Genomic DNA, 57,671 nt, shown 5'->3' with positions numbered 1-57,671 from the left:
CGCGGAGCCCGGAACGGGCACCCGCCCGGCCACCGTCACCGAGATGGCGGGGCAGCAGTGGATGATCGACGGGGCCTTCGCCCCGACGCTCGCGGGGAACGCCGGGCGGGGACTGCCGACCGGCTGGACGCCGGGCGAGGGCAGGTACGCGGCGCTCCAGGTGCTCGCCGGCTGGCGCGGCCGGCGGCGCGAGCTCGTGAAGGGCCGCTTCAACGGCGTCCCGATCGAGGTCCGGACCGAGAACGGGCGGATCGTGGACTTCCGCGGCCTGCCGGACCGGAGCGTCCCGGCCCAGTTCACCAAGGCCGTCCCCGAGCCGTCCGGCCAGGGCCTGGTCTTCCCGACCGGCCCGCGCCACGCCCCCGAGTCCTCCTCCTCGTCGTCGTCCTCGTCCTCCGCGCCCGCCGGCGCGATCCCGCAGCCGGCGCAGGACCCGGCGACGGCGCTGCTGCCGGGCCACGCCTCGGCCGAGGCCGTACCGGACGACCCGGCGGCGCAGCCGTTCGAGCTCCGGCGCGGCCCGCTCGTACCGGGCGGCGAGGACGTCACCGTCCTCGTCCTGCGCGTCCACCTGGACGGCTCCGGCCTGACCGGGGAGGACGCCCGGGCCAGGGTCGCCGCGCTGGGCGCGCGGATCCGGGACGCCGCCGCGCGGTTCGACAACCGCACCAGGCTCCCGGACGGCACCCCGCTGCTGGTACGGGTGGAGTTCGCGGACGCCACCGGCGATCCGCACCGGACGGTGCTCCTGCACGAGCGGAGCGTCGCCCAGGACGCCGGGAACTGGCACCTGGAGATCTCCCGGGACGCGCTGGTCCACCAGCTGGGCCGGGCCTTCGGCATCTCCGTCACGGAGTACGCGGGCGGCGGCACGACCCACGTCGTCCCGGCGCCGTCGGTGCGCGTCCTGCGCGAACTCGGCGAGCTCGCGGACGACCGGCTGGGCCGCCTCGGGCACGACACCGAGGACGGCGAGTCGCCCCGGACGGAGTTCGCCGACGGCGTCCTGGAGGCCGAACTCGGCCCGGCCGTCGGGACGCGGGGCGGCCACCTGCCGTCGGCCATCGGCGAGGAGGGGGCCGAACAGCTGGAGCTGGTGCGCCGTCACGCCAACGGCACCCTGCTGGTGGAGACCGGCGCGGGCCGGCGCACGCTGTTCCCCGAGCACTGGACCGCCGCCGAGGCCCGGTACGCCGTCGAGCAGGCGGCCGTCGACGCGGTCCGCAACGAGACCTTCCGGGTGACCGAGAACGGGATCTTCTGGCAGGGCGTGTACGAGGGCGTCCGGATCGAGGGCAGGTCGGACGAGGACGGGACGGTCACCGCCTTCCGCCCGGCCGCCGACCAGCGCGGCCTGGTGGCGCCCGCCCACGCGCCGGGCGCCGGCGCGGTCGACGTCCCGTCGCTCGACGGGGCCCCGGTGCTCACCCCGGACCAGCTGCGCGTGTTCGGCGAGCAGGCCAGGCGGGAGGGCGGCACCGGGCTGCCCCCGGAATGGACCCGGGAGCAGACCCGCCACGCGGCCCTGTGGGTGTACGAGCAGCAGAACGGCGCGGCGAGCGGCCGTGGCCGGGACGAGATCCTCACCGGCGCCTACGGTGACGTCCGGATCAGGCTGCTGGTCCGCAACCGGCAGATCATCGACTACTGGGCCGAGCCGGGGCAGCGCTTCGACGCGACCGAACCGGCCGAGCCGGTACGGGTGCTGGCCACGGCGGAGGTGCGTCCGCCGGTCCGCCGGTTCCTGCGCTCGCTCCAGGCCCAGTTCATCCAGTCGTACGAGGTCCGGCGGGTGGTGGACGCCGACGGGGACACCCGCACCGTCCTGACGGTGCGGGTCCACCTGGAGGCCGACGGCCTGACGGGCAGCCGCGCCGAGGCCGAGCGGGACCTCGACCGGGTGCGGCTCAACGCCGAGGCGGGCGTCCGGGACGTCTTCGGCCAGGGGCTGCGGCTGCCCGACGGCAGCCTGCTGGAGGTCGCGATCCGGTTCGTCGACCGGGACAGCGCCCACCACGTCGTCGAGGTGCGCTCCTACACCTCCCAGGAGCACGCCCAGCACTGGGGCGTGGACTCCCCGCCGAGGGTGATCGGCCACGAGGTCGGCCACCTGCTCGGCCTGGCCGACGAGTACCGGCGCCGGGGCGCCGGCCCGCGACCCGTCCACCCGGAGTTCGGTCTGATGACCGCGCCCGGGAGCGACATCTACGGCCGGGTCTGGTACGACGCCGGGCACCCGGTGGAGCTGGGCGTCACGAACCCGGCGGTCTCGCTCCGGCCGCACAACCTGAACGAGCTGGGCGCGGTCCTCGACCGGGTCTTCCGGACGGACCTCCGGCCGGTGCCGGCCGGGGAGTTCCCGGTGCGGGCCGCCTTCGGCGAGGACGCGCTGCGGACCGCGCTCTTCGACGGGCCGGACCGGACGGGCGGGTACCTGACCCCGCCGGCGGAGTCGGGGCGGCGCAGGCTGCCCCGGGTCGGCGCGGAGAACCCCAACGGCACGTACCGCGCCGACGCGGGCGAAGCGGCGCTGGACCGGTACCGGACGATGTTCCCCGCGCACTGGACGGCCGAGGACGCGGTGTACGCGGCGCGGCAGGCCTACCTGCACGCCCGCCGCACCGGCGGGATCAGCGGGCGCGGAGACCTCGCGCAGCGCTGGGTCGGCGAGTACGACGGCGTGCGCATCGAAGGCCGGATCCGGTCCGGGGAGTTCATCTCCTTCCGCCCCGCCGAGGACCAGTCCGGGCTCACCGCGACGGCCCCCGCCCCCGAGCCCGCCACGCTGCCCTTCGGCCACCGGGTCGAGGACCTCAACCGCTACGGGGACCGGCACACCCTCACCGGCTTCCACCACCGCGCCCGGCTCCGCGGGGCCCTCGCGGTGGACCCGGCGGACCACGGCCTGCACCTCGGGCCGGTCCGGCCGCCGCGGGCCAACGGCACCTACCGGGCGCCGGTGTACTTCCTGGACCCGGGGATCGCGCCGGGCGCGCCGCTGAGCGAGTTCCCGTCCCGGTGGCGCCGCCCCGAGAACCAGGAGGCCCGGACCTTCTACCCCGAGTCCTGGGTGTCCGAGGACGTCCTGGAGCGGGTCGACCGGGCCTACCAGGAAAGGCTGTTCGAGGAGGTGCTGCCGGACGGCGCCGTGCGCTGGGTCGGGGTGGCCCACGACGTGTGGATCGAGGGCGTCACCCGGGACGGGCGGCACCTCGTCCACCGGCCCACCGACTGGCAGCGGTCCCGTCGGGAGACCGGGGCCGGGGCGGTCCCGGTCTGGGAGCGTCCCCTGGTGCGGGACGACGTCGACTACTCCATCGGCTACCGCCGCGTACGGCCGGGCGGGGCCGGCCTGCCGGACACCGAACTGGTCGTCCAGGTGCGGGACCACGGCGACCTGACCGCCGAGGAGCGGGCCGGGCTCCAGCGGCTCGCCGACGAGCAGGCCGCGGAGCTGTTCCCGGCCACGGCTCAGCCCGGCGGCCGGCCGGTCCGCATCCGGCTCCGGTTCGTCCCCGAGGCGGACGGCCCGGAGGCGATGCCGCCGGTCTCGTCCTTCCCGAGCGCCTTCGTGCGGCAGCTGCGGTCGCGGCTGGAGGAGGCCGAGGAGCTGGTCGCCGGACTGCACGGCGCACCCGCGCCGGAGCCGCCGCTGCTCACCCCGGTGACCCCGGGCACGGGCGAGCGCCCGGCTGCCCGTACCCGCCTCCAGGACCTGGAGGCGGCGGGCATCGACGCGCCGGCCCTCGACCCGGCCCTCGCTCGCGCGCTCGCCCTCGCGGACGAGCGGGCCGAGGGAGCTGAGAGGCCCGGGGGACTGCCCGCCGCGTGGACGGCCGCCGAGGGCGGGCACGCGGCGCGCATGGTCGCGCGGGAGCACCTGGCCGAGCTGGGGGACGGGCGGACGGGCACGGTCACCGGGCGGTTCGCGGGGGTGGAACTCCGGGTGACGCTGGAGGACGGCCGGATCGTCCGCTTCGAGGGCACGCCGGGCCAGACCTTCGAGAACCAGCGCCGACCGCGCCCCGCCGGGCAGCGGCCGCCGGCACTCATGGCGCTGCGCCCGGCCACCGGGCGGCAGCTCCAGGAAGCTGGGGACGACGGGCCGCACGAGGCCGTCGAGCAGGAGCAGCCGGCCGTCGTGGAGGCGGCCCCGGTTGCCCCGGTCACCCCGGCCGCCGTGCCGCCGGTGCGGCCGCCGGCGGCCTTCGGTGCGGCCCCGGCCGTCCTGGCCGCCCCGGCCAGCACCGGCTCCGCCCCGGTGTCCGCGACCCCGCCGCCGGTGGTCCCCGCCGGGCCGCCGCCGCTGCCCGCGCTGGGGGGCCTGCGGTTCGACGGGACCGGCCTCACCGGCCGCCCCCCGTACGCGAGTTCGGCCGTCCGGGCCGGTTCGCCGTCGGACCCGCGGGAGTCCCGGATCCCCTGGGACACCGTCCGCGCACTGCTCAACCGCGCCTACCGCCAGGAGCGCGGCCGGCTGCTGCCGATGCTGCGGGAGTGGCTCGCCCCCGAGCACGTGGCGGCGGACCTGCTGGCCGAGGCGGACGCGCTGGTGGCGGCCCTGCCGTCGGAGCTGTTCGCCGAACTCCCGCACGAGGAGGACGCCCGACTGCTGCTCCGGGCCGGGTACGTCCTCCACGGCTCCTCGGCGGACCCGGGGGAGGAGGCCGCCGCGGCGGAGCAGGCCCGGGCCGAGCTGGCCGCCGCCCTGCTGGACCTGCTGGAGCCGCTGCGCGACCCCGCACCGGACCCGGCCGCGGTCGAGCGGTCCCTGGACGGCCTGCGGGACGCCGTCTCCGCCCTGCCGGACCCGACCGGGGCCGCCGTGCGGGACGTCCTGGCCAGGATCGCGCGGACGCGGACGCGGATCACCGCGACCACCCCGCTGCACGAGGCCAACTCCCTGGTGAACGAGCTGGCCGACCGGCTGATCGGCCAGGACGTGCGCCGCCTGCTGGGCGTGCCGACGGGCGACGGGGACCTCGAGTTCCTCGCCGGCCGGATCTTCCACGAGGCCCACGTCGTCCGCGACGACTGCTTCGACGTGAGGACGGTGCGCCATGCCCTGCGCGGCCTGTAGCGGGGGCCGTGGGAACGGCGGGACGGCCCCGGCCGTCCCGCCCCCGGGGGCCGGCACCATCCGCCCGCCCGGCGGTGTGGTGGCCGTCGACATTGCCGGGCGGGCCGAAGTTCCGTACCTTGGTGCCGGCTTTGGCCCCCGAAGGGCTGTCCTTGACCTTGAGGTGTCGTCACCTGCCGTCGCACGAGCGGGTGGTGACCACCGCCGGCGGCGGATGTGGGGAGAAGTCCCTCATGGCCGTCGAATCCGCTCCGGCCCTGAATTCCCCCCCCCGGTTCCCCGGCCTCCGCATGCCGGTACGGACCGGCGCTTCGGCGGCGAAGGGCGGGAGCACCGGTGGGGTGGGGCGCGGGTCCGGCCGTCGGGGTGCAGGGGCGGTAGGTGGTCGGCAGGGGTTGAGGCCCCGGCCGGCCGCGGCGAGGCTTGGAACCGGGCCGACCGGGCCGACCGGGCCGACCGGTGCACGGGGCGGCGCGCCGGGCGGGGTGCCGGCCGGCCGCGCGGGGGAGTCGGGAAGGAGCGTGCGGAGGAGGTCTCAGCCCGCCCGGTGGCGGTGGCAGGACTGGTCGTGCGGGGGCGCGATCAGGGAGGCGGCGATCGCCTTGTTCACGGCGTCGATCCGGGAGACCGCGCCCAGCTTGGCGAAGACGTTGCGCAGATGGCGTTTGACGGTGGCTTCGGTGATCGTCAGCCGGGTGGAGATCTGGCCGTTGCTCAGCGCCTGCGCGACCAGCTCCAGGATCTCCAGCTCCCGGGCGGACAGCACGTTCTCGGTGATGCCCTGCATCCGGGCCAGGCTGTCCCGGGAGACGGCCAGGACCATCCGGTCCGAGCCGCGGTGGACGCTGCGGACCGCCGCGAGCAGTTCGTCGCCGCACACGCTCTTCAGCAGGTAGCCCCGGATGCCGGCGTTGATGAGCCGTCGGAGCAACTGGGGGCCGTCGTACATGGACAGCATGATGATCTGCGAGGACGGCGAGAGCGCCCGCATCCTGGTGACGGTGTCGGTGGGCTCGCCGTCGGGGAGTTCGACGTCCAGCAGGACGACGTCCGGCCGGTGCCGGGCGACCTGGGCGATGGCGTCGCCGCTGTTGGCGGCCTCGCTCACCACCACCATGTCGTCCTGCGACTCCAGGATCTCGCGCACCCCCTCGCGGACCAGCGCGTGGTCGTCGACCAGGGCGACGCGGGTGGTGGCGGACGCGGGGTCAGCAGCTACGGCGTCGCGCGGGTTCATCGAGGAGCCGTCCTTTGAGAGGTACCGAGAGATCCACCCTGGTGCCGTTGTCCGGACGGCCGTTGACCAGCAGTCGGCCGCCGAGCAGCTCGGCCCGCTCGCGCATCGAGGACAGGCCGACGCCGGCGTCGGCCGGCCGCTCCTGCGGCAGCCCGCAGCCGTCGTCCTCGACGGTGGCGCGGAGCTCGTTGGGGGTGATCTCGACGTTCACCAGCAGCACCGTGGCCCGGGCGTGGCGCAGGGAGTTGCGGACGCCCTCGCGGAGGATCAGGAACACCTCGTCGAGCACCTCCGGCGGAGCCCAGGCCTCGTCCCCGTTCACCCGGAGCCGGGCGGCCACGCCGTCGGGGCCCAGCGACTCCAGGTCGTTGAGCAGGGCCTTCTCCAGGCTCTTCAACGGCTGGCGGGTGTGCAGGTCGGAGGTGACCGCGCGCAGGTGGTGCATCGACTCCTGGATGGCCTGCTGGGCGGTGGCCAGCTTGACGCTCGCCCGGTCCGGCTGCTTGTCCAGGTAGAGGGTGTAGAGCTCCAGCTGGCGGTGGGTCACGCTCATGCCGTGCCCGATCCGGTCGTGGAGCTCGCGGGCGATCCGGCGCCGCTCGTCGAGCTGCGCCTCGTGGATCTTGTCGACGAGTAACCCGGTGTACGCGGCCACCGACTCGCGGATCCGCAGGGCGACACCGCGCTCCAGCGCGAGGGTGATCAGGGTGAGGGTGTCGACTTGTCTCGATCCGGGCGGAAGGTGGCTGAATATCGTCGACAGCGCCGCGTGGAAGAAGGCCGAGGAGGCCTGGACGGATTCCCGGGGGTGGACCCCGTCCGCCGCGCGTGTCGCGCCGACGTCCCAGGCCAGCAGCTTGCACGTCTGGTCGACCTCGACCTGCCCCACGCGCAGGCTGGTGACCACGTCGGCGACGATCTGACGGGCGGTGGCCAGGGCCTGGTCCAGCGAGGCCGGGCTCTGCGCGATGGCGTTGCCGGCCGCCCGGAGCGAGGCCTCGTAGGCCTCGACTATCTCGGGCGTGCGTTGTTCGATCAGGTCCGCCACCTGTTGGCGAGTCGTCAAGGCTGCCTTCTCCAAACCGGTCACGTGCCGGCCCCCGTGTCGCCTTGGCCAAGCGGGGTCAAGATACCAGAACGCCGTGCGAATTCGAGGGCGTGAAGATGGCCTCCGGGAGCCCCCCTCGCCGGTCGAGCGTGTTCGAATCTTCAACTAGTTCAAAGGCGTGGCCGGAATGCCGGGACCGGTGACAAAGGGGGGGTCGGCCGCGCCGTGAAGAAGTGGACGGCGGCGGTGGCCGGAAGTCGTCCCGTCGCGTCGGCCGCCACCCGGCCGGGCGCGGGCGGAGGGACCGCCGGTGGTACCGGGGCCGGAGCGGAGTGGCCCGGGGGTGGAGTGGCCACTACTCCCTTCGATACCCCCCGCTCATCCCTCCGGCGCGGATGGGCCGACAGCGCCGGCGAGACCGTTGTCCGGGACTACGGCGGCTCTCTAGCGTGACGTTCACAGGACGTCCGCAATCGACCGGTACTTCCTGCATGTCCGCAACAAGAGCATCACTCCGTGCATGTCCGCAACAAGACCAGTACTTCCCGCATGTTCGCAACAAGAAACAGTTGTGAGGAACCAGACCGTGAAGGCTGACCGGCTGCCCCGGCGCTACCAGGCGTTCGTCCCGATGACCCTGCCCGACCGCACCTGGCCGGACCGGACCCCCACGGCGGCGCCGCGCTGGCTCTCCACGGACCTGCGGGACGGGAACCAGGCGCTGGCCCGCCCGATGACGCCGGCCCGCAAGCTCGCCATGTTCGACCTCCTGGTGGCGATGGGCTACCAGGAGATCGAGGTCGGCTTCCCGGTCGCCAGCCAGGACGAGTACGACTTCGTCAGGATGCTGATCGAGCAGGACCGGATACCCGAGGACGTCCGCGTCTCGGTGCTGGTGCCGGCCCGCGACGAGCTGATCGAACGGACCGTGGAGAGCCTGCGCGGCGCCCGCGCCGCCACCGTCCACGTGTACAACGCGACCGCGCCGCTCTTCCGCGACCTCGTCCTCGGGATCGGCCGGCCGGAGTGCGTCGACCTCGCCCTGCGCGGCACCCGGTCGATGATGCGGCACACCGAGCGGCTGCTGGGCGACTGCGAGGTCGGCTACCAGTACTCCCCGGAGCTGTTCAACGAGACCGAGCCGGAGTTCGCCGTCGAGGTCTGCGAGGCGGTGATGGACCTCTGGGAGCCCGGCCCGGGCCGCGAGATCGTGCTGAACTTCCCGGCCACGGTCGAGCGTTCGATGCCGCACGTGTTCGCCGACCAGATCGAGTGGCTGGACCGCACCCTCTCCCGCCCCGAGTACCGCTGCCTGTCGATCCACCCGCACAACGACCGGGGCACCGGGGTGGCCGCCACCGAACTGGCCCTGCTGGCCGGGGCGAAGCGGGTCGAGGGCTGCCTGTTCGGCGGCGGGGAGCGGGCCGGCAACGTCTGCCTGGTCACCCTCGGCCTCAACCTGCTGACCCAGGGCGTCGACCCGGGCATCGACTTCTCCGACATCGACCGGGTGCGCCGCACCGTCGAGCACTGCTCCGGACTGCCGGTCTCCCCCCGCCACCCCTACGGCGGCGAACTGGTCCACACCGCCTTCTCCGGCACGCACCAGGACGCCATCAGGAAGGGCTTCGCCGCCCTGGAGGCCGAGGCCGCCGCCGCCGGCGAGAGCCCGCGCGACCGCGCCTGGCGGATGCCGTACCTGCCGATCGACCCGCAGGACCTCGGCCTCGGCTACGAGGCGGTGGTCCGGGTGAACAGCCAGTCCGGCAAGGGCGGCGTCGCCCACGTCATGAGCGCCCGGCACGGCCTGGACCTGCCGCGCGGGCTGCAGATCGAGTTCGCCCGCACCGTGCAGGCGGTCGCCGAGGCCACCGGCGCCGAGGTCGCGCCGGACCGGATCGGCCGGCTCTTCGAGCGGGAGTACCGGTCCACCGCGGACGAGACCAAGCCGCTGGCCGTGCGCCACGCGCCGGTCCCCACCGAGCTGTTCGTCGACGGGGCCGGCCCCGCCAGCGCGGACGGCACGGTCCGCGCGGAGGAGGTGCGCAGCCTCGGCGCGACCCTGGCGCCCTGGGGCGTCGAGGTCCGGGACGTCCGGCACACCGGCCCCGAGGGCAAGTCCGCGGACCCGGGGCGGGAGGCCGCCGTCTACGCCCGCTGCGCCTTCCCCGACGGGCCGGCCTGGGGCTTCGGCCGGGGCCCCGGCCTGCACGCCGCCGCCTTCTCCGCGATCCGGGCCGCCGCCGCCCGGGCCGGCCAGGGCCCGGCCGAACCGGACCCGCCCGCACCGGAGCCGGCCCGGGCCCGGGGCGCCGCCCCGCTCCCCGCCGAGCGCCGCTGAGCACCGCTGAGCCCGAACACCAGCTGGGCCCACCACAGACCCACCGACGGGGCACCACCGGGAGCCCCGGAGCAGCACCGAGCACCACCCAGCACCACCCGAGCACCGCTGAGTCCCACGCAGCCGGTTCCCCCACCCACACCCGCACGTACGCACGAGAGAAAGTCTGAGCAATGATGCTGGTCGAACGCGATGAGCACCTGGCCTTCCTGGCCGGTCTGCTGACCGAGGCGGTCGGGGGCAGGGGACGGATCGCCGTGGTGAGCGGCCCGGCGGCCACCGGAACGAGCGCCCTGCTGGACGAGTTCGTCGAGCAGGCGGCCGGGGCGGGCGTCCTGCCGCTGACGGCGGTGGGGTCGGCCGCCGAGACCGGCCTGCCGCTCGGCGTGCTGGGCCAGCTGCTGCGCGGCGCCCCGGTGCCGGCCGAGCAGCGGGCCGCCGTCCGCGAACTGCTCGCGGCCGGCCCGGACCGGCGGGAGTCGGCCGCCCGGGAACTGAGCGCCCTGCTGCTCGACCTGGCCGAACGGCAGCCGCTCGCCCTGGTGGTGGACGACGTCCAGCACGCCGACCCGGACTCGCTGGCCTGCCTCTCCCACCTGACCCGCCGGCTCGGCCGCTCCCGGATCATGGCGGTCCTCGGCCGGACCGGCCGGGCCGCCCACCGCACCGCCGAGTTCCACCAGGAGCTGCTGCGCCGCCCCGGCTGCCACAGCCTGGTCCTGCCCCTGCTCACCCCCGACGGTGTGGAGCGGCTGGTCGCCGAGCGCCTGGGCCGGGAGGCCGCCGACCGGCTCGCCGCCGACTGCCACCGGATCAGCGGCGGCAACCCGCTGCTGCTCACCGCCCTGCTCGACGGCCAGCTCGCGGCGGTGCGGGCCGGCACCGCCGACGGCGGGCTGGCCGTCGCCGACGGCTACGGGCAGGCGGTGCGCGACCTGCTGCACCGGAGCGCCCCCGGGCTGCTCCCGCTTGTCCAGGCGCTCGCCGTGCTCGGCGCCCCGGACGGGGTCGGCCGGCTGCTCGGCGTGGACGGCGCGGAGGCGGCGCGCGGCCTGCGCGAGCTGGCGGACTGCGGCCTGCTGGCCCCCGACGGCTTCCGCCACCCGGCCGCCCGGGCCGCCGTGCTGCTCGACACCGGCTCCGAGCGCAGGGCCGAACTGCACGGCAGGGCCGCCGGACTGCTGCACGCGGGCGGGGGCGCCGCGGCCGCGACGGCCGAGCACCTGCTCGCCTCCGGGCGGGTCGAGGAGGCCTGGACCGTCCCCGTACTGGAGGAGGCCGCCACGCTGGCGCTGGCCGAGGGCCGGGTCGGCCAGGCCGTCGAGTACCTGCGGCTGGCCTGCCGGGTCTGCGCGGACGGGCCCCGGCTGGCCCGGATCAGGACCGCCCTGGTCCGCGCCGAGTGGCGGATCAACCCGGGCGCCCCGACCCCGCACCTCACCGAGCTCACCACCGCCCTGCACCGCGGCCACCTGCGCCCCAGCGACGGCCTGGTGCTCGCCAAGGCCCTGCTGTGGCACGGCCGTTTCGAGGAGGCCAGGGACGTGCTGTCCCGGCTCGGCCTGGAGAGCGGCCCGCACGACCCGGAGACCGCGGCCGAGCTGCGGACCACCCGGCCGTGGCTGCGCTGCTGGTACGCGCCGCTGCTGGCGCACGTGCCGTCCGCCGAGGAGGAGCCGGACCCGCGCCCGGCGCCGTCCACCGCGGTCAGCTGGCGGCTGGAGGCGGCCACCGCGCTGGACTCGGTGCTCAGCCGCGGCCCGTCCGAGCAGGCGGTCGCCGAGGCCGAGCGGATCCTGCGCACCTCCCGGCTGGACGAGACGGGCATGGACACCGTCGAGTCGGCGCTGCTCGCGCTGACCTACGGCGACCGGGCCGACCGGGCCGCGCCCTGGTGCGACGGCCTGATCGCGGAGGCGGCCGCCCGCCAGTCCCCGGGGCGCCAGGCCCGGTTGGCGACCATCCGGGCCGAGATCGCCGTACGGCAGGGCGACCTGCCCGGCGCCGAGCGGTACGCCCGGCAGGCGCTGGAGATCATCCCGGCCGGCAGCTGGGGGGTGGCGGTCGGCGGCGCGCTGGCCAGCCTGCTGACCGCGCTGACCGCGATGGGCCGCCACGACGAGGCCGCCGACCAGCTCAACCTGCCCGTCCCGGAGGCGATGCTGCAGAGCCGCTACGGCCTCCACTACCTCCAGGCCCGCGGCCGGTACCAGCTGGCCACCGGCCACCTGAACGCCGCGCTCGGCGACTTCCTCGCCTGCGGCGAGCTGATGCGCCAGTGGGGGCTGGACGTGCCCGGCCTGGTCGCCTGGCGCGGCGAGGCCGCCGAGGCGATGCTCCAGCTGGGCGACCGCGACGGGGCCCGGCGCCTGCTGGAGGAGCAGCTCGCGATGGTCGACCAGTGCGCGCCGCGGGCGCGGGGCGTGGCGATGCGCCAGCTCGCCGCCACCGGCGACCTGCGCCAGCGCCCGGCCCTGCTGCGCAAGGCCGCGGACGTGCTCCAGGAGGCCGGCGACCGGTACGAACTGGCCCGGGCGCTCGCCGACCTGGCCAGGACCTACCACGACCTGGGCGAGCTGCGCCGGGCCAGGCTCACCGCCCGCCGCGCCTGGATGCTGGCCGAGGAGTGCCAGGCCCAGCCGCTCACCCGGCTGCTGGGCGTGGAGTTCGGCTGGAGCAGCGGCGGCGACCAGTCGGCCCGGGAGAGCGCCCCGGCGGTGTCCGACGCGGTGCTCAGCGACGCCGAGTGCCGGGTCGCCGAGCTGGCCGCGCACGGCTACACCAACCGGGAGATCGCCAAGCGGCTGTACGTGACGGTCAGCACCGTGGAGCAGCACCTGACCCGGGCCTACCGGAAGCTGCGGGTCAGCTCCCGGGTCGACCTGCCCACGGCGATGGGCGCGCTGACCCGGGCCGGCTGAGCCCCGGCCGAGCCCCCGGCGGGCCCCTGGTCGAGCCCCGGCGGGGCCGGGCAGGGGGCCCCGCCGGGACAGGGGGCCCTAAGGGGCGGACCGGGGTGTTCGAGCGGGTCCGCCCCTGCTGGAATGCGTCTGTCAGTCGTCCATGGCCGGAATTTTCCAGAAAGGGGGGCGACATGGCGCTGACCTTGTCAGAGAAGGACGTGCCACCGCTCGCGGAACAGGACGGGGCATTGCCCCGGATCATCGGCATCGCCACCGCGAACCCGCCGGACTCCTATGCGCAGAGCGATATCCTCGACATATTCGGGATAACCGACCAGCGCATTCGGTCGCTTTTCATGAACAGCGCGATCGACCGCCGTTTCCTCATTCTCCCGCCGGAGGGGCCGGACGGCGGGCGCCGGATGGAGACCCAGGGCGAACTGCTCCGCAAGCACCGGGCGTCGGGCGTGGAGACGGGCGCGCGGGCGGTGCGCGAGTGCGTGGCCCGCACCGGCCTCGACCTCTCCGAGATCGGCTACATCTGCTGCGTCACCACCACCGGTCTGCTCACCCCCGGGCTCTCCGCCCACCTGATCAAGGAACTGGGCCTCGACGTCCGGACCAGCCGGCTCGACGTGGTCGGCATGGGCTGCAACGCCGGGCTCAACGGCCTGACCGCGGTGGCTGGTTGGGCCGCCGCCAACCCCGGCCGGCCGGCCCTGATGGTCTGCGTCGAGACCTGCTCGGCGGCCTACGTCTTCGACGGCACCATGCGCACCGCGGTGGTCAACAGCCTGTTCGGCGACGGCGCCGCGGCGGTGATCCTGATGGCCGACCCGGACGGCCTGCTGGACCGCCCGGAGAGCGGCGTGCGGGCCGAGGGCCCGACCGTCCTCAAGTTCTCCAGCCGCATCATCCCCGAGGCCGTCGACGCGATGCGCTACGACTGGGACGACGACCAGGGCAAGTTCAGCTTCTTCCTGGACCGCGACGTGCCGTACGTGGTCGGCGCGCACGCCGAACTCGTCGTCGACAGGCTGCTGGAGGACACCGGCCTGCGGCGCAGCGACATCGCCCACTGGATCGTCCACTCCGGCGGCAAGAAGGTCATCGACTCGGTCCAGATCAACCTCGGACTGACCCGGCACGACGTCCGGCACACCACCGGGGTGCTGCGGGACTACGGGAACCTCTCCAGCGGCTCGTTCCTGTTCTCCTACGAGCGGCTGATGGCCGAGGGTCAGGTCCGGCCCGGCGACCTCGGGGTCTTCATGACGATGGGCCCCGGATCGACCATCGAGACGGCCCTCGTCCGGTACTGACCGGAATGCACCAGACACAGCCCGCACCTTCCGAAAGAGGAATTCCCATGTCCGTCAGCGAACTGCTTCCCGAACGCACCGGGTCGGCCGGGCGCCACGTCCTGATCGACTGCTCCGCGCCGCTGACCGAGCAGCTGATCGGCCAGGTCGTCGAGGTCTGCGACGAGCTGGAGGACGCCGACCGGGCGACCTTCGCCGTGCTGCACGTCGAGGGGACGGCCGGCGTCCGCGAGCAGGCCTGGCCCGGCGAGGTCGGCATCCACCTGGTCAACAAGTGGGAGCGCGCGCTGCGCCGCCTGGAGCGCGTCCCGGCCGGCGTCCTCGCCGTCGCGGCCGGCGAGTGCGCGGGCCCGGCGCTGGACCTGCTGCTGGCCGCCGACCACCGGATCGCCACGGCGGACACCCGGCTGAGCCCGGCGGTCACCGCCGGCCGGCTGTGGCCCGGCATGGCCGTCCACCGCCTGGTCCAGCAGCTGGGCGTCGCCCGCGCCCGCCGCCTGGTGCTGTTCGGCACCGAGGTCACCGCGGCGGAGGGCGCCGAGCTGGGCCTGTTCGACCGGGTCGTCGAGGACCGCGCGGGCGTCGCCGCCGCCGTCGAGAGCGCCGGCGCGCTGCTCGGCGGGCTGGTCGGCGGCGAGCTGGCGATCCGTCGCCGGCTGCTGCTGGACGCCACCACCACCAGCTTCGAGGAGTCGCTCGGCGCCCACCTGGCGGCCTGCGACCGGACGCTCCGCAACCAGTCCGCCGACCGGGCCTGACCCGTCCGGCGCCCGACCGTCCCGCGCCCGGGCCGGCCGGCGCCCGACCCGACCCGTACCCGACCCACCGAGGGAAACAGCTGTCATGACCGTCCCAGTCTTCACCCTGGACACCGCGCGCAGCGTGGACACCGCCCCGGAGGCCAGGCTGTCCCGGCAGCGCTTCCTGCGGGAGCACGTCGCAGAGGTCTACGGTGCGCTCACCGAGGAGCGCACCGTCCACCTGCGACTGGACGAGCTGCTGCGCCGGGCCGGGGAGCGCCACCCCGGCCTGGTGCCCGGCGAGGCGCAGCTGGCCGCCGAGCACGGGCTGCGGCAGGCCGACAAGGAGGGCCTGGAGATCGACCAGGGCATCTTCCTCCAGGCCGTCCTCGCCCACCCCGAGTGCGGCCGGCACCTGATCGACGCGATGCTGCGCCCCACCGAGCGGGCGCTGGCCCTGCTCCCGGAGTTCAGCCGCACCGGCAGCGCCGACCTCGGCGTGGTCCGGATCGAGCGCCGCGACGGCACCGCCCACGTGACCGTCCACAACGACCACTGCCTGAACGCCGAGACCAACGCCCATGTCGAGGACATGGAGACCGCGGTGGACCTCGTCCTGCTCGACCCGGCCACCGAGGTCGGCGTCCTGCGCGGCGGCGAGATGACCCACCGGCGCTACCTCGGCCGCCGGGTGTTCAGCGCCGGGATCAACCTCACCGAGCTGCACGAGGGCACCATCTCGTACGCGGACTTCCTGATGCGCCGCGAGATCGGCTACATCAGCAAGATCTACCGCGGCCTGCTGGTCGACGACGACCGCGCGTGGCCGCAGCGCACGCTGGAGAAGCCCTGGGTGGCCGCCGTGGACACCTTCGCGATCGGCGGCGGGGCGCAGCTGCTGATGGTCTTCGACCACGTGATCGCCGCCGCCGACAGCTACTTCAGCCTGCCCGCCGCCCAGGAGGGCATCGTCCCCGGCCTCGGCAACCTGCGCCTCACCCGGCTCGCCGGCGGCCGGGTCTCCCGCCAGGTCATCCTCGGCGGGCGCAAGATCCGGGCCCGCGAGCCCGACGCCGCCGCGCTGTTCGACGAGGTGGTCGAGCCCAGGGCGATGGACGCGGCCGTGGAGGCCGCCGCCGCCCGGCTGGCGAGCCCCGCGGTGGTCGCCAACCGGCACATGCTCCACCACGCCGAGGAGCCCGTCGAGACCTTCCGCCACTACCTCGCCGAGTTCGCCCTCCAGCAGGCCCTGCGGCTGTACGGGCTGGACGTGATCGCCAAGGTCGGCGCGTCGTGGACCCGCCGCCCGGCGAAGGACGCCTGATGCGCCCGGTCGAGGCGATGCTGGAGATCCTCCGGGCCGAGGGCGTCACCACCGTCTTCGGCAACCCCGGCACCAGCGAACTGCCCTTCACCGACGCGCTCAGCGCGGCCGGGGACATCGACTACGTGCTCGGCGCCCACGAGGGCTCGGTGGTCGCCATGGCGGACGGCTACGCCCGGGCCACCGGCCGCACCGCCTTCGTCAGCCTGCACATCGCGGCCGGCCTCGCCAACGGCCTGGTCGGGCTGCTCAACGCCAGCCGCTCGCGCACCCCGATGGTGGTCACCGCGGGCCAGCAGGACCGCCGCCACCTGGCCTGCGACCCGATGCTCTCGGGCGACCTGATCGGCCTGGCCTCGGCGGCGGTCAAGCAGACCTTCGACGTCCAGCACGCCCACGACCTGCCGCTGATGCTCACCCGGGCCTTCGCCGCCGCCCGGCGGGCCCCCGCCGGGCCGGTGTTCCTGTCCATCCCGATGGACCTGCTCACCGAGGACGTCGAGGTCGAGGTGCCCGGCCGTTCCACCCTCGCCCCGCAGGGCCTGGCCACCGAACTCGCCGCCGCCGCCGGGCTGCTGGCCGCCGCCGAGCGCCCCGCCCTGGTGGCCGGGGACGCCGTCGGCCGCGACGGCGCGGTGGCCGAGCTGACCGCGCTCGCCGAGGCGCTCGGCGCGGTGACGTACCACCAGCCGATGAACGACAACCTGGACTTCCCCACCTCGCACCCGCTGTACGGCGGCATGCTGGGCGCCACCCACGCCGCGATCCGGGAGACCCTGGCGGCCCACGACACCGTCCTGATCGTCGGCACCCACGCCTTCATGGCCCACCACTACACCCCCGGCTCGCCGATCCCGGAGACCACCACCGTCCTCCAACTGGACGCCGACGCCGCCGAACTGGGCCGCAACTTCGGCGTCCGACTGGGCCTGCACGGCGCGCTGCGGCCCTCCCTGGCCGCCCTCGCGGAGCAGCTCGCCGGACGCGTCCCGCGGGCCGCCGAGCGGACCGCCGCCGCCGGCCGGCGGGCGGCGGCCGGGTGGGCCGCCACCGACCGCGCCGCGCTCGCCGCGTACGGACCGGGCCCGCTCGACCCGCTGGCCGCCGCCCACGCGGTGGCCGCCGGACTGCCCGAGGACGCCGTGGTGGTCGAGGAGGCCATCACCACCGGCCTGCGGCTGCGCCAGGTGCTCCGCCAGGACCGCCCGGGCTCGTACCTGCACACCGTCGGCGGCGGCCTCGGCCACGGCATCGGCGCCGCCGTCGGCCGCCGGATGGGCGACGACAGCCGCCCGGTGGTCGCCGTGCTCGGCGACGGCTGCGCGATGTTCGGCCTCCAGGGCCTGTGGGCGGCCGGCCACTACCGCGTCCCGGTGACCTTCGTGGTGATGAACAACGGCGAGTACCGCACCCTCAAGGAGACCCTGGACACCTGGGACAGCCGCTCCACCCGGGGCGGGCGCTACCTCGGCCTGGACCTGGCCTTCGGCCCGGACAGCGGCCGCCACCGGCTGGACTTCCGGGCCGCCGCCGAGTTCTTCGGCATCGAGGCCGTCCGGGTCTCCCACCCCGCCGAACTCACCGAGATCGTCGCCAAGTCGGCGTCCGCGACCGCGCCGCTCCTGGTCGACGTGCCCATCACCGGGCACACCCCGCCTCGTTGAACCGGGGGCGTGCCCGACGGACACGCCCCGGTACGCCGTTCGTCGGGGCCGAACCACTGACAAGGGAGGTGGCCGCGATGAGCGGTCTCATTCAGCTGGACGCCGGGCTCGACCCGGCACTCTCCGGTGGCGAGCTCCAGGTACGGGAGCCCGCCACCGGGCGCCCGATCGCCGTGGTCTCGCTGGCGGCGGCCGCGGACGTGGACCCCGCCGTGGCCGCCGCCGCGCAGGCCCAGCCCGGCTGGGCGGCGACCCCGCCGACCGGGCGCGCCGCCGTCATGCGCCGCGCCGCCGCCGTGCTGGAGCGCCACCGCGAGGAGATCGTCGACCTGCTGGTCCGCGAGGGCGGATCGGTGCGCGGCAAGGCCGACTTCGAGGTCGGCGCCGTCCTGGACGAGCTGTGGTCCGCCGCCGCGCTGCCCACCCGCCCCAACGGCCACCTGCTGGCCTCCGAGCCGGGCCGGGAGAGCTTCGCCCGCCGGGTGCCGCTCGGGGTGGTCGGCGTGATCAGCCCCTGGAACGTCCCGCTGGTGCTGGCGATGCGCGCGGTCGCCCCCGCGCTGGCCCTCGGCAACGCCGTGGTGGTCAAGCCCGACGTGCACACCCCGGTCTCCGGCGGCCGGGTGATCACCCGGCTCTTCGAGGAGGCGGGCCTGCCCGCCGGGCTGCTCCAGGTGCTGCCCGGCGACGCCGAGGTCGGCGAGGCCCTGGTCCGCCACCCCGACGTGCCGATGATCGCCTTCACCGGCTCCAGCGAGGTCGGGGCCCGGATCGGCGCGGTCGCCGGCGGCATGCTCAAGCGCGTCTCGCTCGAACTCGGCGGCAACAACGCCCTGATCGTCCTCGACGACGCCGACCTCGACGCCGCGGCCTCGTCCGGGGCCTGGGGCTCCTTCTTCCACCAGGGCCAGATCTGCATGGCCGCCGGGCGCCACCTGGTGCACCGCGCCGTCGCCGACCGGTACCTGGAGCTGCTCGCCGACCGCGCCCGCAAGCTGCGCCTCGGCGACCCGTTCCGCGAGGAGGTCGACCTCGGCCCGGTCATCGGCGAGCGGCAGCTCGACCGGGTCGAGCGGATCGTCCGCGAGTCGGTGGCGGCCGGCGCCGTGGTGCTGGCCGGCGGCGCCCGGCGCGGCCCGTTCTTCGAGCCGACCGTGCTGGCCGGCGTCACCCCCGACATGCCCGCCTTCACCGAGGAGGTGTTCGGGCCGGTCGCCCCGGTCACCGTGGTCGCCGACGACGACGAGGCCGTCGAACTGGCCAACCGGACCGCGTACGGGCTCACCGCCGCCGTCCAGACCGGCTCGGTGCGGCGCGGCCGGGCGATCGCCGACCGGCTGCGCACCGGCATGGTCCACGTCAACGACCAGACCATCAACGACGAGGCCCACGTGCCGCACGGCGGCCGCGGCGCCTCCGGCAACGGCACCCGGCACGGCTCCGAGCACAGCTGGGACGAGTACACCCAGTGGCAGTGGCTGACCGTCCGCGAGACCCCGGCGAGGTACCCGTTCTGATGGCCGAGCCGACACGGGTGCGGTACGAGAGGAAGGGCCGGGTCGGGTACGTCACCCTGGACCGGCCCGAGGTGCTGAACGCGATGGACCTGCGCATGCACGAGGAGCTGTGCGGGATCTGGGACGAGGTCGAGGCCGATCCCGAGGTCTGGGTGGTGGTGCTGGCCGGCGCCGGGGACCGGGCCTTCTCGGTCGGCCAGGACCTCAAGGAGCTGGCCGAACGGGTCAGGGCCGGCACCGCCACCTCCACCTTCGGCAGCCGGGGCAAGCCGGGCTACCCCCGGCTCACCGAGCGGTTCGCGCTCTCCAAGCCGGTCGTCGCCCGGGTCCAGGGCTTCGCCATGGGCGGCGGCTTCGAGCTGGCGCTGGCCTGCGACATCATCGTCGCCGCCGAGGACGCCGTCTTCGCGCTGCCCGAGGCGAAGCTCGGCCTGATCGCCGGCGCCGGCGGGGTGTTCCGGCTGGCCCAGCAGCTGCCCTACCGGGCCGCGCTGGGCCACCTGATGACGGGCCGCCGGCTGAGCGCCCGGCGCGCGCTGGAGTACGGGCTGGTCAACGACGTGGTGCCGGCCGGGGAGCTGGACGACTGCGTGGACGGCTGGGTGCGCGACATCCTGCGCTGCGCCCCGCTGTCCGTCCGCGCGGTCAAGGAGGCGGCGGCCAAGGCCCTCACCACGCCGCTGGAGCAGTCCTTCGCCACCCGCTACGTCTGGGAGGAGCGCCGGATGCACAGCCGGGACGCCGAGGAGGGCCCGCTGGCCTTCCTGGAGAAGCGCGAACCGGAGTGGACCGGCACCTGACGCGACAGTGACGGCAACGACGAGGCCGCCGCCGGGAATCCGGCGGCGGCCTCGGTCGTCGTGCGGCGACCGCGTCGACTACGGGACGATGACCAGGCGCTTGTGCCCGGTGTCCTCGGCCTGCCAGGCCTGCTCGATCTCCGCGAGCGGCACGGCCCGGGTGTCGATCCGGATCTCACCGGCGGCGGCGCCCGCCATCAGGCGGTTGAACATGTCCAGGAACGCCTGCGGCGGCGGGAAGCCGCCGCCCACGATGGTCAGGCCCGCGCTGCGGATCGTGCCGGCCGACAGCTCGATGGTGGCGCCCGCCGACTCGCCGATCTGCACCAGCCGGGGGCCGGAGCTCTTCAGGTGGAAGTCCTTGCGGGTCATCGCGGTCAGCAGCGCCTCGGTCGGCTTGCCCCACAGGTAGTCCAGGATCACGTCGTACCCGGTGTCGCCGGCCGCGGCGGCGAAGGCCTCGGCCATCTCCTCCTGGGTGCCGTTCAGCGGGACGGTGGCGTCCGCGCCGTACTCGCCCAGGGTGTCCAGGACCTCCTGGTTGCGGCCGGCGGCGACGACCCGTCCGGCGCCCAGGTGCTTGGCGATCTGGATGGCGAGCTTGCCGGCGGCGCCGGTGGCGCCCAGCACCAGGACGGTCTCGCCGGGCTGCAGCTTGGCGGCGTGCTCCAGCGGTATCCACGAGGAGAGTGCCGGGTTGGGCAGCGCGGCGGCGGTGAGGTCGTCCACGCCGTCCGGCACCGGCCAGGTGAACGGGGCGCGGGCGACGGTCAGTTGCGCCATCGAGCCGTACGGCTTGCGGGCCCCGCCGAAGAACACCCGGCTGCCGTCCTCCAGTCGGCCGACGCCGTCCAGGCCGACCACCGCGGGCAGGTTGTCGGAGCTGGCGAAGTGGCCGCCGCCGGCCACCGCCTTGGTGGAGGGGTTGAGCGCGGCCGCCAGGACCTGGACGAGCACCTCGCCCTCGCCCGCGGTCGGCTCGGGGAACCGCTCGAAGCGGGGCGGCTTGCCGAGCGTGTGGAGGACTGCGGCGTCCATGGTGCTACTCCATTCACAGGTGATCGGGCCGAACGTACGCCGGTCCCCGGCCGAGGGCGGCCGGGGACCGGGGAAAACATCAGTTGATCAGACCGGCTTCCTTGGCCGCCAGTTCGAGCTCGGCGGGGGTGCCGGTGAAGATGGTGCGGACGTGCTCGGTGACGGCCTCGACCGGCCAGTCCCACCAGGCGATCCGGGCGAGCCGGTCGATGTCCGCGTCCTCGAAACGCTTCTTGATCAGCTTGCCGGGGTTGCCGCCGACCACGCCGTAGGCCGGCACGTCGGAGGTGACCACGGCCCGGGTGCCGATGATCGCGCCGTCGCCGATCGTCACGCCCGGCATGATCACGGCCTCCCGGCCGATCCACACGTCGTTGCCGATGACGGTGTCGCCGCGGCTGGCGACAGTAGCCAGCGCGTCCACCGTCCGCGCGGTCCAGTCCCCGCCGAACATGAAGAACGGGTAGGTGGTGGAGCCGATCATCGGGTGGTTGGCGGCCGGCATGATGAACTGGGTGCCGGTGCCGATGGCGCAGTACTTGCCGATCACCAGCTTCTCGGGCCCGAAGTTGTAGAGCACGTTCCGGGTCTCGAACGCCGCCGGGTCGTCGATGTCGGCGTAGTAGGTGAATTCCCCCACCTCGATCAGCGGCGAGCTGATCAGGTTCTTCAGGAACACCACCTTGTTGTCCATTCCCGGAAGGTACGTCTGGGAAGGGTCGGGGCTGACGGGCATGGCCTCTCCTCGTGCGGGACTATGCCTTGACGGCGGTGACGAACAGGAAGTTTCCGGGGCCGGACAGGTCGCGCACGGTCATCCCGGCGTCGGCCAGCCAGCCGGTGAGCTGCTCCGGGTCGAAGGAGCCGCGGTGCGCCTGGCGCTCCAGCCGGCTCTGGAACTGTCGGTAGAGCGGGTCGGCGGCCTGACGGAAGGTCATGACCGTGAAGGTGCCGCCCGGGCGCAGGCAGCGGCCGACCTCGCGGATCGCCCGCTCCGGGTCGGGGATGGCCTGCAGCGCGTTCCAGCAGTTCACCCCGCCCAGCGAGGCGTCCTCGAACGGCAGCTCCAGGGCGCTGCCGCGGACGGTGAGGACCCGGTCCAGCTTGGCCCGCAGCTGGGCCAGCATCTCGGCGGAGAGGTCCAGCGCGATCACCCGCTCCTCGCCGAGCGAACGGGCCAGCACCCTGGTCCAGCGGCCGGCGCCGGCCGCCAGGTCGAGCACCGGGCCGTCGACCGGCCGGACGTGCTCGCTGAGGTAGGCGTCCTCGTCGTCGAGCGACACCCAGCCGCCCCAGTTGGCGCCCATGATCCGGACGAACCCGGCCCGCAGGCCGCGCTCGTACCGGCCGGCCAGCAGCGGGTCGCTCGGGCCGGACGGCTGGTCGTGGAAGTCCAACAGCCCGTCCACCGAAGGGAATACGGCCTCGCAGCCGGTGCAGACGGCGGCCTCGGCGCCGCCGGTCAGCGGCTGCCGGCAGCGCGGGCAGCGGACGGCCCGGGCGTGGCCCCGAAGGACGTCCGCGGCCGGGGACGGCTCGGCGGTCCGCTCCTCCTCGGGGGCGGGCACCACGAACGGGGACACCGTGGCGCCGTGCTCGCAGGCCCAGGCCGCCTTGGCGCCGGAGTAGGCCAGCAGCGCCCGGGTCTCGGTCGCCCACAGCTCGGCGGTGCGCTCGGCGGGCAGGCCGAGCCACCGGTCGAGCGCGGGGGCGGTGGCCCGCTCCTGCTCGGTCAGGCCCCAGACGGCGGGGGAGGGGAAGACCCGGCCGAGGTTCCACCGGGTCGCGGCGTCCGCGGTCTCCCACGGCTGGAGGCAGCGGGCCAGCCGGGACAGGTCGTCCCGGTCGACCCCGGTGCCGGGGACGGCGGCGAGGATCCGCTCGCCGTCCTCGGGGAAGTGGCCCAGCAGGAAGAACAGGGCGGCGCCGAGCCCGGCGTCCGTCCCGCCGTCCGACAGCAGCCGGAGGTAGCGGTCCAGGCCGGCCCGGACGGCCTCGTGGGCGGGGAAGCCGCCGTCCGGGCCGGCGGCCTCGGCCAGCAGCCCGAGCAGCAGGGCGAGCCTGGCCTGGTGTGCGGGCGGGACGGTGTCCAGCGCGTCCAGCAGGGCCGGAATTCCGGCGAGCGCGTCCGGGCGGAGGGAACCGTCCGCCTGGAATTCCGCGGCGAGCCGGCGGAATACGCCGTCGATTTCGGCGGGGGTCGAGCCGGTGAATTCGTCGATCGTGGCGCGCGCGACCGAAATCGCGCTCGTGTCACTCATGGTGCGGAGCCTACCCGTCCCGGTCTGCGAGGCAGATCCGAATATGGTGCGAGAAGCGTGTTCTGAGGGGAATTCAGGGGGTGTAGGGGGGTGTTAGGGGATGAGCAGGACGCGGCCGCTGGTGCGGCGCTCCTCGACGGCGGCGTGCGCCTCGGCGGCCTGGCCGAGCGGGAAGCGGGAGTCGATCCGGACGGTCAGCTTCCCCTCGCGCATCCACTGGAAGCAGCGCTCCAGGAAGTTCAGCGGCGGCCACGACTCGTCGAAGAAGTGCGGCAGGCAGAAGCGGGTGACGAACAGCGAGCCCTTGTCGTTCAGCGTCATCAGGTCCAGCGGCGGGACGAAGCCGCTCGCCTGGCCGAAGTTGATCAGGTAGCCGCGCGGGGCCAGGCTGTCGAGGTTCGCCTCGAAGGTGTCCTTGCCGACCGCGTCGTAGACCACCCGGACGCCCTCGCCGCCGGTGATCCGCTTGACCTCGGCGGCCACGTCCTCGGTGCCGCCGGAGACGATCACCGCCTCGGCGCCGGCCTCCTTGGCGACGACGGCCTTCTCCTCGGCGGAGACCACGCCGATGACCCGCGCGCCGCGCATCCGGGCGAACTGGGTGATCAGCGTGCCCACGCCGCCGGCCGCCGACTGCACCAGGGTCCAGTCGCCCTCGGCCAGCGGGTACGCCTCGTGGGTCAGCTTGTACGCGAGCAGGCCCTGCACCGGCAGGCCGGCCGCCTCGCCGAGGTCGATGTCCTCCGGCACCGGGATCAACTGCGCGGCGGGGGCGATGACATGGCTCGCGTACGAGCCGGCCGCCAGGGCCCAGGCGACCCGGTCGCCGACCCGCACGCCGGTCACGTCCGGGCCGAGCGCCTCGACGTAGCCGGAGCCCTGGTAGCCGGGCTCCAGCGGGAGCGCGGCGTCGGCCCGGTAGTAGTCGCGCTTGGCGAGGTCGCCGCGCCGGTTGAGGATGTCGAAGAAGGTGACGGCCGCGGCGTGGGTGCGCAGCAGCACCTGGCCCGGGCCGGGCTCGGGCAGTTCGAGGTCCTCCAGCTCCAGCACCTCGGGGCCGCCGTAGGCGTGCTGACGGATGATCTTCATGGCGGGTGTCACTCTCTCTGGGAACGGGTGGCGTGTGAGCTGATGGACCGTCAGCGCGGCTTGGCGTTGAGGTAGTTGCTGAAGGCCTTGATCTGGAAGCGCTGGAACCCGGTGAAGGAGATGCCGTCCTTGGAGCGCTTGAAGAGGCCGGGCACCGACTGGCCCTGCTTCCCGGTCGCCGCGGCGTAGTGGTAGAGCATCTTGACCCGGCGGCGGCGGATCTTCTCGTAGCGGCGCAGCAGTTCGGCGGGGGAGCCCTGGCCGGAGAGCGCCCGACCGATCACCCAGGCGTCCTCCAGCGCCTGGTTGGCGCCCATGCCGGTGCGCGGCGGGACGGCGTGCACCGAGTCGCCGAGCAGCGTCACCGGGCCGCGCCCCCACACCTTGGGGACCTGGTGCAGGATGTGCGGGAAGACCTGGACGTCCTCGTCGCTGATCGACTCCAGCAGCTCGGGCAGCGGGGAGGAGAAACCGGCGAACCGGGCCCGCAGGTTGGCCACCGCGGACTGCGGCCGGCCGTCGGCGCCGAGCGGGCCGGTGCCGTCGGGGGAGCCGGGCGCGCCGGGCGGGACCGCGTCGCCGTCCGCCCACGGCGTCTCGAAGGCCCAGTAGAGCATGGACTCGCCGAGCGGGTGCATCACGCACAGGCCGTGCTCGCCGGCCATGGTCTGCACCCGGTTGCTGTTGGTCAGCTCCACCGGCAGCGGGGTGGTGCCGTGCCAGGTCGCCCAGCCGGTGTGCTCGGCCGGCGAGAAGCCGAAGAGGTGCTTGCGGACGAAGGAGCGGTGGCCGTCCGCGCCGATCAGCACGTCGGCGTCGATCCGCCGGCCGTCCTCGAAGGTGATCGCGACCGGCCCGTCCGTCCCCGGCGCGGGCTCGTCGATGACGGTGGCGCGGGCGCCGAACCGCAGCACGCCCGGCGGCAGCGCGGCGGCCAGCACCTCGACCAGCTCGCTGCGGCGGATCACCTTGTTCGGCGAGCCGAAGTCGCGCGCGATCCGGTCGAGGTCGACCTTGACCAGCGGCTGGCCGGTCTCCGAGGTGATGTCCACCCGGTCGAGGCGGTGGCCGAGGTCGGTGTGGTCGATGCCCAGCTGGGTCAGGATGCCCGTGGCGTTCGGCCACAGGATCACCCCGTAGCCGCCCTTGCGGAGCTCGTCCGCCTGCTCGTAGAGCTCGACCTGGTGGCCGGAGCGGGTGAGCGCCAGGGCGGAGGCGACGCCGCCGAGCCCTGCACCGATGATGACGATCTTCATGAGCTGTCTCCTGAGGAGGTTCGAACGGTGGATCAGCGGCCGGCCGTCAGAGGGGTCTGAGGGCGGGCTCGACGGCGTCGGCCAGCCACGCCAGCACGGTGCGCGCGGTGGTGTCGGAGTGGTCCTCCAGGACCGAGAAGTGGTCGCCGGGGGTGTCCAGGGCGGTGTGCGGGAGCGACCAGACGGCCTGCCAGCCGGCCGACTCCCGGATCTCCTCGGTCCACGGGTCGGCCGCCCGCACCAGCAGGGTCGGTACGGCGATCCGCTCCGGGCGCCAGCCCGCGAAGAGCCGGTGGTAGGCGCCCATCGCGGCCAGCCGGGTGTCGTCGGCGAGCGCGAAGGCCGACTCGCGGTCCTTCATCGCGGCGGACATCGACGGCTCCAGCAGCGGCAGTTGGTCGTAGTCCGGGTCGTAGCTGTCGACCAGGGCCAGCCCGGCCGGGCCCGTCCCGAGCCGCTCCAGCCGGGCGGCCACCGCGTGCGCGATCCAGCCGCCGGCCGAGCGGCCGACCAGGACGAACGGCCGGCCGCCGGTGTGCCGGAGCACCGACCCGGCGTGCAGGTCGGCCAGCGCGTCCAGGTCGGCGGGCGGCAGCTCGCCGGCCAGGAAGCCCGGCTGGGGCAGCACCAGGACCTCGCGGCGGCCGCGGCAGGCGGCGGCGAATCGGGCGTACTCGTGCGGGCCGGAGACCGGGCCGAAGGACGGCAGGCAGACCAGCACCGGGCCGTCCGGGCTCTGCGCCAGCCGGACCGGCTCGGCGGCCGGGGCCTCCTCGGCGGTCCGGAACGAGGGCCGGCAGCCGGCCGCGGCCTTGAGCAGGTCCAGCGCGGCCATCGAGGAACCCTGCTCGCAGGCCTGCCAGTAGAGCGTCGCCAGCGGGCCGTCCGGCTCGGCGCCTGTGGTGGCGCCCGCTCCGGCGGTCCGGCCGTCGGCGTGGGCGTCGGCCCGCTCGGCGAGGCGCTCGCGCAGGTGGGCGGCGAGCAGCGCCGGGGAGGGCTGGTCGTAGATCAGACTGGTTGCCAGCCGGAGCCCGGTGGCCGCGCCCAGCTGGTTGCGCAGCGCCAGCGCCGTCAGCGAGTCGAAGCCGAGTTCGAGGAACCGCCGCCCCGGGTCGACCTGTTCGGGCCCCGCGTGGCCGAGCACCCCGGCCACCGCGCCGCGCACCAGGTCGAGCAGGATCCGCTCCCGCTCCACCTCCCCGGCGTCCGCCAGCCGCCCGGCCAGCCGCTCGGCGGCGGACGGGCCCGCGGTGTCCTCGGGGAACTCCCCGGCCGGCTCCTGGCGCCGGGCCGGCGTACCGGCCGCGAGGTCGCGCAGCAGTGCGGGCAGCGGCCCGGGAGCGGCCCGGCGGCGGATGGCGGGCAGGTCAAGGCGGGCGGTCACCAGAGTGGCGTCCCCGGCCGCCAGCGCGGCGTCGAACAGGGCCAGGCCCTCGGCGGAGGAGAGCGGGGCCACCCCGCCGCGGACCATCCGGGACAGCTCCGCCTCGGCCAGCCCGCCGGTCATCCCGCTGGGCTGCGCCCACAGGCCCCAGGCGAGCGACTGCGCGGGCAGGCCCCGGGAGCACCGGCGCTCGGCGAGCGCGTCGAGGAAGGCGTTGGCCGCGCCGTAGCTGGTCTGGCCCGCGCTGCCGAGGGTGGCGGCGGCGGAGGAGAACAGCACGAAGGCGGCCAGGTCGTGGCCGGCCGTCAGGTCGTGCAGGTGGACGGCGGCGTCGACCTTCGGGCGGAGCACGGTGTCCACCCGCTCGGGGGTGAGCGAGTCCAGGATGCCGTCGTCGAGGACGCCGGCGGTGTGGACGACGGCGGTGAGGGGGTGGCCGGTGGGGATGTCGGCGAGCAGCGCTGAGAGTTGGTGGCGGTCGGCGGTGTCGCAGGCGGTGACGGTGACGGTGGCGCCGAGGGCGGTGAGTTCGGTGGTGAGCTCGGCGGCGCCGGGGGCGTCGGGGCCGCTGCGGCTGGTGAGCAGCAGGTGGCGGGCGCCGTGGTCGGTGACGAGGTGGCGGGCGAGCAGGGCGCCGAGGGTGCCGGTGCCGCCGGTGACCAGCACCGTTCCGGCCGGGTCGATCGGGCGGGCCGGCTCGTGGGGGACGGGCAGCAGGCGGGCCGCGTGCGGAACGCCGTCGCGGATCACCAGCTGGGGCTCGTCGGTGGCCAGGGCGGCGGGGACCGCCGCGGCGGAGGCGGCGGAGTCGTCCAGGTCGAGCAGGGCGAACTGGCCCGGGTACTCCGCCTGGGCGGAGCGGACCAGCCCCCACACCGGGGCCAGGGCGAGGTCGTCCAGGCCGGGGCCGGCGGCGCGGCGGGTGGCCAGGACGAGGCGGGAGGCGGCCAGCCGGGGTTCGGCGAGCCAGGCGCGGAGCAGGTCGAGGGTCCCGTTGACGGCGGCGCGGACGGCCGTCGGCAGCCCGGCGTCCGGGCCCGCCGCGGCGGGCAGGTGGTAGAGGACGGTGGCGGGGACGGCCTCGGCGGCGGCGAGGGCGGCCAGGTCGGCGTACGGGACCAGCCCGTCGGTGGAGCCGGGCCCGGCGTTGAGGACGGCGATCGGGCCGTCCGGGCGGCCGGTGCGGGCACCCCCGACGGGCCGCCAGACCGTCCGGAACAGGGCACCGGCCGAGGCGTCCTCGCGGGGCCCCTCCAGCCAGTAGCGGCCGCGCTGGAAGGGGTAGGTGGGCAGGTCGACCCGGCGGGCCCCGGCGAGGGCGGGGGAGAAGTCGACCGGGACGCCCCGGACGTGCAGCCGGGCGGCGGAGGCCAGGAAGGCGGTCGGGCCGCCGTGGTCGCGGCGGAGCGTGCCGCAGGTGACGGTGGGCGCGGCCGTCTCGTCCAGGGTCTCCTGGAGTCCGGTGGTGAGGACGGGGTGGGGGCTGATCTCGACGAAGGTGGTGAAGCCCTCGGCGAGCAGGGCGCGGACGGCGGCCTCCAGCTGCACCGGGTGGCGGAGGTTGCGGTACCAGTAGGCGGCGTCCATCGTCGTGGTGTCCAGCCAGCGGCTGTCGACGGTGGAGTGGAACGGGATGTCGGCGCCGCGCGGGGTGACGGGGGCGAGCAGGGTGAGCAGGTCGTCCTGGATCCGCTCGACGTGGGCGGAGTGGGAGGCGTAGTCGACGGGGATGCGGCGGGCGCGGATGCCGTCGGTGGTGAGGCGTTCGACGAGTTCGTCGAGGGCGTCGGCGTCTCCGGCGACGACGGTGGAGGTGGGGCCGTTGACGGCCGCGATGGAGATGCGGTCCTGCCAGGGGGTGAGGTCGATGTCCTGGGCGGGTTGGGCGACGGAGACCATGCCGCCGTTTCCGGCGATGGCGGTGATGGCCTGGGAGCGCAGGGCGACGGTGCGGGCGCCGTCCTGGAGGGTGAGGGCGCCGGCGACGGTGGCGGCGGCGATCTCGCCCTGGGAGTGGCCGATGACGGCGTCGGGCTGGACGCCGTGGGCCTGCCAGAGGGTGGCGAGGGAGACCATGACGGCCCAGAGGGCGGGCTGGACGACGTCGACCCGGTCGTAGCCGGGGGCGCCCTCGGTGCCGCGCAGGACGTCGACGAGGTTCCAGTCGGTGAACTCGGCGAGGGCGTCGGCGCATTCGGTGATCCGTGCGGCGAACACCGGCTCGCTGTCGAGGAGTTCGACGGCCATCCCGACCCACTGCGAGCCCTGCCCGGGGAACACGAAGACGGTCTTGCCGGTCACGTCCGCCGTGCCGGCCACCACGGCGGCCGGGTCCTGCCCGGCGGCGTAGGCGGCGAGCGCGGCCCGGTCGGCGCCGACCACCACCGCGCGGTGGGGGAAGGCGGAGCGGCCGGTGGCCAGCGAGTGGGCGACGTCGACGGCCGCGAGCGCGGGATGGGCGTCCAGGTGCTCGGCGAGGCGCCCGGCCTGGGCCCGTACGGCGGCCTCGGTGCGGCCGGCCAGCAGCCACGGGGCGCCGGTGCCGGCCGACGGGGCCTGCTCCTCGCCGGGCTGCTCGGTGGGCTGCTCCTCCGGGGCCTGCTCGACGATGACGTGGGCGTTGGTGCCGCTGATCCCGAAGGAGGAGACGCCGGCCCGGCGCGGGCGGCCGGTCTCCGGCCACTCCCGCTCCTCGGTGAGCAGTTCCACCGCGCCCGCCGACCAGTCCACGTGCGAGGACGGCCGGTCCACGTGCAGGGTGCGGGGCAGGACGCCGTGCCGCAGCGCCAGCACCGTCTTGATCACCCCGGCCACCCCGGCCGCGCTCTGGGTGTGGCCGATGTTGGACTTCACCGAGCCCAGCAGCAGCGGCCGTTCACGGTCCTGGCCGTAGGCGGCGAGCAGGGCCTGGGCCTCGATCGGGTCGCCCAGGGTGGTGCCGGTGCCGTGCGCCTCGACGGCGTCCACGTCGGCGGCGGTGAGACCGGCGGAGAGCAGGGCCTGGCGGATCACCCGCTCCTGCGCCGGGCCGTTGGGCGCGGTGAGCCCGTTGGAGGCGCCGTCCTGGTTGACGGCGCTGCCGCGCAGCACCGCGAGCACCGGGTGCCCGTTGCGGCGGGCGTCGGAGAGCCGCTCCAGCATCAGCATGCCGACGCCCTCGGAGAACCCGGTGCCGTCCGCCGCGTCCGCGAAGGCCTTGCACCGGCCGTCCGCCGCCAGGCCCTTCTGCCGGGTGAACTCCACGAACAGTCCGGGCGTGGACATCACCGCGACGCCGCCCGCCAGGGCCAGGTCGCAGCCCCGGCGGCGCAGCTCCTGGACCGCCAGGTGGATCGTCACCAGCGAGGAGGAGCAGGCGGTGTCCACGGTGACGGCCGGGCCCTCCAGGCCCATCGCGTACGAGACCCGGCCGGTGGCGACGCTGCCCGCGCTGCCGTTGCCCAGGTAGGCGGCGACCTCGTCGGGCACCTCGTCCAGCCGGGCGGCGTAGTCGTGGTACATCACGCCGGCGAACACGCCGGTCCGGCTGCCGCGCAGGGTGAGCGGGTCGATGCCGGACCGCTCGACGGCCTCCCAGGAGGTCTCCAACAGCAGTCGCTGCTGCGGGTCCATGGCGAGGGCCTCGCGCGGGCCGATACCGAAGAAGCCGGGGTCGAACTCGGCGGCGTCGTAGAGGAACCCGCCCTGGGCGGTGGCGCTCTGCTCGCCGAGGTCCCAGCCGCGGTCGGCGGGGAACGGCCCGATGCCGTCGCCGCCCTCGGTGAGCAGCCGCCAGAAGTCCTCGGGCGTGCGCACCCCGCCGGGCAGCCGGCAGGCCATGCCGGTGACGGCGATCGGCTCGTCGGCGATCGCCGACAGCCGCTCGTTCTGCTTCCTGAGCCGCTCGTTGTCCTTGATCGAGGCGCGCAGCGCCTCGACGATCCGCTCCGGCGGGGTAGTCATGCTGTCCTCTTCCTCAGACGCCTGCGGGGTCCACCGAGGTGCCCAGCGCCAGTTCGACCAGGTCCGTGATGTCCATGCCGTCGATCTCGGCCGCCCGGGCCTCCTCGGCGGCCTGCTCCTCGTCGGTGCCGCCGTCGGTGCCGCCGTCGGCCTCCGCCTCGGGCAGCAGCAGCGCCCGCATCCGCTCGGCCAGCGCGCCGGCCGTCGGGTAGTCGAAGACCGCCGTCGCGGGCAGCCGCAGACCGGAGGCCTGGTAGAGCCGGTTGCGCAGCTCCACGGCCGTCACCGAGTCGAACCCGAGCTTGCTGAACGGGAGTTCGGGATCGACCTGCTCGGCCGAGGAGTGCCCGAGCACCCCGGCGATCTGGGCCCGGACCAGGTCGAGCGCGGCACGGCGGCGGTCGGCCCCGGAGAGCGCGGCCAGCCGTTCGGCCAGCCGGCCGCCGTCCTCCCCGGTACGGGACCGGGCGGCGCGCCGCGCGGCCGGCCGGACCAGCGCGCGCAGCAGGTGCGGCACCGGGGTCCGCCCGCGCAGCACCGCGAGGTCGAGCGCGGCCGGCACCACCAGCGGGGCGGGGACGGCCAGCGCCTCGTCGAACAGGGCGAGCCCGTCCCGCTCGGACAGCGGCACCGTGCCGCCCCGGCTCATCCGCTCCAGCTCGGCCTCGCCCAGGTGACCGGTCATGCCGCTGGGCTGCGCCCACAGGCCCCAGGCGAGCGACTGCGCGGGCCGCCCGGCCGCCCGGCGGCGGGCCGCGAGCGAGTCCAGGTAGGCGTTGGCGGCGGCGTAGTTGCCCTGGCCGGGGCTGCTGAAGGTGGCGGCGGCGGAGGAGAACAGGACGAAGGCGGCCAGGTCCAGCTCCGCGGTCAGCTCGTCCAGGTGCGCGGCGGCGTCGAGCTTGGGCCGCAGCACCCGGGCGAGGGCCTCGGGCGTCAGGGTCTCGACCACGGCGTCGTCGAGGACGCCGGCGGTGTGGATGACGGCGGTGAGGGGGTGGTCGGTGGGGATGTCGGCGAGCAGTGCGGCGAGTTGGTCGCGGTCGGCGGCGTCGCAGGCGGTGACGGTGACGGTGGCGCCGAGGGCGGTGAGTTCGGTGGTGAGCTCGGCGGCGCCGGGGGCGTCGGGTCCGCTGCGGCTGGTGAGCAGCAGGTGGCGGGCGTCGTGTTCGGTGACGAGGTGGCGGGCGAGCAGGGCGCCGAGGGTGCCGGTGCCGCCGGTGACCAGCACCGTCCCGGCCGGGTCGAGCGGACGGAGGTCGGCGGTCGGGGTGGCCCGGACCAGCCGGGGGGCGAACAACTCGCCCTCCCGGACGGCCAGTTGCGGCTCGCCGCAGGCCAGCGCGGCGGGCAGGACGGCGGCCGCGTCGGCGGTGCCGTCGAGGTCGACCAGGACGAACCGGTCGGGGTGCTCCGCCTGCGCGGAGCGGAGCAGGCCCCAGAGCGGGGCGTGGACCAGGCCGGGCACCGGGTCGCCTGGGGTGGCGGCGACCGCGCCCCCGGTCAGCACGGCCAGCCGCGTCCCGGCGAACCGCTCGTCGGCGAGGAACTCCTGGAGCAGGCCGAGGACTTCACCGGTCACCCGGTGGGCTTCCGCCGGGGACCCGCCGTCGGCCGGCGGCGCGGGCAGGAGCAGGACCTCCGGCCCGCCGGCGGCCCCGGCCAGGGAGTCCAGGCGGTCGAGTCCGGCCAGGCCGTCCAGCCGGAGCCCGGGGACGGCCCGGTCGTCGCCGAGCACCGCCCAGCGCTCGGCCCGCCCGCCGTCGCCCGGCGCGACCCGGGCCCACTCGACCCGGAAGAGCGCGTCCCGCTGCCCGCGCCGGGCGGCCCGCAGCTGACCGGCGGAGATCGTCCGGACGGCCAGCGAGGCCACCGAGGCGACCGGGGCGCCGGTCTCGTCGAACAGGGCCAGCGACACCGAGTCCGGCCCGGTGGGGGAGACCGTCACCCGCAGCGCCGTGGCGCCGGTGCCGTGCAGGCGGACGCCGCTCCAGGCGAACGGCAGGCCGTTGCCCTCGGCCGCGCCCTCCCGGCGGGCCAGCCCCATGCCGTGCAGGGCGGCGTCCATCAGCGCGGGGTGCAGGCCGAAGCGGTCCGCGTCGGCGTGCGCCTGCTGCGGCAGCCGGACCTCGGTGTGCACCTGCTCGCCGAGCCGCCAGGCCCGGGTCAGGCCCCGGAACACCGGGCCGTAGCCGTAACCGGCCTGTTCCAGGCGGTCGTAGAAGCCGTCCAGGTCGACGGGGGCGGAACCGGCCGGCGGCCAGGGCCCGCTCTCGGCGGGAGGCTGGGCGTCGTCGGCGGCGAGCAGACCGCCGGCGTGCCGGGTCCACGGCTCGCCGTGCGGGGTGTCCTGGGGGCGGCCGTAGACGGCCACCGGCCGCAGGCCGGACTCGTCGGCCGCGCCGACCACGGCCTGCAGGACGACGGCGCCGCGCTCGGGGAGGATCAGCGGGACCTCGATGGCCAGGTCCTCGACCAGGCCGCAGCCGACCTCGTCACCGGCGCGGACGGCCAGCTCCACGAAGGCCGTACCGGGCAGCAGGACGGTGCCGGAGACGGCGTGGTCGGCCAGCCACGGGTGACTGCGCAGCGACAGCAGGCCGGTGAGCACCACCCCGTCGCCCTCGGCCAGCGGCAGGGCCGCGCCGAGCAGCGGGTGGTCGGTGGCGCCGAGGCCGGCGGCGGTGACGTCCCCGGTGCCGGAGGAGGGCTCCAGCCAGTAGCGCTCGTGCTGGAAGGGGTAGGTGGGCAGGTCGACCGGGCGGGCGCCGACCGAGCGGCCGGAGAGGTCCACCGCCACGCCGCGCACCCAGAGTTCGGCGGCGGAGGCCAGGAAGGCGGTCGGGCCGCCGTGGTCGCGGCGGAGCGTGCCGCAGGTGACGGTGGGGGCGGTCGCCTCGTCCAGGGTCTCCTGGAGTCCGGGGGTGAGGACGGGGTGGGGGCTGATCTCGACGAAGGTGGTGAAGCCCTCGGCGAGCAGGGCGCGGACGGCGGCCTCCAGCTGCACCGGGTGGCGCAGGTTGCGGTACCAGTACGCGGCGTCGAAGGCGGCGGTGTCGGTCCAGCGGCTGTCCAGGGTGGACCAGAACGGGACCTGCGGGGGCCGGGGGCGCAGGTCGGCCAGGGCGGTGAGCAGGTCGTCCTGGATCCGCTCGACGTGGGCGGAGTGGGAGGCGTAGTCGACGGGGATGCGGCGGGCGCGGATGCCGTCGGTGGTGAGGCGTTCGACGAGTTCGTCGAGGGCGTCGGCGTCTCCGGCGACGACGGTGGAGCTGGGGCCGTTGACGGCGGCGATCGAGATGCGGTCGTGCCAGGGGGTGAGGTCGATGTCCCCGGCGGGCTGGGCGATGGAGACCATGCCGCCGTTTCCGGCGATGGCGGTGATGGCCTGGGAGCGGAGGGCGACGGTGCGGGCGCCGTCCTGGAGGGTGAGGGCGCCGGCGACGGTGGCGGCGGCGATCTCGCCCTGGGAGTGGCCGATGACGGCGTCGGGGTGGACGCCGTACGCCTGCCAGAGGGCGGCGAGGGAGACCATGACGGCCCAGAGGGCGGGCTGGACGACGTCGACCCGGTCGTAGCCGGGTGTGCCCTCGGCGCCGCGCAGGACGTTGATGAGGTTCCAGTCGGTGAACTCGGCGAGGGCGTCGGCGCATTCGGTGATCCGCGCGGCGAACACCGGCTCGCTGTCGAGGAGTTCGACGGCCATCCCGGCCCACTGCGAGCCCTGGCCGGGGAACACGAACACCGTGCGCCCGGTCACGTCCGCCGTACCGGAGGCGAAGTCCCCGAGGGCGTCGTGGAGTTCGGCGGTGGTGGCGCCGACCACCGCCGCGCGGTGGACGAAGTCGGAGCGGGACGAGGCCAGCGAGGAGGCGAGGTCGGCGGGGACGAGCGCCGGGTCGGCGGCGAGCAGCTCGCGCAGCCGCGCGCCCTGGTCCCGGAGCGCGGCCGGGCTCTTGGCGGAGAACGCCAGCGGAACCGGGCCGGTCGGCGCGCTCGACGGCTCAGGAGCCTCGTCCGACGGGGCCTCGACCGGCGGGGCCTGCTCCAGTACGACGTGGGCGTTGGTGCCGCTGACGCCGAAGGAGGAGACGCCGGCCCGGCGCGGGCGGCCGGTCTCCGGCCAGGCGCGCGCCTCGGTGAGCAGGTCGACCGACCCGGCCGTCCAGTCCACGTGCGGGGTGGGCTCGTCCACGTGCAGGGTGCGGGGCAGCACGCCGTGCTGCATGGCCAGCACCGTCTTGATCACCCCGGCCACGCCCGCGGCGCACTGGGTGTGGCCGATGTTGGACTTCACCGAGCCCAGCAGCAGCGGGAGTTCGCGCTCCTGGCCGTAGGTGGCGAGCAGTGCCTGGGCCTCGATCGGGTCGCCGAGGGTGGTGCCGGTGCCGTGCGCCTCCACCACGTCGACCTCGGCCGCCGCCAGCCGGGCGTCGGCCAGCGCGTGCCGGATCACCCGCTGCTGGGAGGGGCCGTTGGGGGCGGTCAGGCCGTTGGAGGCACCGTCCTGGTTGACGGCGCTGCCGCGGATCACGCCGAGCACCCGGTGCCCGTTGCGGCGCGCGTCGGAGAGCCGCTCCAGCATCAGCATGCCGACGCCCTCGCTCCACGCGGTGCCGTCGGCGGCGCCCGCGAAGGCCTTGCAGCGGCCGTCCGGGGCCAGCCCCTTCTGCTGGCTGAACAGCACGAACATGCCGGGGTTGGACATCACCGTCACGCCGCCGGCCAGCGCGGTGGTGCACTCGCCCTGGCGCAGCGAGCGGGCGGCCCAGTGCAGCGCGACCAGCGAGGAGGAGCAGGCGGTGTCGACCGAGACCGCCGGGCCCTCCAGGCCGAAGTGGTAGGCGATCCGGCCGGAGGTGACGCTGGAGGTGGTGCCGGTGCCCAGGTACAGGTCCACGCCCTCCGGGATGTCCGAACCGGTGCCGTACAGCTGCGAGGTGGTGCCGACGAAGACGCCGGTCCGGCCGCCGGCCAGCGACTGCGGGTCGATGCCCGCGCGTTCCACGGCCTCCCAGGAGGTCTCCAGCAGCAGCCGCTGCTGCGGGTCCATCGCCAGCGCCTCGTTCGGGCTGATGCCGAAGAAGCCCGCGTCGAAGCCGGCCGCGCCGTCCAGGAAGCCGCCGTGGCGGGTGTAGCTGGTGCCGGCGGCGCCCGGATCGGGGTCGTACACCGAGTCGAGGTCCCAGCCGCGGTCGGTCGGGAACTCGGAGATCGCGTCGGCCTCGTCGACCAGGAGCCGCCACAGCCCCTCGGGGCTGCGCACGCCGCCGGGGAAGCGGCAGGCCATGCCGATGATCGCGATCGGCTCGTGGCGCTCGTCCTCGAGCTCCTTGAGCCGCCGGTGGGCCTTACGGGTATCGGCCACCGCCCGCTTGAGGTACTCGCGAAGCTGGTCTTCGTTGGCCATCTCAGATCACTTTCCTGCGGCGGAGTGGTGGCTGCCGGGGCGTCCGGCTCCGGGGCGGGCGCGGCCGCGTCCGGGCGTGTCCGGGGGGCCGCCGGGCCGTGCCCCGGAGGGGGGCCGGCCCGGCGGCGGGGGGGTCCTGGATCAGTCCAGGGAGTCGACGAGGGCGAAGAGCTCGTCGTCGGAGGCGGCGTCGAGGTCGCTGTCGTCCCCGGCCAGGCCGGCCGCGGAGGCGTCCGGGCCGTCCAGGCGGTCGAGCAGGGCCCGCAGGCGCGGCGACAGGCCGTCGAGCGCGTGGCCGTCCGCCAGCCGCCGCTCCAGGGCGGCCTCCAGCCGGTCCAGCTCGGCGAGGACGGGCTCCTCCCGGGGTGCTCCCTCCCGGGGCAGCCGCCCGTCGAGGAAGCCGGCCAGCGCGGCCGGGGTCGGGTAGTCGAACACCAGGGTGGCCGGCAGCCGCAGCCCGGTCGCCTCGTGCAGCCGGCTGCGCAGCTCCACGGCGGTCAGCGAGTCGAAGCCGATCTCCTTGAACGCCCGGGTGGCCTGTACGGACTCCGCCGAGGCGTGTCCGAGTACGTCGGCCACCTGGGTGCGCACCAGGTCGAGCAGGGCCCGGGTCCGGTGCTCCCCGGTGAGGCCGGCGATCCGGCGGGCCGGGTCCTGGCCGGCGCCGGTCTCGGCGGCCCGCCGGCCGGTGGCGCGGACCAGGCCGCGCAGCATCGGCGGCACCTCCGCGCCCCGGAAGGCGGCCGGGTTCAGCCGGACCGCGACGGCCAGCGGGTCGGCGCCGGTCCGGGCGGCGTCGAACAGCTCCAGGCCCTGCTCCGCCTGGAGCGGCGCCATCCCGCCGCGGGCCAGCCGGCCGAGGTCGGCCCTGCCGAGCCCGCCCGCCATGCCGGCGTGCGCCGGGTCGTCGAGCTGCCACGGGCCCCAGGCGATCGCGGTGCCCGGCAGGCCGTCGGCGCGGCGGCTGCGGGCGAGCGCGTCGAGGAAGGTGTTGGCGGCGGCGTAGCCGGCCTGGCCGGCGGCGCCGAGCACCCCGGCGACGGAGGAGAACAGGACGAAGGCGTCCAGGTCCCGGTCGGCCGTCAGCTCGTGCAGGTTGACCGCGCCGTCGACCTTGGGGCGCAGGACGGTGGCGACCCGCTCGGGGGTGAGCGCGTCGAGCACGCCGTCGTCGAGCACCCCGGCGGTGTGCACCACGGCGGTGACGTCGTGCGCGGAGAGCAGCGCCGCCAGGGCCGTCCGGTCGGCCGCGTCGCAGGCGGCGAGGGTGACCTCGGCGCCGAGCGCGGTGAGTTCGGCGGTGAGCTCGTCCGCGCCCTCGGCCCGGGGGCCGCCGCGGCTGGTGAGCAGCAGGCGGCGGACGCCGTGCGCGGTGACCAGGTGGCGGGCGACCAGCCGGCCGAGCGCACCGGTGGCTCCGGTGACCAGGACCGTGCCGTCCGGGCGCAGGGCCGGGGCGGTGGCGTCGCCGGTCGCGTCGGCGGCGGTGGTGGCCCGGGCCAGCCGGGGCGCGGAGACCGTGCCCCGGCGGACGACCAGCTGGGGCTCGTCGGTGGCCAGCGCGGCGGGCAGGACGGCGGCGGAGGCCTCGTCCCCGTCCAGGTCGACCAGGACGAACCGGCCGGGGTGCTCGGCCTGGGCCGAGCGGACCAGGCCCCAGAGCGGGGCGTGCGCGAGGTCCCGGAGGTCGGCCCCGGCCGCGTGCCGGGTGACGAACACCAGCCGCGAGTCGGCGAACCGCTGGTCGGCGAGCCACTCCTGGAGGAGGGTCAGCGCCCGGCCGGTGGCGGCGTGCACCCGCTCGGCGAGCGGGCCCTCGCCCCCGGCCGTCCAGGGCACCAGGACGGTGTGCGGGGCGGCCGCGCCGAAGGCGGCCAGGTCCGGCCGGCCCGGCAGGCCGAAGGCCGGCTCGCCGAGTACCGCCCAGTCGGCCGTGGCCGGGGCCGCCGGGAGCCGCAGCTCGGCCGGCTCGACCCGGTAGAGCGCGTCCCGGCCGCCCGTACCGGCCCCGGTGATCGCCTCCGGCGAGACCGGACGCATCACCAGGGACTCCACCGAGGCGACCGGCGCGCCGGTGGCGTCGGCGATGGCGAAGGCCACCCCGCCGGTGCGGGCCGGGGTGAGCCGGGCCCGGACGGCGGCGGCGCCGGAGGCGTACAGCTCGACGCCCGTCCAGGCGAAGGGCAGCCGGCCGTGCGGGGCCTCGTCGGTGGAGATCCGCTCCAGCAGGGTGGAGGCGGCCATCGCCTGGAGCACCGCGTCGAACATGCCGGGGTGGATGCCGAACCGGGCGGCCGCCGTACGGCCCTCCTCGGGCAGCGCGACCTCGGCGAAGACCTCGTCCCCGCGCCGCCAGAGCGCCGTCAGACCGGCGAACAGCGGCCCGTACGCGAAGCCGGTCTCGGTGGCCCGCCGGTAGAAGCCGGTCAGGTCGACCTGCTCCGCGCCGGCCGGCGGCCAGGCCCGGAGGTCGAAGTCCGGGGCGCCGGCGCCGGTGCCGAGCACCGCGTCGGCGTGGTGGGTCCACTCGCCCTCGGGGGCGTCCTCCGGCCGCGAGTGCACGGCCAGCGGGCGCCGGCCCGCGGCGTCGGCCGGGCCGACCCGCAGCTGGAGCAGCACGCTGCCGGTGCGCGGCAGGACCAGCGGCGCGAGGTGGGTGATCTCCTCGACCCGGTCGCAGCCCACCTGCTCGGCGGCGTGCAGGGCCAGCTCGGCGTAGGCGACGCCGGGGACGACGGTGCGGCCCATCACCCCGTGCTCGGCGATCCACGGGTGGGTCCGCTCGGAGAGCGAACCGGTGAACAGGAAGCCCGTGCCGTCGGCCAGTTCGGCCATCGCGCCGAGCATCGGGTGCTCGGGCGAGCCGAGTCCGGCCCCGGCCAGGCCGACCGGGCCCCCGTCGTCCTCCAGCCAGTACCGCTCGCGCTGGAAGGCGTACGTGGGCAGCTCGGTCCGGCGGGCGCCGGGCAGCAGCCGCGACCAGTCGACCGCGGCGCCGCGCAGCCGCAGCGCGGCCAGCGCCTCGACCAGGGACTGCTCCTCGGGCCGGTCCCGGCGCTGGGCGGCGATCAGCGCGAACCCGGAGCCGGGCAGGCTCTCCCGGCCGGCCGCGGTGAGCACCGCGTCCGGGCCCAGCTCCAGGAAGGTGGTGACGCCCCGCTCGGCGAGCGCGAGCAGCGTGTCGTGGAAGCGGACGGCCTCGCGGACGTGCCGCACCCAGTACTCGGGGTCGGTGGCCTCGGCCGGCAGCGGGATCCGCGGCTGGTGGTAGGTCAGCGACTCGGCGACGGCGCGGAACTCCGCCAGCATCGGGTCCATCAGCGGGGAGTGGAAGGCGTGGCTGACCCGCAGCCGCCGGGTGCTGCGCCCGCGCTCGGCGAGCGCGGCGGCGACGGCCAGCGCCGGCTCCTCCGGTCCGGCGATCACCACGGCCTCGGGGCCGTTGACCGCGGCCAGCGAGACCTGCCCGGTGAGCAGCGGCCGGACCTCCTCCTCGGTGGCGCGGACCGCCACCATCGCACCGCCGGAAGGCAGTTGCTCCATCAGCCGGCCGCGGGCGGCGACCAGCGCGGCCGCGTCGGCCAGCGACAGCACCCCGGCGACGTGGGCCGCGGCCAGTTCGCCGACCGAGTGGCCGGTGACGAAGTCCGGCCGCGCGCCGAAGGATTCGACCAGGCGGTAGAGGGCGACCTCGACGGCGAACAGGGCGGGCTGGGTCCAGCCGGTCCGGTCGAGCAGCTCGCCCTGCTGGAACACCACCTCGCGCAGCGGCCGCTCCAGGTGCCGGTCCAGCTCGGCGCAGACGGCGTCGAAGGCGTCCGCGAACTCCGGGTAGGTGTCGTACAACTCCCGGCCCATGCCGGGGCGTTGGGAGCCCTGGCCGGTGAAGAGGAAGGCCGTCTTCCCGGTCGCGGCGGTGCCGCGCGGGCCGCGGCCGGCGGCCAGGGCCGCCAGGCCGTCCAGCAGGCCCTCGCGGTCCCGGGCGACCACCGCGCCGCGGTGCGGCAGCGCCGCCCGGGCGGCGGTCAGCGAGTGGGCGAGGTCCGGCAGGACGGCCTCCGGGCGCTCGGCCAGGAAGGCGGCCAGCCGCTCGGCCTGGGCGGAAAGCGCCTGCTCGGAGCGGGCCGAGAGGAGGAACGGCAGGGCGCCGTGCCCGGTCGGCGCGGCCGGCGGGGGCTGCTCCTCGGGGGCCTGCTCGACGATGACGTGGGCGTTGGTGCCGCTGATCCCGAAGGAGGAGACGCCGGCCCGGCGCGGGCGGCCGGTCTCGGGCCACTCCCGCTCCTCGGTGAGCAGCTCGACCGATCCGGCCGTCCAGTCGACGTGCGGGGTGGGCTCGTCCACGTGCAGGGTGCGGGGGAGCACCCCGTGGTGCATCGCCAGCACCATCTTGATGATGCCGCCGACCCCGGCCGCGGCCTGGGAGTGCCCGATGTTGGACTTCAACGAGCCCAGCTGGAGCGGCAGTTCGCGGCCCTGGCCGTAGGTGGCGAGCAGGGCGTTGGCCTCGATCGGGTCGCCGAGCCGGGTGCCGGTGCCGTGCGCCTCGACGGCGTCGACCTCGGCCGGAGCCAGGCCGGCGGCGGCCAGCGCCTCGCGGATCACCCGCTCCTGCGCGGGGCCGTTGGGGGCGGTGAGCCCGTTGGAGGCGCCGTCCTGGTTGATCGCGGTGGCCCGGACGACCGCCAGCACCGGGTGCCCGTTGCGGCGGGCGTCCGACAGCCGCTCGACCAGCAGCACGCCCACGCCCTCGGCGAAGCCCGTACCGTCGGCGGAGGCGGCGAAGGCCTTGCAGCGGCCGTCCGCCGACATGCCGCCCTGGCGGTCGAACTCGGCGAACAGGCCGGGCGTCGACATCACGGCCACACCGCCGGCCAGCGCCAGGTCGCACTCGCCGCGGCGCAGCGCGGCCGCCGCCAGGTGCAGCGCCACCAGCGAGGAGGAGCAGGCGGTGTCCACGGTGATCGCCGGGCCTTCGAGCCCGAAGGTGTACGCCACCCGGCCGGAGATCACGCTGGCCGCGCTGCCGTTGCCCAGGTAGCCCTCGACCTCGCCGGGGACGCGGCGCAGCCGCGAGGCGTAGTCCTGGCCGCTGGTGCCGGTGAACACGCCGACCCGGGTGCCGTGCACCGAGGCCGGGTCGATGCCCGCCCGCTCGAAGGCCTCCCAGGAGGTCTCCAGCAGCAGCCGCTGCTGCGGGTCCATGGCGAGCGCCTCGCGCGGGCTGATCCCGAAGAAGGCCGCGTCGAACTCGGCCGCGTCGTGCAGGAACCCGCCCTGGCCGCCGGGCTCCCAGCCGCGGTCGGCCGGGAAGCCGGTCAGGGCGTCGCCGCCGGCCCGCAGCAGCCGCCACAGGTCCTTGGGCGAGCCGACCCCGCCGGGGTAGCGGCAGCCCATCGCGACGATCGCGATGGTGTCCTGGTCGCCGTCCCGGGCCGTCGCGCCGGTGGCCGCGGCCGGTCCCGCGGTCGCCGGGGCCTGCTCGTCGAGCAGCCGGGCGCGCAGGTGGCGGCCGAGCGCGGTCGGGCTCGGGTGGTCGAAGACCAGGGTGGCGGGCAGGCGCAGCCCGGTCGCGGTGCCGAGCCGGTTGCGCAGCTCCACCGCCGTCAGCGAGTCGAAGCCGAGGTCCTTGAACGCGCGGTCCGCGTCGATCGCCTCCGCCGAGCCGTGCCCGAGCACCGAGGCCGCGTGGCCGCGGACCAGGTCCAGCAGCAGCTCCGTACGGTCCGCCTCGGGGAGGGCGGCCAGCCTGCGGGTCAGCGCCGAGCCGCTCGGCCCGGACACCGCCTCGGCCTTGCGCCGGGCCGGGGCCCGGAGCAGGCCGCGCAGCAGCGCCGGGACGGGGCCCCGGCCGCGCCGGGCGGACAGGTCGAGGTCGGCGGGCAGCAGCAGCGGCTCGTCCAGCAGGGCGGCCGCGTCGTACAGGGCCATGCCGAGCTCCGAGCCGAGCGGGGTCATGCCGCCCTCGCTCATCCGCTCGACGTCCCGGGCGTCCAGGTGCCCGGTCATGCTGCTGCGCTGCTCCCACAGGCCCCAGGCGAGCGCGGAGCCGGCCAGGCCGCGGGCCCGGCGGTGCTGGGCGAGGGCGTCCAGGAAGGTGTTGGCGGCGGCGTAGCCGCCCTGGCCCGCGCCGCCGAGCACACCGGCGGCGGAGGAGAACAGGACGAAGCAGGCCAGGTCCCGGTCGAGCGTCAGCTCGTGCAGGTTGAGCGCGCCGTCGACCTTGGGCCGCAGCACCGCGTCGATCCGCTCCGGGGTGAGCGAGCCGATCACGCCGTCGTCGAGCACCCCGGCGGTGTGCACCACGCCGGTGAGCGGGTGCGCGGCGGGGATGTCCGCGAGGACGGCGGCGAGCCGGTCGCGGTCGGCGGCGTCGCAGGCGGCGACGGTCACGGTGGCGCCGAGGGCGCGGAGTTCGGCGGTGAGTCCGGCCGCGCCGGGGGCGTCGGCGCCGGTCCGGCTGGTGAGCAGCAGGTGGCGGACGCCGTGCTCGGTGACCAGGTGGCGGGCGAGCAGGGAGCCGAGGGTGCCGGTGCCGCCGGTGATCAGCAGGGTGCCGTCCGGGTCGGGGGCGGGCGGCACGGTCAGTACGACCTTGCCGGTGTGCCGGGCCTGGCTGACGTACCGGAAGGCGTCGACCGAGCGGCGGACGTCCCAGGTGGTGATCGGCAGCGGCCGCAGCACGCCGGCCTCGAACAGGTCGACCAGCTCGGCGAGCATCGCGGCGATCCGCTCCGGGCCGGCCTCGAACAGCTCGAAGGCGCGGTAGGCGACGCCGGGGTGCCGGGCGGCGACCTCCTCGGCGTCCCGGATGTCGGTCTTGCCCATCTCGACGAACCGGCCGCCGCGGGGCAGCAGGCCGAGCGAGGTGTCGACGAACTCCCCGGCGAGGGCGTTGAGCACGACGTCCACGCCGCGCCCGCCGGTGGCCGCCAGGAACTCGCGGCCGAAGTCCAGGGTGCGGGAGCCGGCCAGGTGGGCGTCGTCCAGGCCGAGCGGCCGCAGCGCGTCCCACTTGCCCTGGCTGGCGGTGCCGTACACCTCGGCGCCCAGGTGGCGGGCGAGCTGGACGGCGGCCATGCCCACGCCGCCGGCGGCGGCGTGCACCAGGACGGACTCGCCGGGGCGCAGCCCGGCCAGGTCCTTCAGCGCGTAGTAGGCGGTGAGGAAGACGATCGGGGTGGACGCGGCCTCGGTGAAGTCCCAGCCCCGGGGGATCCGGACCAGCAGCCGGTGGTCGGTGACCGCGGTGGTGCCGAAGGAGCCGGCGAACATGCCCATCACCCGGTCGCCGGGGGCGAGCGCGGTGACGTCCCCGGCGACCTCCAGGACGACGCCGGCGCCCTCGTTGCCGAGCAGGCCGGCCTGGCCGGGGTACATGCCGAGCGCGTTGAGCACGTCGCGGAAGTTGAGGCCGCCGGCCCGCAGGGCGACCCGGACGTGGCCGGGGGCGAGCGGCTCCAGGGTGTCCGGACAGGCGGCCAGGACGAGGTTGTCCAGGGTGCCGCGCCCGGTGGTGTCCAGCCGCCAGGGCTCGCCGGCGGGCGGGGTGAGCGCGCCGGAGGTGGCCGCGCGGGCCAGCCGGGCGGCCAGCACCGTCCCCTCGCGCAGGGCGAGTTGGGGCTCTCCGGTGGCGAGGGCGGCGGGCAGCGCGGCGGCCGAGGCGGCGGTGCCGTCCAGGTCGACCAGGACGATCCGGTCCGGGTTCTCGGACTGCGCGGAGCGGACCAGGCCCCAGAGCGGGGCGCAGGCCAGGGCGGTGACGGCCTCGCCGGGGTGGGCGGCGACGGCGCCGCTGGTGGCCAGGACCAGGCGGGACCCCGCGAAGCGGTCCTCGGCCAGCCAGGCCTGGAGCAGCTCCAGCACCCGGTGGGTGACGGCCCGGGCCTGGTCGGCGGTGCCGCCGTCGGCCGGCGCGTCGACCGGCACCAGGACGGTGGCCGGCACCTCGGCGGGCAGCGCGTCCAGGCCGTCGGTCCGGTACGGCTCGACGGTGTCCTCGGGCAGCGGGACGGCGGTCCAGTCGATCCGGAACAGCGAGTCGGGGGTGGCGGGCCGGGCGGCCGTGCCGACGGCGCCGATCGGGCGCAGCACGAAGGAGTCGGCGGTGGCCACCGGGGCGCCGGACCGGTCGGCGACCAGCAGCGAGACGCTGTCCCGGCCGGTGCGGCTGAGCCGCACGCGCAGCTCGGCCGCGCCGGAGGCGTGCAGGGTCACCCCGCTCCAGGCGAACGGCAGCAGGTTCAGGCCCTCGCCGCCGTCCACGGCGCAGCCCAGCGCGTGCAGGGCGGCGTCCAGCAGCGCCGGGTGCAGCCCGAAGCGCTCGGCCCGGGAGCGCTGCTCCTCGGGCAGCCGGACCTCGGCGTAGATGTCGTCGCCGTCCAGCCAGGCGGCCCGCAGACCGCGGAAGGCCGGGCCGTAGCCGAGACCGCCCGCGGCCAGCCGCTCGTAGTAGCCGTCCAGGTCGACGGCGGTGGCGCCGGCCGGCGGCCAGGCCGTCAGGTCCTCGGCGGCGGCCGGTGCGGCGGCCTGGGCGAGCCAGCCGCTGGCGTGCCGGACCCAGGGCGCGTCCAGCGGCGCGTCCTCCCGGAGGGAGTGGACGGTGACCTCGCGCCGGCCGCTCTCGTCGGCCGGGCCGACCCGCACCTGGAGGGCGATCCCGCCGGTCTCCGGGAGCACCAGCGGGCTCTCCAGGGCGAGTTCGTCGACCCGGTCGCAGCCGGCCTGGTCGCCCGCGTGGACGAGCAGGTCGAGGAAGGCGGTGCCCGGCAGCAGGACCGAGCCGAGCACGGCGTGGTCGGCCAGCCAGGGGTGGGTGCGCAGCGAGAGCCGGCCGGTGAGCAGCAGGCCGTCGTCGTCGGCGAGGGTGAGCGAGGCGCCGAGCAGCGGGTGGTCGGCGGAGCCGAGGCCGAGGTCGACGGCGTCCCCGCCGGAAGCGGTGGCCTCCAGCCAGTACCGCTCGTGCTGGAAGGGGTAGGTGGGCAGGTCGGTCCGTCGCGCGCCGGGGAAGACGGCCGGCCAGTCGACCGTGCGCCCCCGGACGTGCAGGGCGGCGAGCGCCGAACGGAACCGGGCGGGGCCGCCGTGGTCGCGGCGCAGGGTGCCGGCCGCGACGGCGGTGGCCTCGGCGGCGTCCAGGGTGTCCTGCACGGCGGAGGCGAGCACCGGGTGCGGGCTGACCTCGACGAAGAAGGCGTGGCCGTCGGCGGCGAGGGCGCGGACGGCCTCCTCCAGCCGGACGGTCCGGCGCAGGTTGCGGTACCAGTACGCGGCGTCCAGCCGGACGGTGTCCAGCCAGGCGTCGTCCACGGTCGAGTAGAACGGCACCTCGGAGGTCCGGGGGGCGACCGGGGCGAGCAGGGTGAGCAGCTCGTCCTGGATCCGCTCGACGTGGGCGGAGTGCGAGGCGTAGTCGACGGGGACGCGGCGGGCGTGGACGCCCCGGGCGTCGAGGGCGGCCTGGAGCTCGTCCAGGGCGTCGGCGTCCCCGGCCACGACCGTGGACGAGGGGCCGTTGACGGCGGCGACGGAGATCCGGTCCTGCCAGGGGGTGAGGTCGATCTCCCCGGCGGGCTGGGCGACGGAGACCATGCCACCGGCCCCGGCGATGGCGGTGATGGCCTGGGAGCGCAGGGCCACGACCCGGGCGCCGTCCCGGAGGGAGAGCGCGCCGGCGACGGTGGCGGCGGCGATCTCGCCCTGGGAGTGGCCGATGACGGCGTCGGGCTGGACGCCGTACGCCTGCCAGAGGGTGGCGAGGGAGACCATGACGGCCCAGAGGGCGGGCTGGACGACGTCCACCCGGTCGTAGCCGGGGGCGCCCTCGGCGCCGCGCAGGACGTCGAGGAGCTTCCAGTCGGTGAACTCGGCGAGGGCGTCGGCGCATTCGGTGATCCGGGCGGCGAACACCGGCTCGCTGTCGAGGAGTTCGACGGCCATCCCGACCCACTGCGAGCCCTGGCCGGGGAAGACGAAGACGGTCTTGCCGGTCACGTCGGCCGTGCCGGAGACCAGTCGGGCGGGCTCCTCGCCGGCCGCGAACGCCTCCAGGGCGGCGGCGAGTTCGGCGCCGTCCGCGGCGACCACGGCCGCGCGGTGGGCGAACTGTGTGCGGGAGACGGCGAGGGAGAGGCCGAGGTCGGCCGAGGCTGCCTCGGTGTCCAGGTGGTCGCGCAGGCGGCGGGCCTGGTCGCGCAGCGCCTGGTCGGTCTTGGCGGAGAGGAGGAAGGGCAGGGCGCCGTGCCCGGTCGGTGCGGCCGGCGGGGGCTGCTCCTCGGGGGCCTGTTCGAGGATGACGTGGGCGTTGGTGCCGCTGACGCCGAAGGAGGAGACGCCGGCCCGGCGCGGGCGGCCGGTCTCCGGCCACTCCCGGGCCTCGGTGAGCAGCTCCACCGCGCCCGCCGACCAGTCCACCTGCGAGGACGGCGCGTCCACGTGCAGGGTCCGCGGCAGCAGGCCGTGCCGCATGGCCAGCACCATCTTCATCACGCCGGCCACCCCGGCGGCGGCCTGGGTGTGCCCGATGTTGGACTTCACCGAGCCGAGCAGCAGCGGCCGTTCGCGGTCCTGCCCGTAGGTGGCCAGCAGGGCCTGGGCCTCGATCGGGTCGCCGAGCCGGGTGCCGGTGCCGTGCGCCTCGACGGCGTCCACGTCGGTGGTGGAGAGCCGGGCGTTCTCCAGGGCCTGGCGGACGACCCGCTGCTGGGAGGGGCCGTTGGGGGCGGTCAGACCGCTGGACGCGCCGTCCTGGTTGACGGCGCTGCCGCGGACCACCGCGAGCACCGGGTGGCCGTTGCGGCGGGCGTCGGAGAGCCGCTCCAGCAGCAGCATGCCGGCGCCCTCGCCCCAGCCGGTGCCGTCCGCGGCCTCGGCGAACGCCTTGCAGCGCCCGTCCGCGGCGAGCCCGCGCTGCTTGGAGAACTCCACGAAGGACAGCGGGGTCGACATCACCGTGACCCCGCCCGCCAGAGCGAGCGAGCACTCGCCCTGGCGGAGCGCCTGGACGGCGAGGTGGAGGGAGACCAGCGAGGCGGAGCAGGCGGTGTCCACGGTGACCGCCGGGCCCTCGAGGCCGAAGGTGTAGGAGATGCGGCCGGAGACCACACTGGCGCCGATGCCGGTCGCCAGGTACCCCTCGGCCGCCTCCGGGGCCCTGGTCACCAGCGCCGCGTAGTCCTGCCCGTTGGTGCCGGCGAAGACGCCGGTCCGGCTGCCGCGCAGCGACCGCGGGTCGATGCCGGCCCGCTCGAAGGCCTCCCAGGAGGTCTCCAGCAGCAGCCGCTGCTGCGGGTCCATGACCAGTGCCTCGCGCGGGCTGATCCCGAAGAACCCCGCGTCGAACCGCGAGGCCCCGTACAGGAACGCGCCCTCGCGGACGTACGAGGCGCCGGTGCCGTCGGCGTTGCCGCCGAGCAGCCGGTCGGTGTCCCAGCCGCGGTCGGCGGGGAACCCGCCGACCGCGTCACGGCCGTCGGCGAGCAGCCGCCACAGCTCCTCGGGTGTCCCGACGTCGCCGGGGAAGCGGCAGCTCATCGCGACGATCGCGATCGGCTCGTGCTCCGCGGCCTCCAGCTCGCGGACCCGCTGACGCGTCCGCCGCAGGTCTGCGGTCACCTTCTTGAGGTAATCGACGACCTTGTCATCCGTCGGCATTGCACACCTTCCAGGCAGCGGTTGTCCGCTCAGAGGCCGAATTCCGCATCTATCAGGGAGAGCACCTCATCCACCGATGCGGCTTGCAGTTCGAGGTCCGCCTCGACAGTGGCAGCCGCACCCGGGGCCGGGACACCCCTGACCGCCACCCCTGCACCCCTGAACTCGCGCCACTTGGCCAGCAGGGTCTCCAGCCTGACGGTGACCCGGCGGCCGTCCTCGTCGTCCAGCCCGGCGTCCGTGAGCGCCGCCTCCAGCGCGTCCAGCCCGGCGAACAGGTCCGGTTCCCCGGCGGTGTCCTCCACCGGGGCCAGCCGGCCCGCCAGCAGGGCGGCCAGCGCCACCGGGTCCGGGTGGTCGAAGAGCAGCGTGGCGGGCAGCGGGAGGCCGGTGGCGCCGCCGAGGCGGTTGCGCAGTTCGACCGCCGTCAGCGAGTCGAACCCCAGCTCCAGGAACCCCTTCCGGGGCTCCACCGCCTCCGGCCCGCGGTGCCCGAGCACCTCGGCGGTGAGCCGGCGGACCAGCTCCAGCAGGACGCGTTCGCGCTCCGCCCCGGAGACGCCGGCCAGCCTGGCCGCCAGCGCGTTCCCGTCCTCGGCCGCGGCGGCCGGGCCGTCCCGCTCCGGGGCCAGCGCCCGGACGGCCGGGAGCTCGGCGAGCAGCCGGCTGGGCCTGGCCGCGACGAACCCCGGCGCGAACCGGGACCAGTCCACGTCCACCACGGCGACCGCGGTGTCGCCCTGGGCCAGCGCGGCGTCCAGGGCGGCCAGCCCCGACTCCGGCGCCAGCGGGGTCACCCCGGTGCGCCGGGCGCGCTCCAGCACCTCGCCCCCGGCGGCCATGCCGCCCTCGTCCCACGGCCCCCAGGCCACCGCGGTGGCGGGCAGGCCGAGGGCCGCGCGCCGCTCGGCCAGGGCGTCCAGGTAGGCGTTGGCGGCGGCGTAGTTGGCCTGCCCGGGGGCGCCGAGCGTGCCGCTGAAGGAGGAGAACAGCACGAAGGCCGCCGGCTCCAGGTCCAGGGTCAGCTCGTGCAGGTGGCGGGCCGAGGCGGCCTTGGCCCGCAGGACGGTCGCCAGCCGCTCCGGGGTCAGCGCGTCGATCACGCCGTCGTCGAGCACCCCGGCGGCGTGCACCACCGCGGTGAGCGGGTGCTCGGCCGGGATGTCCGCGAGGAGCGCGGCGAGCCGGTCGCGGTCGGCGGCGTCGCAGGCCGTGACGGTCACGGTGGCGCCGAGGGCGCGGAGTTCGGCGGTCAGGTCGGCCGCGCCCGGGGCCCCGGGCCCGCTGCGGCTGGTGAGCAGCAGGTGGCGGACGCCGTGCTCGGCGACCAGGTGGCGGGCCAGCCGGGCGCCGAGCGCGCCGGTGCCGCCGGTGATCAGCACCGTGCCCTCCGGGTCCCAGCCGGGCGCGTCGCCGCGCCGGGCCGACGGCGCGGGCAGCAGCCGCCGCCCGTACAGGCCGTCGGGCCGCACCGCGACCTGGTCCTCGCCGGACGCGCCCGTCAGCAGCGCGGCCAGCCGGTCCCCGGCCGGGCCGTCGAACTCCTCCGGCAGGTCCACCAGGCCGCCCCAGCGGTCGGGGTGCTCCAGCGCGGCGGCCCGTCCCAGGCCCCACAGCGCGGCCTGCGCCGGGCTCGCGACCTGCCCGCCGACCGTCACGCCGGCCCGGGTCGCGCACCAGAGCGGGGCGTCCGGGGCGAGGTCGCCGAGGGCCTGGAGCAGCGCCACGGCGCCGGAGGTGACGGTGTGCTCGTCGGCGCCGTCCGCGAGGGCCAGCAGCGAGAGCACCCCGGTCGGTGCCGTGCCGTCCAGGGCCTGCCGGAGCGGGCCCGCCAGGGTGCCGCGGTCGAGGCCGTCCGGGCCGACCGTCACCCGCAGCAGGTCCGCACCGTGCCGTTCCAGCGCCGCCAGGGCGCCCTCGACGGCCGCCGGGGCGCCCCCGGCGGGCAGCACGGCCAGCCAGCTGCCCGCCGGGCGGTCGGCCCGCGGCAGGATGGCCGCCGGCTCCGGGAGCCGCTGCCAGCCCGCCCGGTAGCGCCAGGAGTCGAGCCGGGAGCCGTCCCGCTTGCGGTGGCGCCAGGAGGACAGCGCGGGCAGCACCTCGCCCAGCGAGCGCTGCTCCTCCTCGGCCAGCCGGAGGCTCGCGCCGAGCGCGGCCAGGTCCTGCTGCTCGACGGCCGCCCAGAAGGCGGTGTCCACCGGGTCGGCCGCCGGGGCGGGGCCGTCCAGCCAGAACCGCTCGCGCTGGAAGGCGTAGGTGGGCAGCTCCACACGGCGGGACGCGGCGGCTCCGGCCGCGGCGAAGAAGGCCGGCCAGTCCACCTCCGCGCCGAGCGTGTGCAGCGCGCCGACCGCCCGGACCAGGGCCGCGGCCTCCGGCCGGTCCCGGCGCAGCGCGGGCAGCAGGGCGAAGCCGCCCTCGGGCGCCGCCACGGCCAGGCAGTCCTGGCCCATCGCGGTCAGCACGCCGTCCGGGCCCAGCTCCAGGTACCGGCTCACCCCGTCGGCGGCCAGCCGCCGGAACACGTCGTCGAAGCGGACGGCGGCACGGATCTGGCCGACCCAGTACTCCGCCGTGCACAGCTCCTCGGCGGCCACCGGGCGGCCGGTGCCGGAGACCACCGGGATCCGCGGCTCGTGGTACGTCAGCGCCGCCGCGACCTCGCGGAACTCCGCCAGCATCGGGTCCATCAGCGGGGAGTGGAAGGCGTGGCTGACCCGCAGCCGCCGGGTGCGGTGCCCGGCGTCGGCGAGCTGCCCGGCGATCCGCAGGACGGCCTCCTCCGGGCCCGCCAGCACGGTGGCGCGCGGGCCGTTGACGGCGGCCACGGCCACCTCGCCACCGAGCAGCGGCAGCACCTCGGCCTCGGCGGCCTCCACGGCCACCATCGCGCCGCCGGAGGGCAGTCGCTCCATCAGCCGGCCGCGGGCGGCGACCAGCGTGGCGGCGTCGGCCAGCGACAGCACCCCGGCCGCGTGCGCGGCGGCCAGCTCGCCGACGGAGTGCCCGGCCAGGAAGTCGGGCCGCACGCCCCAGGATTCGACCAGGCGGTAGAGGGCGACCTCGACGGCGAACAGCGCCGGCTGGGTCCAGCCCGTACGGTCCAGGGGTTCGCCGCCCTCGGCGATCACCTCGCGCAGCGGGCGCTCCAGGTGGCGGTCCAGCTCGGCGCAGACCTCGTCGAACGCCGCCGCGAACACCGGGTACGCCGCGTACAACTCGCTGCCCATGCCCACGCGTTGGGCGCCCTGGCCGGTGAAGAGGAAGGCCGTGCGGCCGGGGGAGGCCGTGCCGCGCACCAGCTCGGGCGCCGCTTCGCCGGCCGCGAGCGCCTCCAGTCCGGCCCGCAGGCCGTCCGGGTCGGCGGCCACCAGGGCCGCGCGGTGGGTGAACTGTGTGCGGGAGACGGCGAGGGAGAGGCCGAGGTCGGCCGAGGCGGCCTCGGTGTCCAGGTGGTCGCGCAGGCGGCGGGCCTGGTCGCGCAGGGCCTGGTCGGTCTTGGCGGAGAGGAGGAAGGGGAGCGCGCCCGGTGCGGGAGCCTCCTCGGCGGGCACCTCGTCGGCGGGCTGCTCCTCGGGGGCGTGTTCGAGGATGACGTGGGCGTTGGTGCCGCTGACGCCGAAGGAGGAGACGCCGGCCCGGCGCGGACGGCCGGTCCGCGGCCACTCCCGCTCCTCGGTGAGCAGCTCCACCGCTCCCGCCGACCAGTCCACCTGCGAGGACGGCGCGTCCACGTGCAGGGTGCGCGGGACGGTGCCCCGGCGCATCGCCTCGACCATCTTGATCACGCCGCCGACCCCGGCCGCGGCCTGGGTGTGGCCGATGTTGGACTTCAACGAGCCCAGCAGCAGCGGCCGTTCACGGTCCTGGCCGTAGGTGGCCAGCAGTGCCTGCGCCTCGATCGGGTCGCCCAGCCGGGTGCCCGTGCCGTGCGCCTCCACTACGTCGACCTCGGTGGCGGCCAGCCCGGCCCGGTCGAGGGCCTGGCGGATCACCCGCTCCTGGGAGGGGCCGTTGGGGGCCGTCAGCCCGTTGGAGGCGCCGTCCTGGTTGACGGCGCTGCCGCGCAGCACCGCCAGCACCGGGTGCCCGTTGCGCCGGGCGTCGGAGAGCCGCTCCAGCAGCAGCATGCCGACGCCCTCGCCCCAGCCGGTGCCGTCCGCGGCCTCGGCGAACGCCTTGCAGCGCCCGTCCGGCGCCAGCCCGCGCTGGCGGCTGAACTCGATGAACGAACCCGGCGTCGACATCACCGCGACGCCGCCGGCCAGGGCCAGCGAGCACTCGCCGGAGCGCAGGGCCTGGCCCGCCAGGTGCAGCGCCACCAGCGAGGAGGAGCAGGCCGTGTCCACGGACACCGCCGGGCCCTCCAGGCCGAGGGTGTAGGCGATCCGGCCGGAGGCGACGCTGGCCGAACTGCCGTTGCCCAGGTAGCCCTCCACCTCCTCCGGGACGGTGCTGAAGCGGGCCGCGTAGTCGTGGTACGAGATGCCGGTGAAGACGCCCGTCCGGCTGCCCCGCGCCGACACCGGGTCCACGCCCGCGTGCTCGAAGGCCTCCCAGGAGGTCTCCAGCAGCAGCCGCTGCTGCGGGTCCGTCGCCAGCGCCTCGCGCGGGTTGATCCCGAAGAACGCCGCGTCGAACCCGGCCGCGTCGTACAGGAACCCGCCCTCGGAGGCGTAGCAGGTGCCGGGCTGCTCGGGGTCGTCGCTGAACAGCGCGGCGGTGTCCCAGCCGCGGTCCTGCGGGAAGCCGCCGACGGCGTCCCGGCCCTGGGCGACCAGCTGCCACAGCTCCTCGGGCGAGCCGACCCCGCCGGGGTAGCGGCAGCTCATCCCGATGATCGCGATCGGCTCCCCGGCGTCCACCGGGCCGGCGGCCGGGGCGGCCGCCGAGCCGTCCTCGCCGAGCAGTTCGCCGAGCAGCCGGGCGGCCACCGCCTCCGGGGTCGGGTGGTCGAACAGCAGGGTGCTCGGCAGCCGCACCCCGGTCGACCGGGCGAGCCGGTCGCGCAGCTCCACCGCCGTCAGCGAGTCGAAGCCCTGCTCCTGGAACGGGCGGACCACCTCGATCCCGTCGGCCGTGGGGTGGCCCAGGACCTCCGCCGCCAGGCCGCTCACCAGCTCCACCAGGGAACGGGAGCGCTCGGCGACCGGCAGGCCGGCGAGGGCGGAGCGCAGCGCCGAGGCGGCGTCGTCGGCGGGCGCGGGTCGCTCCTCGGCGCGCTCCAGCTCCCGCACCTCGGCCAGCGCGCCCAGCAGCGGGCTCGGCCGGACGGCGGTGAAACCGGGGTGGAAGCGCGACCAGTCGACCTCGGTGACGGTCACGGCCGTGTCGTCCAGGTCCAGCGCCTGCCGCAGGGCCGCGACCGCGAGGTCCGGCGCCAGCGCGCCGAGGCCCATCCGCCGCAGCGGCCCCTCCTGACCGGCCGACATGCCCTCCCCGGCCCACGGGCCCCAGGCCACCGAGGTGGCCGTCAGGCCACGCGCCCGGCGCTGCTCGGCCAGCGCGTCCAGGAACGCGTTCGCCGCGCCGTACGCGGCCTGGCCGCCGCCGCCCCAGACCCCGGCGACGGAGGACATCAGCACGAAGGCGTCCAGCTCCTGCCCGTCCAGCAGCTCGTCCAGGTGCGCCGCTCCGGTCACCTTGGCGGCGCCGGAGGCGGCCAGCGCGTCCGCGTCGAGCTCGCGCAGCGGGCCCATCGCCCCCGAGCCGGCCGCGTGCACCACGGCGCTCAGCGGGCCGAGCCCGTCCAGCAGCCCGGCCAGCGCCGCGCGGTCCGCGACGTCGCAGGCCGCCACCGTGACCCGGGCGCCCAGCGCGGACAGCTCGGCCTCCAGCGCGGCGGCCCCGGCGGCCGCACCGCCCCGACGGCCGGTCAGCACCACGTGCTCCGCGCCGTTCGCGGCCAGCCAGCGCCCGATCCGGGCCCCCAGCGCGCCGGTACCGCCGGTCACCAGCACGGTGCCGCGCGGCCGCCACTCGCGGCCCGCCGCGCCACCGGCCGCCCGGACCAGGCGGCGCGCGTACAGCCCGTCCGCCCGGACGGCGGCCTGGTCCTCGCCGGATCCGCCCGCCAGTACCGCGGCCAGCCGGTCGGCCGCCTTGCCGTCCACCGTCTCCGGCAGATCGACCAGGCCGCCCCAGCGCACCGGGCACTCCAGCGCCGCCACCCGGCCCAGGCCCCACAGCTGCGCCTGCGCGGGGCTGACCCGGTCGCCCGTCCCGGCCGCCACCGCGCCCCGGGTCGCGCACCACAGCGGCGCGTCCAGCCCGGCCTCGTCCAGGGCGTTCAGCAGCAGCACGGTGTCGGGCAGCGCGGCCGGCACCCCGGGCCGCGCCTCCCGCTCGTCCAGGGCCAGCAGGGAGAGCACGCCGTCCGGCTGCCGCTCCCCGGCGGCGGCCCGCAACCGGGCGGCCAGCCCGGCACGGTCCTCGCCCTCGGCCGCCGCGACGGTCAGCACCCGCGCGCCGCGGGCCCGCAGCGCGGACAGCGCGCCGCCGGTGCCCTCCTCCGTCCAGCCGGCCGGCAGGACGGCCAGCCAGTCGCCGGAGAGCACGGGCGGGGCGGCCGGGTCGGCGAGCCGCTGCCACTCGACCCGGTAGCGCCAGGAGTCCAGCAGCGAACGGTCCTGGCGCTCGCGCCGCCAGGAGGAGAGCGCGGGCAGCAGGTCGCCCAGCGAGCGCTGCTCCTCCTCGGCCAGCCGGAGGCTCGAACCGAGGGCGGCCAGGTCCTGCTGCTCGACGGCGGCCCAGAAGGAGGCGTCCGCCGGGTCGGCGGCGCCCGCGACGGGCACGGCGTCCAGCCAGAAGCGGCGGCGCTGGAAGGCGTAGGTGGGCAGGTCGACCCGGCACGCGCCGGAGCCGGCGAAGAACGCCGCCCAGTCGGCCCGCACCCCGCGCCCGTGCAGCGCCGCCACGGCGGACACGGCGGTCCGCACCTCGGCCCGGTCGCGCCGCAGCACCGGCACGAAGGCCTCGTCGGCGTCGTCGCCGTGGTCCCGGCCCATGGCGGTGAGCACGGCGTCGGGGCCGAGCTCCAGGAAGGTGGTGACACCCTTCGCCCGGAGCGCGTCCACGGCGTCGTGGAAGCGGACGGTGTGGCGGGCGTGGCGGATCCAGTAGTCGGGGTCGGTGAGGTGCCCGGTGGTGGCGGGTTCGCCGGTGAGGGTGGAGACGATCGGGACGGCGGGGGCGTGGTAGGTCAGCTCGGCGAGGACGTCGCGGAACTCGTCGAGCATCGGTTCCATGAGCGGGGAGTGGAAGGCGTGGCTGACGCGCAGCTCGCGGGCCTTGTCGAACTGTGCGGCGACGGCCCGGACTTCGGTGGCGTCACCGGCGATGACCAGGGAGCGGGGGCCGTTGACGGCGGCGATCGAGACCCGCTCGGTGAGCAGCGGCAGGACCTCCTCCTCCGTGGCCCGGAGCGCCACCATGGCGCCGCCGGAGGGGAGGTGCTCCATCAGACGGGCACGGGCGGTGATGAGCCGGGCGGCATCCGGAAGGGACAGCACCCCGGCCACGTGGAAGGCCGCGACCTCGCCGATCGAGTGCCCGGCCAGGAAGTGCGGCCGGACGCCCCAGGATTCGACCAGGCGGTAGAGGGCGACCTCGACGGCGAACAGCGCGGGCTGGGTCCAGCCCGTACGGTCCAGGAGTTCGCCGCCCTCGGCGATCACCTCGCGCAGCGGGCGCTCCAGATGTTGGTTCAGCTCGGCGCAGACCTCGTCGAACGCCGCCGCGAACGCCGGGTACGCCGCGTACAACTCGCTTCCCATGCCGGTGCGTTGGGCGCCCTGGCCGGTGAACAGGAACGCGGTCTTGCCGGTCGTCGTCGCGGTGATCCCGTCGCCCTCGGCCACCGCGGCCAGCCCGGCGGCGAGTTCGGCGCGGTCCGCGGCGACCACGGCGGCCCGGTGGGCGAACCGCGCGCGGCCGGTGGCCAGCGAGTAGGCCAGGTCGGTGAGGTCCAGCCCGGGGTCCGCGTCCAGCCGGGCGCGCAGCCGGGCGGCCTGCTCCCGCAGCGCGGGGACGGTCTTCGCCGACAGCAGGTGCGGGGCGAGCGCGGGCGCCGTACCGGCCCGCGCCTCGGCCTCCGGGTCGGCCGGGGCCTCCGGCGCCTGCTCGACGATGACGTGGGCGTTGGTGCCGCTGACGCCGAAGGAGGAGACCCCGGCCCGGCGCGGGCGGCCGGTCTCCGGCCAGTCCCGGGCCTCGGTGACCAGCTCGACCGACCCGGCCGTCCAGTCCACCTCGGGCGTCGGCTCGTCCACGTGCAGGGTGCGCGGGACGGTGCCCCGGCGCATCGCCTCGACCATCTTGATGATGCCGCCGACCCCGGCGGCGGCCTGGGTGTGGCCGATGTTGGACTTCAACGAGCCCAGCAGCAGCGGCCGTTCGCGGTCCTGGCCGTAGGCGGCCAGCAGCGCCTGGGCCTCGATCGGGTCGCCGAGGGTGGTGCCGGTGCCGTGCGCCTCCACCACGTCCACCTCGCCGGCCGCCAGCCCGGCGCTCTCCAGCGCCTGCCGGATCACCCGCTGCTGGGCGGGACCGTTCGGCGCGGTCAGCCCGCTGCTCGCACCGTCCTGGTTGATGCCCGAGCCGCGGACCAGCGCCAGCACCGGGTGCCCGTTGCGCCGGGCGTCGGAGAGCCGCTCCAGCAGCAGCATGCCGACGCCCTCGCCCCAGGCCGTGCCGTCCGCGGCGGCGGCGAAGGACTTGCAGCGGCCGTCCGGCGCCAGCCCGCGCTGGCGGCTGAACTCCACGAAGCCGGCCGGGGTCGAGAGCACCGTGACGCCGCCGGCCAGGGCCAGCGAGCACTCGCCGGAGCGCAGGGCCTGGCCCGCCAGGTGCAGCGCGACCAGCGAGGAGGAGCAGGCGGTGTCCACGGTGACGGCCGGGCCCTCCAGGCCCAGCGCGTACGCCACCCGGCCGGAGGCCACGCTGCCGGCGCTGCCGTTGCCCAGGTAGCCCTCCACCTCCTCGGGAACGGACTGGAAGCGGGCCGCGTAGTCGGCGGTCGCGATACCGGCGAACACCCCGACCCGGCTGCCGCGCACCGAGGTCGGCGCGATCCCGGCCCGCTCGAAGGCCTCCCAGGAGGTCTCCAGCAGCAGCCGCTGCTGCGGGTCCATGGCCAGCGCCTCGCGCGGGCTGATCCCGAAGAACGCCGGGTCGAACTCATCGGCCCGGTGCAGGAAGCCGCCCTCGCGGACGTAGCTGGTGCCCGGCGTCTCCGGGTCGGGGTCGTACAGCGCCTCGACGTCCCAGCCCCGGTTGACCGGGAAGCCGGAGATCGCGTCCACACCCCCGTCGACCAGCTGCCAGAGCTCCTCGGGCGAGGTCACCTCGCCGGGGTAGCGGCAGGCCATGCCGACGATCGCGATCGGCTCGCGGCCGGCGTCCACCAGCTGCCGGTTCTCCCGGCGCAGCCGCTGGATCTCCTTGAGGGAATCCCGGAGTGCCGCGACGACTTCCTGGGGTGCTGCGTTCATCACAAATCTCCGTACATCAAGCTCAGGTCGGGGCTAGGGGGGCGGGGGTGGCCCCCCGGGGGACCGGGGGGCGGAACCGGGGCCCCCCGGGGGTTTGGGGGGGCCCCGCGCGCCCCGCCCGCCCATAAACAGGGGGGGAGACAACGCAGCCCCCCCCCCCCGCGGGGGCCCGGGC

At 76.1% G+C, this 57,671-nt stretch carries 20 protein-coding genes (1 of these 20 running past the window's edge); 9 read left to right on the top strand and 11 right to left on the bottom strand.

Features of this window, described 5'->3' with window-relative positions; translation table 11 throughout:
* Positions 1–5,080: the 3' end of an EndoU domain-containing protein gene (locus ACFVU7_RS41715; RefSeq protein WP_388051543.1), read on the top strand. Its footprint begins 18,608 nt before the window's first position; the window shows 5,080 of its 23,688 coding nt (coding positions 18,609–23,688); its start codon lies off the left edge, out of view; it ends in the stop codon at positions 5,078–5,080.
* A gap of 535 nt (positions 5,081–5,615) precedes the next feature.
* Here the strand turns inward: ACFVU7_RS41715 and ACFVU7_RS41710 are convergent.
* Positions 5,616–6,317, bottom strand: a complete 702-nt coding sequence (locus ACFVU7_RS41710) for a response regulator transcription factor (protein WP_049659142.1) — start codon at positions 6,315–6,317, stop codon at positions 5,616–5,618.
* Positions 6,289–7,383 (bottom strand): sensor histidine kinase, encoded by a 1,095-nt coding sequence (locus ACFVU7_RS41705; RefSeq protein ID WP_158077755.1) that lies wholly within the window; start codon positions 7,381–7,383, stop codon positions 6,289–6,291. The genes ACFVU7_RS41710 and ACFVU7_RS41705 overlap by 29 nt, the downstream gene beginning before the upstream one ends.
* A gap of 613 nt (positions 7,384–7,996) precedes the next feature.
* Here ACFVU7_RS41705 and ACFVU7_RS41700 point away from each other — a divergent pair.
* The 8 genes from ACFVU7_RS41700 (at position 7,997) to dpgD (ending at position 19,976) form a co-directional block, all read left to right on the top strand.
* Positions 7,997–9,706: a 2-isopropylmalate synthase gene (locus tag ACFVU7_RS41700; protein WP_388051549.1), complete on the top strand. Its 1,710-nt coding sequence runs from the start codon at positions 7,997–7,999 to the stop codon at positions 9,704–9,706.
* A 173-nt stretch (positions 9,707–9,879) separates the two neighbouring features.
* Positions 9,880–12,627, top strand: coding sequence for an AAA family ATPase (locus ACFVU7_RS41695; RefSeq protein ID WP_388051541.1), 2,748 nt, complete (start codon positions 9,880–9,882; stop codon positions 12,625–12,627).
* 173 nt (positions 12,628–12,800) lie between these two features.
* Positions 12,801–13,931, top strand: a complete 1,131-nt coding sequence (dpgA, locus tag ACFVU7_RS41690) for a 3,5-dihydroxyphenylacetyl-CoA synthase DpgA (protein ID WP_074004753.1) — start codon at positions 12,801–12,803, stop codon at positions 13,929–13,931.
* A 47-nt stretch (positions 13,932–13,978) separates the two neighbouring features.
* The gene (gene dpgB / locus ACFVU7_RS41685) at positions 13,979–14,689 is read left to right on the top strand and encodes an enoyl-CoA-hydratase DpgB (protein ID WP_049658312.1); all 711 of its coding nucleotides are present in this window, start codon (positions 13,979–13,981) and stop codon (positions 14,687–14,689) included.
* An 85-nt stretch (positions 14,690–14,774) separates the two neighbouring features.
* On the top strand, positions 14,775–15,995 hold the full coding sequence (dpgC, locus tag ACFVU7_RS41680) for a (3,5-dihydroxyphenyl)acetyl-CoA 1,2-dioxygenase DpgC (protein ID WP_117490415.1): 1,221 nt from the start codon (positions 14,775–14,777) through the stop codon (positions 15,993–15,995).
* Positions 15,995–17,659: a thiamine pyrophosphate-binding protein gene (locus ACFVU7_RS41675; RefSeq protein WP_388051537.1), complete on the top strand. Its 1,665-nt coding sequence runs from the start codon at positions 15,995–15,997 to the stop codon at positions 17,657–17,659. Before dpgC ends, ACFVU7_RS41675 begins: the two co-directional genes overlap by 1 nt.
* Before the next feature lie 77 nt (positions 17,660–17,736).
* A complete protein-coding gene (locus tag ACFVU7_RS41670; protein WP_375874433.1) occupies positions 17,737–19,176 on the top strand; it encodes a benzaldehyde dehydrogenase in 1,440 nt (479 codons plus the stop codon).
* Positions 19,176–19,976 carry an enoyl-CoA-hydratase DpgD gene (dpgD, locus tag ACFVU7_RS41665; RefSeq protein WP_049652977.1) on the top strand — a complete coding sequence of 267 codons (801 nt, stop codon included), beginning with the start codon at positions 19,176–19,178 and terminating at the stop codon, positions 19,974–19,976. Before ACFVU7_RS41670 ends, dpgD begins: the two co-directional genes overlap by 1 nt.
* Positions 19,977–20,054: 78 nt before the next feature.
* Here dpgD and ACFVU7_RS41660 read toward each other — a convergent pair whose 3' ends face one another.
* From ACFVU7_RS41660 to ACFVU7_RS41620, 9 genes are all read right to left on the bottom strand, one after another.
* The gene (locus ACFVU7_RS41660) at positions 20,055–21,014 is read right to left on the bottom strand and encodes a zinc-binding alcohol dehydrogenase family protein (RefSeq protein WP_117490417.1); all 960 of its coding nucleotides are present in this window, start codon (positions 21,012–21,014) and stop codon (positions 20,055–20,057) included.
* Between the two features lie 79 nt (positions 21,015–21,093).
* The gene (locus ACFVU7_RS41655; protein ID WP_388051534.1) at positions 21,094–21,750 is read right to left on the bottom strand and encodes a CatB-related O-acetyltransferase; all 657 of its coding nucleotides are present in this window, start codon (positions 21,748–21,750) and stop codon (positions 21,094–21,096) included.
* 19 nt (positions 21,751–21,769) lie between these two features.
* Positions 21,770–23,275, bottom strand: coding sequence for a class I SAM-dependent methyltransferase (locus tag ACFVU7_RS41650; protein WP_388051531.1), 1,506 nt, complete (start codon positions 23,273–23,275; stop codon positions 21,770–21,772).
* Positions 23,276–23,368: 93 nt separating this feature from the next.
* Positions 23,369–24,364 (bottom strand): quinone oxidoreductase family protein, encoded by a 996-nt coding sequence (locus ACFVU7_RS41645; RefSeq protein ID WP_388051529.1) that lies wholly within the window; start codon positions 24,362–24,364, stop codon positions 23,369–23,371.
* A 50-nt stretch (positions 24,365–24,414) separates the two neighbouring features.
* Positions 24,415–25,620, bottom strand: a complete 1,206-nt coding sequence (locus ACFVU7_RS41640; protein WP_388051526.1) for an FAD-dependent oxidoreductase — start codon at positions 25,618–25,620, stop codon at positions 24,415–24,417.
* Positions 25,621–25,666: 46 nt separating this feature from the next.
* Entirely contained in the window at positions 25,667–30,946 is a 5,280-nt protein-coding gene (locus ACFVU7_RS41635; RefSeq protein WP_388051523.1) for an SDR family NAD(P)-dependent oxidoreductase, read from the bottom strand.
* 13 nt (positions 30,947–30,959) lie between these two features.
* Entirely contained in the window at positions 30,960–36,353 is a 5,394-nt protein-coding gene (locus tag ACFVU7_RS41630) for a type I polyketide synthase (RefSeq protein WP_388051520.1), read from the bottom strand.
* A gap of 141 nt (positions 36,354–36,494) precedes the next feature.
* Positions 36,495–48,005: an SDR family NAD(P)-dependent oxidoreductase gene (locus ACFVU7_RS41625; RefSeq protein WP_388051517.1), complete on the bottom strand. Its 11,511-nt coding sequence runs from the start codon at positions 48,003–48,005 to the stop codon at positions 36,495–36,497.
* Between the two features lie 29 nt (positions 48,006–48,034).
* Positions 48,035–57,496: a type I polyketide synthase gene (locus tag ACFVU7_RS41620; RefSeq protein ID WP_388051514.1), complete on the bottom strand. Its 9,462-nt coding sequence runs from the start codon at positions 57,494–57,496 to the stop codon at positions 48,035–48,037.
* Positions 57,497–57,671: the final 175 nt, after the last annotated feature.

The sequence above is a fragment of the Kitasatospora sp. NPDC058046 genome, from assembly GCF_042885595.1.
In the GTDB taxonomy this organism is placed as follows: domain Bacteria; phylum Actinomycetota; class Actinomycetes; order Streptomycetales; family Streptomycetaceae; genus Kitasatospora.
This window is presented reverse-complemented; position numbering and strand designations above follow the sequence as displayed.

What these genes read in the sequence shown, in the direction of transcription:
- ACFVU7_RS41710 (WP_049659142.1), bottom strand. Translation starts at nt 6,317, where the DNA reads ATGAACCCGCGCGACGCCGTAGCTGCTGACCCCGCGTCCGCCACCACC.
- ACFVU7_RS41700 (WP_388051549.1), top strand. Translation starts at nt 7,997, where the DNA reads ATGACCCTGCCCGACCGCACCTGGCCGGACCGGACCCCCACGGCGGCG.
- ACFVU7_RS41695 (WP_388051541.1), top strand. Translation starts at nt 9,880, where the DNA reads ATGATGCTGGTCGAACGCGATGAGCACCTGGCCTTCCTGGCCGGTCTG.
- dpgA (WP_074004753.1), top strand. Translation starts at nt 12,801, where the DNA reads ATGGCGCTGACCTTGTCAGAGAAGGACGTGCCACCGCTCGCGGAACAG.
- dpgB (WP_049658312.1), top strand. Translation starts at nt 13,979, where the DNA reads ATGTCCGTCAGCGAACTGCTTCCCGAACGCACCGGGTCGGCCGGGCGC.
- dpgC (WP_117490415.1), top strand. Translation starts at nt 14,775, where the DNA reads ATGACCGTCCCAGTCTTCACCCTGGACACCGCGCGCAGCGTGGACACC.
- ACFVU7_RS41675 (WP_388051537.1), top strand. Translation starts at nt 15,995, where the DNA reads ATGCGCCCGGTCGAGGCGATGCTGGAGATCCTCCGGGCCGAGGGCGTC.
- ACFVU7_RS41670 (WP_375874433.1), top strand. Translation starts at nt 17,737, where the DNA reads ATGAGCGGTCTCATTCAGCTGGACGCCGGGCTCGACCCGGCACTCTCC.
- dpgD (WP_049652977.1), top strand. Translation starts at nt 19,176, where the DNA reads ATGGCCGAGCCGACACGGGTGCGGTACGAGAGGAAGGGCCGGGTCGGG.
- ACFVU7_RS41660 (WP_117490417.1), bottom strand. Translation starts at nt 21,014, where the DNA reads ATGGACGCCGCAGTCCTCCACACGCTCGGCAAGCCGCCCCGCTTCGAG.
- ACFVU7_RS41655 (WP_388051534.1), bottom strand. Translation starts at nt 21,750, where the DNA reads ATGCCCGTCAGCCCCGACCCTTCCCAGACGTACCTTCCGGGAATGGAC.
- ACFVU7_RS41650 (WP_388051531.1), bottom strand. Translation starts at nt 23,275, where the DNA reads ATGAGTGACACGAGCGCGATTTCGGTCGCGCGCGCCACGATCGACGAA.
- ACFVU7_RS41645 (WP_388051529.1), bottom strand. Translation starts at nt 24,364, where the DNA reads ATGAAGATCATCCGTCAGCACGCCTACGGCGGCCCCGAGGTGCTGGAG.
- ACFVU7_RS41640 (WP_388051526.1), bottom strand. Translation starts at nt 25,620, where the DNA reads ATGAAGATCGTCATCATCGGTGCAGGGCTCGGCGGCGTCGCCTCCGCC.
- ACFVU7_RS41635 (WP_388051523.1), bottom strand. Translation starts at nt 30,946, where the DNA reads ATGACTACCCCGCCGGAGCGGATCGTCGAGGCGCTGCGCGCCTCGATC.
- ACFVU7_RS41630 (WP_388051520.1), bottom strand. Translation starts at nt 36,353, where the DNA reads ATGGCCAACGAAGACCAGCTTCGCGAGTACCTCAAGCGGGCGGTGGCC.
- ACFVU7_RS41625 (WP_388051517.1), bottom strand. Translation starts at nt 48,005, where the DNA reads ATGCCGACGGATGACAAGGTCGTCGATTACCTCAAGAAGGTGACCGCA.
- ACFVU7_RS41620 (WP_388051514.1), bottom strand. Translation starts at nt 57,496, where the DNA reads ATGAACGCAGCACCCCAGGAAGTCGTCGCGGCACTCCGGGATTCCCTC.